Annotated in this window: 46 protein-coding genes (1 of these 46 cut by a window edge); 11 read left to right on the top strand and 35 right to left on the bottom strand. The window is 63.3% G+C overall.

The features are described 5' to 3' along the window. The 9 genes from VF194_RS01470 to flgB form a co-directional block, all read right to left on the bottom strand. Window positions 1-212, bottom strand: partial view of an IS1595 family transposase gene (locus VF194_RS01470; RefSeq protein WP_330887298.1) — the 5' end (the start) only. Its footprint begins 721 nt before the window's first position; only the first 212 of its 933 coding nucleotides appear in the window; it begins with the start codon at window positions 210-212; its stop codon lies off the left edge, out of view. Between the two features lie 379 nt (window positions 213-591). Beyond that, window positions 592-1,668, bottom strand: coding sequence for a recombinase RecA (recA, locus tag VF194_RS01475; protein WP_330887300.1), 1,077 nt, complete (start codon window positions 1,666-1,668; stop codon window positions 592-594). Window positions 1,669-1,983: 315 nt separating this feature from the next. Further along, window positions 1,984-4,296: an ATP-binding protein gene (locus VF194_RS01480; protein WP_330887302.1), complete on the bottom strand. Its 2,313-nt coding sequence runs from the start codon at window positions 4,294-4,296 to the stop codon at window positions 1,984-1,986. Between the two features lie 2 nt (window positions 4,297-4,298). Continuing rightward, window positions 4,299-5,396, bottom strand: coding sequence for a flagellar biosynthesis protein FlhB (gene flhB, locus VF194_RS01485; RefSeq protein WP_330887304.1), 1,098 nt, complete (start codon window positions 5,394-5,396; stop codon window positions 4,299-4,301). A 9-nt stretch (window positions 5,397-5,405) separates the two neighbouring features. Next, the gene (locus VF194_RS01490) at window positions 5,406-6,170 is read right to left on the bottom strand and encodes a flagellar biosynthetic protein FliR (protein ID WP_330887306.1); all 765 of its coding nucleotides are present in this window, start codon (window positions 6,168-6,170) and stop codon (window positions 5,406-5,408) included. 11 nt (window positions 6,171-6,181) lie between these two features. Continuing rightward, window positions 6,182-6,448 (bottom strand): flagellar biosynthesis protein FliQ, encoded by a 267-nt coding sequence (gene fliQ, locus VF194_RS01495; RefSeq protein ID WP_330887308.1) that lies wholly within the window; start codon window positions 6,446-6,448, stop codon window positions 6,182-6,184. An 82-nt stretch (window positions 6,449-6,530) separates the two neighbouring features. After that, on the bottom strand, window positions 6,531-6,830 hold the full coding sequence (fliE, locus tag VF194_RS01500) for a flagellar hook-basal body complex protein FliE (RefSeq protein ID WP_330887310.1): 300 nt from the start codon (window positions 6,828-6,830) through the stop codon (window positions 6,531-6,533). Window positions 6,831-6,847: 17 nt separating this feature from the next. Next, window positions 6,848-7,258: a flagellar basal body rod protein FlgC gene (flgC, locus tag VF194_RS01505; RefSeq protein WP_330887312.1), complete on the bottom strand. Its 411-nt coding sequence runs from the start codon at window positions 7,256-7,258 to the stop codon at window positions 6,848-6,850. A 23-nt stretch (window positions 7,259-7,281) separates the two neighbouring features. Continuing rightward, window positions 7,282-7,704 carry a flagellar basal body rod protein FlgB gene (gene flgB / locus VF194_RS01510; RefSeq protein WP_330887314.1) on the bottom strand — a complete coding sequence of 141 codons (423 nt, stop codon included), beginning with the start codon at window positions 7,702-7,704 and terminating at the stop codon, window positions 7,282-7,284. Window positions 7,705-7,883: 179 nt separating this feature from the next. On the opposite strand from flgB, the gene VF194_RS01515 reads away from it, so the two are divergent. The 3 genes from VF194_RS01515 to fliP all read left to right on the top strand — a co-directional run bounded on the left by VF194_RS01515 (window position 7,884) and on the right by fliP (window position 9,362). Continuing rightward, on the top strand, window positions 7,884-8,165 hold the full coding sequence (locus VF194_RS01515; RefSeq protein ID WP_330887316.1) for an EscU/YscU/HrcU family type III secretion system export apparatus switch protein: 282 nt from the start codon (window positions 7,884-7,886) through the stop codon (window positions 8,163-8,165). Window positions 8,166-8,245: 80 nt separating this feature from the next. Continuing rightward, entirely contained in the window at window positions 8,246-8,590 is a 345-nt protein-coding gene (locus tag VF194_RS01520) for a hypothetical protein (RefSeq protein ID WP_330887318.1), read from the top strand. Then, on the top strand, window positions 8,583-9,362 hold the full coding sequence (gene fliP / locus VF194_RS01525) for a flagellar type III secretion system pore protein FliP (protein ID WP_330887319.1): 780 nt from the start codon (window positions 8,583-8,585) through the stop codon (window positions 9,360-9,362). Before VF194_RS01520 ends, fliP begins: the two co-directional genes overlap by 8 nt. Window positions 9,363-9,374: 12 nt before the next feature. Here fliP and VF194_RS01530 read toward each other — a convergent pair whose 3' ends face one another. From VF194_RS01530 to VF194_RS01560, 7 genes are all read right to left on the bottom strand, one after another. Further along, entirely contained in the window at window positions 9,375-12,599 is a 3,225-nt protein-coding gene (locus tag VF194_RS01530; RefSeq protein ID WP_330887321.1) for a hypothetical protein, read from the bottom strand. 207 nt (window positions 12,600-12,806) lie between these two features. After that, the gene (locus tag VF194_RS01535) at window positions 12,807-13,220 is read right to left on the bottom strand and encodes a response regulator (protein ID WP_330887323.1); all 414 of its coding nucleotides are present in this window, start codon (window positions 13,218-13,220) and stop codon (window positions 12,807-12,809) included. Between the two features lie 4 nt (window positions 13,221-13,224). Continuing rightward, a complete protein-coding gene (locus tag VF194_RS01540; protein WP_330887325.1) occupies window positions 13,225-14,646 on the bottom strand; it encodes a DUF1217 domain-containing protein in 1,422 nt (473 codons plus the stop codon). 140 nt (window positions 14,647-14,786) lie between these two features. Then, on the bottom strand, window positions 14,787-15,734 hold the full coding sequence (locus VF194_RS01545; protein ID WP_330887327.1) for a MotE family protein: 948 nt from the start codon (window positions 15,732-15,734) through the stop codon (window positions 14,787-14,789). Next, a complete protein-coding gene (locus tag VF194_RS01550; RefSeq protein ID WP_330887329.1) occupies window positions 15,731-16,225 on the bottom strand; it encodes a DUF6468 domain-containing protein in 495 nt (164 codons plus the stop codon). The genes VF194_RS01545 and VF194_RS01550 overlap by 4 nt, the downstream gene beginning before the upstream one ends. Next, window positions 16,225-17,262 carry a flagellar motor switch protein FliM gene (gene fliM / locus VF194_RS01555; RefSeq protein ID WP_330887331.1) on the bottom strand — a complete coding sequence of 346 codons (1,038 nt, stop codon included), beginning with the start codon at window positions 17,260-17,262 and terminating at the stop codon, window positions 16,225-16,227. Before fliM ends, VF194_RS01550 begins: the two co-directional genes overlap by 1 nt. Window positions 17,263-17,277: 15 nt before the next feature. Further along, window positions 17,278-17,784: a flagellar basal body-associated FliL family protein gene (locus tag VF194_RS01560; protein WP_330887333.1), complete on the bottom strand. Its 507-nt coding sequence runs from the start codon at window positions 17,782-17,784 to the stop codon at window positions 17,278-17,280. A gap of 233 nt (window positions 17,785-18,017) precedes the next feature. Between VF194_RS01560 and flgF the strand changes: the two genes are divergently transcribed. From flgF to flgH, 4 genes are read left to right on the top strand one after another with little or no spacing between them, the layout of a single operon-like run. Further along, window positions 18,018-18,740, top strand: a complete 723-nt coding sequence (flgF, locus tag VF194_RS01565; RefSeq protein WP_330887335.1) for a flagellar basal-body rod protein FlgF — start codon at window positions 18,018-18,020, stop codon at window positions 18,738-18,740. A 28-nt stretch (window positions 18,741-18,768) separates the two neighbouring features. Then, on the top strand, window positions 18,769-19,554 hold the full coding sequence (gene flgG, locus VF194_RS01570) for a flagellar basal-body rod protein FlgG (protein WP_330887337.1): 786 nt from the start codon (window positions 18,769-18,771) through the stop codon (window positions 19,552-19,554). A gap of 24 nt (window positions 19,555-19,578) precedes the next feature. Further along, on the top strand, window positions 19,579-20,346 hold the full coding sequence (flgA, locus tag VF194_RS01575) for a flagellar basal body P-ring formation chaperone FlgA (protein WP_330887339.1): 768 nt from the start codon (window positions 19,579-19,581) through the stop codon (window positions 20,344-20,346). Window positions 20,347-20,371: 25 nt separating this feature from the next. Continuing rightward, entirely contained in the window at window positions 20,372-21,127 is a 756-nt protein-coding gene (flgH, locus tag VF194_RS01580) for a flagellar basal body L-ring protein FlgH (RefSeq protein WP_330887341.1), read from the top strand. A gap of 158 nt (window positions 21,128-21,285) precedes the next feature. On the opposite strand, the gene dksA is transcribed toward flgH, so the two are convergent. Continuing rightward, window positions 21,286-21,705, bottom strand: coding sequence for an RNA polymerase-binding protein DksA (gene dksA / locus VF194_RS01585; protein WP_330887343.1), 420 nt, complete (start codon window positions 21,703-21,705; stop codon window positions 21,286-21,288). Between the two features lie 145 nt (window positions 21,706-21,850). Then, window positions 21,851-22,279, bottom strand: a complete 429-nt coding sequence (locus VF194_RS01590) for a flagellar assembly protein FliX (RefSeq protein WP_330887345.1) — start codon at window positions 22,277-22,279, stop codon at window positions 21,851-21,853. Between the two features lie 194 nt (window positions 22,280-22,473). On the opposite strand from VF194_RS01590, the gene VF194_RS01595 reads away from it, so the two are divergent. Genes VF194_RS01595 through VF194_RS01605 form a run of 3 tightly spaced genes read left to right on the top strand, consistent with a single transcriptional unit; the run spans window position 22,474 to window position 24,700 of the window. Further along, a complete protein-coding gene (locus tag VF194_RS01595) occupies window positions 22,474-23,808 on the top strand; it encodes a flagellar basal body P-ring protein FlgI (RefSeq protein WP_330887393.1) in 1,335 nt (444 codons plus the stop codon). A 14-nt stretch (window positions 23,809-23,822) separates the two neighbouring features. Then, window positions 23,823-24,158: a rod-binding protein gene (locus tag VF194_RS01600; protein ID WP_330887347.1), complete on the top strand. Its 336-nt coding sequence runs from the start codon at window positions 23,823-23,825 to the stop codon at window positions 24,156-24,158. Next, a complete protein-coding gene (locus VF194_RS01605; RefSeq protein WP_330887349.1) occupies window positions 24,155-24,700 on the top strand; it encodes a hypothetical protein in 546 nt (181 codons plus the stop codon). The genes VF194_RS01600 and VF194_RS01605 overlap by 4 nt, the downstream gene beginning before the upstream one ends. 17 nt (window positions 24,701-24,717) lie before the next feature. Here VF194_RS01605 and VF194_RS01610 read toward each other — a convergent pair whose 3' ends face one another. The 3 genes from VF194_RS01610 to VF194_RS01620 all read right to left on the bottom strand — a co-directional run bounded on the left by VF194_RS01610 (window position 24,718) and on the right by VF194_RS01620 (window position 27,149). Next, entirely contained in the window at window positions 24,718-25,269 is a 552-nt protein-coding gene (locus tag VF194_RS01610; RefSeq protein ID WP_330887351.1) for a PRC-barrel domain-containing protein, read from the bottom strand. A gap of 147 nt (window positions 25,270-25,416) precedes the next feature. After that, complete coding sequence (locus tag VF194_RS01615) at window positions 25,417-26,181, bottom strand: endonuclease/exonuclease/phosphatase family protein (protein WP_330887353.1); 765 nt, start codon at window positions 26,179-26,181, stop codon at window positions 25,417-25,419. Then, entirely contained in the window at window positions 26,178-27,149 is a 972-nt protein-coding gene (locus tag VF194_RS01620; protein WP_330887355.1) for a YbhN family protein, read from the bottom strand. Before VF194_RS01620 ends, VF194_RS01615 begins: the two co-directional genes overlap by 4 nt. Before the next feature lie 101 nt (window positions 27,150-27,250). Here VF194_RS01620 and VF194_RS01625 point away from each other — a divergent pair, with 101 nt between their 5' ends. Then, window positions 27,251-28,699 carry a phospholipase D-like domain-containing protein gene (locus VF194_RS01625; RefSeq protein WP_330887357.1) on the top strand — a complete coding sequence of 483 codons (1,449 nt, stop codon included), beginning with the start codon at window positions 27,251-27,253 and terminating at the stop codon, window positions 28,697-28,699. 21 nt (window positions 28,700-28,720) lie between these two features. On the opposite strand, the gene VF194_RS01630 is transcribed toward VF194_RS01625, so the two are convergent. From VF194_RS01630 to ccoN, 14 genes are all read right to left on the bottom strand, one after another. Next, entirely contained in the window at window positions 28,721-28,939 is a 219-nt protein-coding gene (locus VF194_RS01630) for a hypothetical protein (protein ID WP_330887358.1), read from the bottom strand. Between the two features lie 77 nt (window positions 28,940-29,016). Then, window positions 29,017-29,724: a phosphoribosyltransferase gene (locus tag VF194_RS01635; protein WP_330887360.1), complete on the bottom strand. Its 708-nt coding sequence runs from the start codon at window positions 29,722-29,724 to the stop codon at window positions 29,017-29,019. Window positions 29,725-29,833: 109 nt separating this feature from the next. Beyond that, a complete protein-coding gene (locus tag VF194_RS01640; RefSeq protein WP_330887362.1) occupies window positions 29,834-30,418 on the bottom strand; it encodes an HPF/RaiA family ribosome-associated protein in 585 nt (194 codons plus the stop codon). A gap of 289 nt (window positions 30,419-30,707) precedes the next feature. Beyond that, window positions 30,708-31,037 carry a hypothetical protein gene (locus tag VF194_RS01645; RefSeq protein WP_330887364.1) on the bottom strand — a complete coding sequence of 110 codons (330 nt, stop codon included), beginning with the start codon at window positions 31,035-31,037 and terminating at the stop codon, window positions 30,708-30,710. Between the two features lie 135 nt (window positions 31,038-31,172). Continuing rightward, on the bottom strand, window positions 31,173-33,074 hold the full coding sequence (locus VF194_RS01650; RefSeq protein WP_330887366.1) for a PAS domain S-box protein: 1,902 nt from the start codon (window positions 33,072-33,074) through the stop codon (window positions 31,173-31,175). A gap of 152 nt (window positions 33,075-33,226) precedes the next feature. Continuing rightward, a complete protein-coding gene (locus VF194_RS01655) occupies window positions 33,227-33,415 on the bottom strand; it encodes a hypothetical protein (protein ID WP_330887368.1) in 189 nt (62 codons plus the stop codon). Window position 33,416: 1 nt separating this feature from the next. Next, on the bottom strand, window positions 33,417-33,584 hold the full coding sequence (ccoS, locus tag VF194_RS01660; RefSeq protein ID WP_330887370.1) for a cbb3-type cytochrome oxidase assembly protein CcoS: 168 nt from the start codon (window positions 33,582-33,584) through the stop codon (window positions 33,417-33,419). Next, window positions 33,581-35,926, bottom strand: coding sequence for a heavy metal translocating P-type ATPase (locus tag VF194_RS01665; protein WP_414656064.1), 2,346 nt, complete (start codon window positions 35,924-35,926; stop codon window positions 33,581-33,583). The genes ccoS and VF194_RS01665 overlap by 4 nt, the downstream gene beginning before the upstream one ends. A gap of 83 nt (window positions 35,927-36,009) precedes the next feature. After that, complete coding sequence (locus VF194_RS01670; protein WP_330887374.1) at window positions 36,010-36,507, bottom strand: FixH family protein; 498 nt, start codon at window positions 36,505-36,507, stop codon at window positions 36,010-36,012. Window positions 36,508-36,509: 2 nt separating this feature from the next. After that, complete coding sequence (ccoG, locus tag VF194_RS01675) at window positions 36,510-38,003, bottom strand: cytochrome c oxidase accessory protein CcoG (RefSeq protein WP_330887376.1); 1,494 nt, start codon at window positions 38,001-38,003, stop codon at window positions 36,510-36,512. A gap of 15 nt (window positions 38,004-38,018) precedes the next feature. Beyond that, window positions 38,019-38,882, bottom strand: a complete 864-nt coding sequence (ccoP, locus tag VF194_RS01680; RefSeq protein WP_330887378.1) for a cytochrome-c oxidase, cbb3-type subunit III — start codon at window positions 38,880-38,882, stop codon at window positions 38,019-38,021. A gap of 3 nt (window positions 38,883-38,885) precedes the next feature. Then, window positions 38,886-39,068, bottom strand: a complete 183-nt coding sequence (locus VF194_RS01685) for a cbb3-type cytochrome c oxidase subunit 3 (RefSeq protein WP_330887380.1) — start codon at window positions 39,066-39,068, stop codon at window positions 38,886-38,888. Between the two features lie 10 nt (window positions 39,069-39,078). Further along, window positions 39,079-39,804, bottom strand: coding sequence for a cytochrome-c oxidase, cbb3-type subunit II (gene ccoO / locus VF194_RS01690; RefSeq protein ID WP_330887381.1), 726 nt, complete (start codon window positions 39,802-39,804; stop codon window positions 39,079-39,081). Window positions 39,805-39,815: 11 nt separating this feature from the next. After that, window positions 39,816-41,047, bottom strand: a 1,232-nt coding sequence (ccoN, locus tag VF194_RS01695) for a cytochrome-c oxidase, cbb3-type subunit I (protein ID WP_330887383.1), incomplete at its 5' end; no start/stop codon positions are given.

Below are 41,047 nucleotides of genomic sequence, written 5' to 3' on the forward strand. Positions count from 1 at the left end.
TGGCTGCTTTCCATCACGGTGCCAGTCGTAACCGTGAAGTCCTTCCGGCAAGCCGGATTGCCACAGCGGTAACGCCCCTCCCGCTTGGTGGCATACCGGCGCTCAGTCTCGCCGCAATGACCGCAGACCGGGCCGTTCGGCCAACGGATGCCCTCGACAACCGCCCGGGCGGCGGTTTCGTCGGTAAACATTGGGTCGGTGATCTTGGTCATGGTCGGCTCCTGTTGCCGCCCATACTACCCGGTGGGTTTGTGGTGTCAAGTATATAATTGGGATTTTAGTCAATATATCTTTTTATGTTCCATGGGAGCCCGATGATGTCTCTCCTGCCCCAGGCTCGCGCGCGATGCAGACGCCTCCTCCGTCGCTCCCGCGCAAGCGGGAGCCCAGGGATAAAGGCTCAGGCCGATGGCCCCTGGATGCCCGCATTCGCGGGCATGGCGAAAAAGAGTTCGATCGTTTCTGTTTAGAGCGCCATCGGCATTCTTAATGGCGCCAAAAAAAGACCCCGGCATCGAGTTCCGATGCCGGGGTTCCCATGGAGGAGAGAACTCATAGGCCGCCAGATAGCGGCCAGAGGGGAAAAGGCAATCAGTCGTCCCCCGCCTCGTCTTCGGCGCCCTCGGCGCCGGCATCGATGGCGGCCGCCACGATCCCGGCATTGGCCTTGATCGCGGCTTCGATCTTGTTGGCAACCTCCGGATTTTCCTTCAGAAATTGCTTGGCGGCCTCGCGGCCCTGGCCGATCCGCTGGCTGTCGAAGGAAAACCAGGAGCCGGACTTTTCGACCACATTGGCCTTCACGCCGAGGTCGATCAGTTCGCCGGTCTTGGAGATGCCCTCGCCATACATGATGTCGAAATCGACCACCTTGAAGGGCGGCGCGACCTTGTTCTTGACCACCTTCACCCGGGTCTGGTTGCCGACCACCTCGTCGCGCACCTTGATGGAGCCGACGCGGCGGATATCGAGGCGGACAGAGGCATAGAATTTCAGCGCGTTGCCGCCGGTGGTGGTCTCCGGGTTGCCGAACATCACGCCGATCTTCATGCGGATCTGGTTGATGAAGATCACCATCGTGTTCGACTTGGAGATCGAGGCGGTCAGCTTGCGCAGGGCCTGGCTCATCAGCCTGGCCTGCAGGCCGACATGGGTGTCGCCCATCTCGCCTTCCAATTCCGCCTGCGGCACCAGGGCCGCGACCGAGTCGACGACCAGCACGTCGATCGCGCCCGAACGCACCAGCGTGTCGGCGATCTCCAGCGCCTGCTCGCCGGTATCGGGCTGCGAGATCAGCAATTCCCCGACATTGACGCCCAGCTTGCGGGCGTAGGCCGGATCCAGCGCATGCTCGGCATCGATGAAGGCGCAGGTGCCGCCCTTCTTCTGCGACTCCGCCACCGCATGCAGCGCGATGGTGGTCTTGCCCGAGCTTTCCGGGCCGTAGATCTCGATGATGCGCCCGCGCGGCAGGCCGCCGATGCCGAGCGCGATATCCAGGCCAAGCGAGCCGGTGGAGATCGCCTCGATCTCGACACTCTGGCGCGCGCCAAGCTTCATGACGGAGCCCTTGCCGAAAGTACGCTCGATCTGCGAGAGCGCCGCTTCCAGGGCTTTACTCTTGTCCATGCTGTCCTTTTCCACGACGCGAAGATTGGGGGTCGACATAGCGGCTGCATCCTTTCATGGGGACCGGGGAATTGCAACGATACGCGGTTCTGACCCTATATGTTCGGTTAAAGTTGCCATTGTCCAGCGAAATCGACAAATCCTCGTTTTCGCTGGATATTTTCTGATTGTTCCCTGCATGTACAGCACCTGGACGGAAATGTTCCGCTTTTACGGGCCGGGCTCGCCGCCCTCGAATCCGGACCCAGACCGTACAATTGGAAGTCGATAGGAATGGCCTGAAAAGGGCGATTTTCCCGTTGCGGGAGTAATGCGGGCGGCCGCACGCCCCGCCGGCAGCTCATAACGCGCCCGCTAGGTCCCCATTACGTCCTTCACCTTCCCGGCCAACTGGCTGAGCGAGAAAGGCTTGGGCAGGAAGTTCACATGCGGAGACTTGGCAAGGTTGTTGCGCAGGCTGTCTTCCGCATAGCCCGAGATGAACAGCACCTTGAGCGCGGCGCGCCGCCGGCGCAGCTCCGCCGCCAGACTCGGGCCGTCCAGATTCGGCATCACGACATCGGAGATCAGCAGCTCGACGCGGTCGAGCTGCTCGGCCGGCAGGGCGAGCGCCTGTTCGCCGGACGCCGCCTCGATCACGGTATAGCCTTTGTTGCGCAGGGCGCGCGCCGCGAAGCTGCGCACCGCATCCTCGTCTTCCACCAGCAGCACCAGTCCCTGCCCGGTCAGGTCCTGGCTGACATGGCGCGCATCGTCGCGCGCGGCGGCAAGCTCGGCGGCGCTCGGCCGGTGCCGCGGCAGGAAGATGCGGAAGCAGGCGCCGCTGCCCTCCTCGCTTTCCACCTGAATGAAGCCGCCGGTCTGCTTGATGATGCCGTAGACGGTGGACAGGCCCAGGCCCGTGCCGGCGCCGACCGCCTTGGTGGTGAAGAACGGATCGAAAATCTTGCCGATGTTTTCCGGCGCGATGCCGTGGCCGTTATCGGCCACCTCGATCAGCACGTATTCGCCGGGCGGGATGATTTCGGTGCCGCTCGGCATGGCCGTGTCAGTCTGCCAGTTGCTGGTGCGGATGCGCAGTTCGCCGCCCTCGCTCATCGCGTCGCGCGCATTGACCGCCAGATTGATGATGACCTGCTCGAGCTGGCCCTGGTCGACGCGGACCAGGCCGAGATCGCGGCCATGCGTCATCTTCAATGTGATCGTCTCGCCGATCAGCCGGCCGATCAGGTTGCGCAGGTCGGCCAGCACGTCGGTGACGTCCAGCACCTTGGGCACCAGGGTCTGCTGGCGCGAGAAAGCCAGCAGCTGGCGCACCAGATTGGCGGCGCGGCTGGCATTCTGCTTGATCTGCATGACGTCGGCGAAGGATTGATCGCCCGGCTGATGCCGCTGCAGCAGCAGGTCGCAAAAGCCGATCATCGCCGTGAGCAGGTTGTTGAAGTCGTGCGCTATGCCGCCGGCAAGCTGGCCGACCGCCTGCATCTTCTGGCTTTGATGGAACTGGGTCTGCAGGTTGCGCTGCTCGGTCGTATCGACGAGATAGACCAGTTGCGGCGACTGGCCGTCGTCCCGCTCGGCCGCCGAGGCGGCGAAGACCTCGACGACGCGGTTGCGCGGACCGGCGAGATGGATCTCCAGCGGACGGTCGAAGGTCTTGCCGCGGCGCAGCGCGATGAGATGGCGGGTCAGCGCCAGGGCGTCCTCCTCGCGCACCAGCGCGGCCAGCCGCTCGCCCAGCCAGTCCTCGCGGCCGCAGAGCGCGGCAAAGGCGGCGTTGGCGTCGCGGATCGTGCCGGCGGCGTCCAGCACCAGGATGCCGATCGGCGCCTGATCGAAGAAGCGGCGGAACTCGGCCTCCACCGGCCGCAGGGTGCCGCGCTGGCGCAGTTCGAGGCCGAGATCGTGCACCACGGCGCTGTAGCGCGCCGGCTGACCGTTCGGGGCCGGCACCATGGTCTGGCTGACCCCGACGAGGCGAAAGCCCGCGCCGGCCTCTCCCGCCGCGGATTGCGCCAGGGGCCTGAGCTTGGCCTCGCCGCCTTCCCAGTCCGGCGTCATCGCCTGGCCTTCGCGCGCCTGCGCATGCTGCAGCACGTCGGCCAGCATGACATTCTCGCCGACCAGATCCTCCGGCCGGCGGCCGGTCCAGGCCGCGAAAGTGCGGTTGGCGAACAGGAAGCGGCCATCGGGCGCCACGGAATAGAGGCCGACCGGCGCGTTGTCGATGAAGGCGGCCAATTCGTCGCGCTGCCGCCGCAGATCGTCGACTTCCCTGCCATCGGCCGGCAACGGCAGGACATCCCAGATTGTGCAGCGGCGCCGGGCGGGATGCGTCATGGCCGAAATGCGCAAGGTCAGCGTCTCGCCGCCGGCAGCGACCCGGACATCCTCATGCACGGCGCTCGTTCGAGCGGTGCCTGTACCCGAGGGCAGCATGTCCTGCAGGCGCCGGACGACCTCGGCATCGCCGCCGCCGGCACGGAGCAACTGCTCCAGAGCGGGAATGCCGCTGGCGCCCAGCCGGCCGGCAAGCGCCGCATAGGCGTCATTCGCCGCAACGACGGCGCCGGCCCGCATGACGAGGCGCGGAAACGGGCTCGCCGCCGCCAGCATCCGCTCCGGCCGGATCAGCCATCCGAGACGGTATCCTCCCAGCCGCGCCATGGCTATTCGACCTCGGCCTCGGCCTCGTAACGCGCCTCCAGGCCGTCCTTCAGCCGCATCACATAGGAGATCACGCCGGCGACCGCGCGGTAATGCTCGATCGGAATCGGATCGTCGAGTTCGACCTTGTACAGCGCGCGCGCCAGCGGCGGGTTCTCGACAATCGGCACCTTATGCTCGGCGGCAATCTCGCGGATGCGCCGGGCCAGCAGGTCGGCACCCTTGGCGACCACGGTCGGCGCGCTCATCTTCTCGGCCTCGTATTTCAGCGCGACGGCAAAATGGGTCGGGTTGGTGACGACGACGCTGGCCTCGGGGACGGCGGCCATCATGCGCTTGCGCGAACGCTGCATGCGGATCTGGCGCAGCCGCGCCTTGATCATCGGATCGCCTTCCGTCTCCTTGTGCTCGTCCTTGACCTCCTGTTTGGTCATGCGGAGGTTCTTCATGTAGCTGTAGCGCTGATAGAGATAGTCGGCTACGGCGACGACCATCATGATGCCGATCAGCGCGCCGAGCAGTTTCAGGATCGTACGCAGGATCAACGGGATCATCACGACCAGATCGAGATCGACGAGCGTTTCCAGCGAATCGAGTTCCGGCCAGAGGATCGAGAACAGAACGATGCCGATGACGCTGATCTTGGTGAGGTTCTTGACGAACTCGACCGCGCCCGTCATCGAGAAGATGCGCTTGAAGCCGGCGATCGGCGACAGCTTCGAGATGTCGGGCTTCAGGCGCTCGGCGCTGAAATGTGGCGGGTTCTGCAGCACGTTGCCGGCCAGGCTGAAAACCACGAACAGCCCGATCACCGGCGACAGCACGATGCCGATATTGGCGAACAGGTCCGTCGCCAGTCTGGTGAGGTGAGCGGGATCGATCGGAATCTGCTCCGGCTGCTCGAAGAACACCCGCAGCGAACCGACCACGCCGCGCCCCAGCGAGCCGCCCAGCATCCACGCGGCGATCAGGGCCGCGAGGAACATGAACCAATGACCGATTTCCTGCGAGCGGGCGATATTGCCCTTGTCGCGCGCATCGGCCAGCCGTTTGCCGGAAGGGTCTTCTGTTTTGGATTCCGGATCGGCGTCTTCAGCCATACGCCATCCTCAGCGCGGAGCGAGGAACTGCGACATCTGTTCCTCGAAATGCCTGGTGAACGACAAGCCGATCGCCGTCAGCGACAGGCCGAGCAGGATCAGCGCCAGCGCGATCTGCGGCGCCTGCATGATGAAGAAAATCTGCAGCGTGGGCATCAGGCGGTTGAGCAATCCGAGCGCGACGTTGAAGACGATGCCGTAGACGATGAACGGCGCCGCGAATTTCGCCCCCAGGACGATGCTGCCGCTCACCACATGGGTTGCGACCTGGGCAAAATCGCCGAAGGAAGGCACCTGCGCCGGCGGAAACAGCGTGTAGCTGTCATAGGCCGCCTGCAGCGCCAGAAGATGCAGGTCGGTGACGAAAACCAGCGCGACGCCGAAAAGCACCAGGGCGCTGCTGACGAGCGCGCTTTGCGAGCCCTGGCTGGGATCGAAGAATACGGCCGAGGACAGGCCCGCCTGCATGGCGATCACCGTGCCGGCGATATGCAGGGCCGAGAGGAACAGCCGCGCCATCAGCCCGAGCGCCAGGCCCAAACCGATCTCCGTGACGACCAGAACAGCCAGTTGCAGCGGCTGGGGCGGCAGCGGCGGCAGTTTCGCGCCGAGGATCGGCACGGTCAGTCCGGCGGTCAGCAGCGCGATCGTCAACCGCATGCGGGCGGGAATCGAGTTCTCGCCCACGCCCGGCAGCGACATCATCGCCGCCCCGAGGCGGCAGAAGATCAGTATGAAGGCGTAGACATTCCCGGCGACGATGTCCTGCAGCACCGCCCGCCCCGCTATTGCAGTCCGGCGATGCGCTGGGACAGCTGCTCCATGAAGCTCACCATGGTGGAGATCATGAAGGGCATCGTGATCACCAGCGTGCCGAAGATCGCCAGGATTTTCGGCACGAAGGTCAGGGTCGGCTCCTGCAGCTGGGTCAGCGCCTGAAACAGGGAGATCAGCAGCCCGAGCACCAGGCTGACGATCATCGGCGGCCCTGCGATCTTGAGCAGCACCCAGATGGCATCGCGCATGACGTCTGTGACTTCGACGGCTGTCATCGACTCGTTCTCCGCCGCCGATAATAGCGGTTAATCGCGCCTTGCCCAATCATATGGGCCCGATGAAACGGGCCCGCGCATATTATATGGGCATACGAAGAATTTCCTGGTAGGCCGTGATAACGCGATCCCGCACCGCGACGACCGTATCCAGCGCCATTTCGGCATTGGAAACCGCCGTCACCACGCTGGTGATGTCGGCCTTGCCGGCCACCGCCTTGGCGGACTCGGCTTCCGCCTGGCGCGACGCCTCGACGGTATTCTGCAATGCTTCCTTCAGCAATTCGCCGAAGCCGCCGGCCGGCTTGACCTGTCCGGTGCCTGCCGTGCCGACCGAACCGGCGACGCCCTGCAGCGGATTAGCGATGCGTAGATCGGCCATGTCCTAATCTCCCGCCATCAGTTGCGCAGAAGATCGATGGTGCGATTGATCATCTGCTTTGCCGCGTCGACGACATTCAGATTCGCCTCGTAGCTGCGCTGGGCCTCGCGCATGTCGGCCATCTCGATGACCGGATGCACATTCGGCATCTTCACATAGCCATCGGCATTGGCCGCCGGGTGGCCGGGATCGTATTTCAGTTCGAAATCCGAGCGATCCGTGGTCGGCTTCTGCGCCTCGACCAGCCGGGCGCCGGTGGCGCGATCGAGTTCCGTCTTGAAGCTGACCACCTTGCGCCGATACGGATCGCCGCCGGGCGCCTTCGCCAGCGAGTCGGCATTGGCCAGATTCTCGGAAATCACCTTCAGGCGCTCGCCCTGGGCCCGCATGCCCGAGGCGGAGATTTTCATCGCGTCCTTGAGATCCATCGCCTATTCCTCGCCGCCTGAGCCTAGCCGCCCTGACCGCGGCCGAGCGCCTTGCGCAACATGCCGATCTGCTTGCGGTAGAGGCTGGTCATCAGATTGTGGTCAGCCTGGGTTTCCGCCACGTTCATCATCTGCTGTTCCAGATTGACGCCATTGCCGTCCGGCGCCGTTTCGTAGGTCTTGCTGCGCGTGACCCGCCACTTGCCGCCATCGCCGCTGGAAAAGCCGCCGAGATGACCCGGCTGGGTCACGCGGGCGGTGATCCCGAGTTGCGTTCCGTTCGGCCCTTTGAGGAGGTCGCCGAAGCTGACCTGCTTCAGATCCTTCGGCTTGTAGCCGGGAGTGTCGGCATTGGCGATGTTTTCCGCCAGGACACGTTCACGTTCGCCGAGCCATTCCATGCGCTCGGTGATCGCCTTCAACAGTCCGATACTGTTAAGATCCATGCCCAATACCCCGTCCGTCATTCCACGGGCGTCAAGCCCAAGAGCGGACCGCCAGCCGCCCCTGCGGGCGGCTTCTGCCTGTGGATCGCAGGGTGGTCCCTAGCCGTAAAGATTCGGTTAACCCGGCCGGGTGATAAGATGGTTACCGATATTCCGGAGCCGTCATGGCCGAGTCCCCCATGTCACGAAAGCCCCCGCCCCGCCCTAAGGCCGTGGCATTGCGCTACGATCCCGTCCGCGAAGAGGCACCTCGGGTAGTGGCCAGCGGCCAGGGCTTCATCGCCGACCAGATCGTGCGCATCGCCCTGGATAACGGCATCACGGTGCGACAGGATTCCGACCTGGTGGAAATCCTGTCCAAGCTGGATATCGACTCCCTGATCCCGCTGGAGGCTTTCGCCGCCGTAGCCGAAATCCTCAGCTACATCTACCGCTCCCAGGGCAAGGCGCCGCCGGAATGAGCCCCCGCTATCGACAGATCGTTCCGGCTTGACCCGACTCGGCAGCAACTTCCAAAGTAAACTATAGGCACGGGCTGGGTATGGACACCATTGACTTCACCAAAATAGCGCTGGCCTTCGGCGGCCTGCTCGTTCTGCTCGGCCTGTTCTATTTCGGCATGCGGCTTCTGTCGGGCTCCGGACGGTTTGGCGGCCGCTGGCGTCCCGGCCAGCGCATCGGCGTGATCGAGACCATGCCGGTCGATGGCTCGCGGCGCCTGGTTCTGGTCCGCCGTGACGATACCGAACACCTGCTGCTGCTGGGCAGCGATGGCGACCTTGTGATTGAAACCGGCATTGTCGCGCCGCCACCGCAAGAGCCGGACATGCCCGGCCCCATCACATGGCCCACGCTGCATATGCCGGGACGCAATCGCGATGCGTGACAGGATTTGCCGTTGGCCCCGGCATTGGATCGGCGCGGCATCGGTTGCTGCCGTTGTCCTGCTGATCGCCCTGATCCTGCCGCTGCCCGCCTGGGCCCAGTCGGTCACCATCGATCTGGGCCAGGGCGGCGGCACGCTCACCGGCCGGGTCATCCAGCTCATCGCGCTGACCACCGTCCTCGCGCTGGCGCCGTCCATCCTCATCGTCATCACCAGCTTCGTGCGGATCGTGGTCGTCCTGTCGCTGTTGCGCAGCGCCATGGGCACGCAGACGACACCGCCGAACAGCGTGCTGATCAGCCTGGCGCTGTTTCTCACCTTCTTCATCATGCAGCCGGCCTTCGAGCGGGCCTATAACGAGGGCATTCAGCCGCTGATCAACGAGCAGATCGACGAAGCGACCGCCTTCGATCGCACCATGGCGCCGTTCCACGAATTCATGCGCAGCCAGGTGCGCGAGAAGGACCTTGCGCTGTTCTCCGGGTTCGCCAACCTGCCGCCGCCGGCCCGGCCGGAGGATATTTCGCTGCGCGTGCTGATCCCGGCCTTCATGATCAGCGAACTCAAGCGCGCTTTCGAGATCGGCTTCCTGCTCTTCATCCCCTTTATCGTGGTCGACATGGTCGTCGCCTCGGTGCTGATGTCCATGGGCATGATGATGCTGCCGCCAGTGATCATCTCGCTGCCGTTCAAGCTGATCTTCTTCGTGCTGGTGGACGGCTGGAACCTCGTCTGCGCCGCCCTGGTGCAGAGCTTCCTCGGCGCCCACTGACGCCGAGCGGCGTCAGTTGATCGCGCTCAGGCCGCCCTTGGCGACCCGGTCGCGATAGCGGCTCATGAAGGCTTCGTACTGGCCGATCTGGGCGATGGTGGCGGCCATTTCCCGCGGATCGCCATTGGCGCGGTTGATCGTGCTGGCCACGGCCGTGAAGGCGGCCGCATCGGGCGTGTCGCGGAACTTGGCTTCGTATTTGTGATACAGCTCGTCCAGCGCCGCCGTATCGTTGCTGAGCGAATAGGCGACAGCGAGCTGCAGAGCGAGTTTCCTTTGATCGGCCGAAAGCGGCCCGGCATCGGCGGCGCCATTGCCGAGAATCTGGGTGGCGACGCGGGCAAAGGCCGGCCAGTCCTTGGCGCGCCAGTACAGATCGGCGCGCAGGTTCCTCGCTTCCGTGCCTTCGTCCTGGCCGAGCAGATTCAATGCTTCGGCAAAGCGATCGAGATCGCCCAGGGCCCGGACCTGAAGCAGGCGCCGCTCCTCGGCGACGGCAGGAGAAAGGTTGGCCGCCTGCGTATCCTGCAAGGCCTTGAGCGCGCCATCGGGATTGTGATCCAGCAGATGGACGACCGCCAGCCGGGCGCCGGCCTTGGCGCGGTCTTCGCCGCGCAGGCGGTACTTGATCTGGTGCTCGAGCAGCTCGGCGGCACGGTTGAGCAGATCGACCGAGACGAGACGATCCGCCAGCTTGCCGATGATCTCGTCGCCTTCCGGTCCCGGCGGGGTCAACTCGCGGTAATCGTAGAACAGCGCCAGCGCCGCCAAGGGCGGCAGTGACTGGGCGCCGCCATCGAGAAAGAGTTTGGTGAACTCGTCGCTCATCTGCTTGTTCAGCAGCGGGATATCCGGCGATTTCGGGAAATATTTGACCACCTGACGGAAGGTCGTGATGCCGCTGCGCAAGTCTCCGACCGCGAACTGCAATTCGCCCAGGCGGCGCAGCAGATTGAATTCATAGGGGCCGCCTCGCCAGGCGAAGCGCAGCTTGTCCAGCCGCTCGATCGCCTGTGCCGTATCGATCAGCTTGCGCGACAGCATCAGCTCGGTCTTGGCGAATTCGGCCAAGGCGCGGGCGCGCCGATCGCCGCTGGCCGAGGCGAGGTCGAAATAGCGGATCGCCTCTTCCGGCTTGTTGGTCGCCTCGGCCAGCATGCCGCGCACATAATTGGCCTCGGCCGCCAGTCCGGGCGTGAGGCTGTCGCCCTGCAGCGCCTGCATCTCCGCCGTCGCCGCCGCGACATCGCCGCCAGCGAGCCAGGCGCGCGCCATGGTCAGGCGCAGCGGCGCGCGCAGATCGGCCGGAAACCGCGCGACGGCGGCCCCGGCCAGCGAAAAAGCGCGGCGGGCGGCGGGCCAGTCATAGCGCTCTCCCGCCAGTGCACCGCGATAGGCAAGGACATCCGGGTCGTCGTCGAAGATCTTGGAATCGAGATCGTTCGCCGCGTCGTCGAGCCGGCCAAGCCCCAGATTGGCGATGCCGCGCAGCGCCCGGTACAGCTTGTCGCGCTCAAGATCGGGCTGCTCCGCCCGCGCCCTGGCCAACACGCCCAGGGTTTCCGGTTCCATGTGATGCGCAGCGAAAAATTCCGCCAGCGCAATGCGCGCCGCCTGGCGCTGTCCCGGCGGGGCCACCGCCACGCGATGCAGCAGATTCTCCTTCTGCTCGCGGAAATCCTTGCCCTCGACATTGCGCCATTCGGCGAATCTGAGGATTTCGGTGACGCCGCTGCGCGGATCGGCGCCGCGCGGCGCCGACAGCGACAGGCCGTTCGGCGTGCCGATCTCCACGCCGCGCGGAAAGCGCCGGATGTCGAGATTGTCGGCATGCGGCTCGATGGCGAAACCCTGGAAGCTGGGCAGCACGCTGAGTTCGATGAAATCGCGCTGGCCCGGAACGCCGCCATTCGCGCCGGCATAAGGCAGAACGGTGATCACATCGCCGGTATCGGGGTCCTGCACCTGCACCTGCGGCGACGGATCGTTGGCGGCGAAGAACAGCTTGGCGCCGCCATCGGCATCGAGCTGGCGGCGCACGTCGATCGCCTGACTGTGGCTGACCGGAGCCGGATCGGTACCGGCAGGGGCGCCCTCTTTCGGCACCAGGTCCGATGGGGCGACGGTATTGATGGCAACCTGCCAACCGGCATTGCGGCGGGTGAAATTCGCCGTGGTGCCGCTGGGAACGGCGAGCCGAAGCACCGTCAGACCCGGCATCGGCAACTGCTCCACCCCGTTGATCGCGCCATTCCAGTCGCGTGTGGTGATGGGCCGCAGATCGATGACGGCCGGACGGTCGAAGACGAGCCAGAGATAGCCGTTGCGCTGAAACGCTGCCGCACCAACCGGCCGGGTCCAGGGAAAATGCAGCAGCGGCCCGGTCCGGGTGGAATCGACGCCCGGCACCAGCGGCTCGCCGGCGATCGGCCCGGTCGGCGGCGCAGGCATGAAGGTGCCGAGAGCGGCCGTCTGGACCGGCTCGATGGGCGCAGCGGCCGGCACGCCATTCTGCGGCGCAGCCGCTTTGGCGGATCCGGAGGCCGTCGAGGATGCAGCGGGTGCCGGCTTGGCCTGGTTCTCGGCAGGCTTGGGCGCCGGCGGCGCTTTGGCCGCTTCTTCGGCCTTGGGCGGAGTCTGCGGCTTCGGCTGGGCCGCAGCCTTGTCGTCGGCCTTCGGCCTGGCCTCGGCCATCTTCGGCTCGGCCATCTTCGGCTCGGCCATCTTTGGCCCGGCGGCTGGCTTTGGCTCGGTCGGCTTGGCTTCGGGGCTGTCGGCCTTGGCGGCTTTGGTTTCGCGAGGTTGCGCGACGTCGAGCACGATCTTCGTACCGTCGCGCCAGGATTTGATCGTGGCCTCGTCCGGCATGCCGAACGTTACGATGCTCGCGCCGCCTTCGATGCGCGCCGACAAACCGCTAATGCCGCGCGGCGGAAAATCCGGCAAGCGGCCAAGATCGACCGGCGTGGGGTTGGCGAAACGCACGGTCGCCTTCCCGCCCTCGGCCGAGACGGAAAATTCGACCCGCTCGGGCCAGTCGAATACCAGCCGCGTGAAGGTCGGATGATCGCCGGCGCGCAGGCGTATCGGCGCGGCGGCCGGGCTGGCTGGCGGCGGCTTCGTTACGGCCTGCGCGGGAGCAGCCGTCGGCGCGGGCGGCCGGGCGGGGCTGGCCTTGCCGGCACCCAGCGGCGGCGTATTGATCTGCGGTGTCTGGGCCAGAGTTTGAGCCGGCAAGAACAGCAAACCGCACATTCCCGCCACTGCGATGGCGGGACCGATGCCGCGGCGGCCCGGCTTTTTCGCGGCCGCAGAGAGCGTTGTATGGCTGTCTGTCATACTCCCTGCTACTCGCGTCGAAATCTCACTGCTTGGGCAGATTATAGGGGTATGGCAGCATAGGATGATACGGTTAACGGATTGTTTTACCGACGCAACCGATGCTCAAAACGGCCCCAGCACCGCAGCCAGCCTGCTTTTCAGCAGGGCCGTGTCAAAGGGTTTGGCGATATACCCGTCCACCCCCAGCCGCTTGGCGGCCATGATGTTTTCCGGCCGGGCTTCGGCAGTAACCATGATGAAGGGCACCGTTCTCGTCTCCGGGGCCTGCCGCACGGCGCGCAGGAAAGCCAGGCCGTCCATCGGGGCCATATTCCAGTCCGACAGAATCACACCGTACCGTTTCTGCCCCAGCATGGTCAGAGCGCTGACCGGATCGTCGATGGTATCGATGTCCTGAAAGCCGATCTGGCGCAAACGGGCGGCGATGACCGCCCGCATGGTGCGATGATCATCCACCACGAGAACCGGAAGCGAGAGGATTGCCGCCGAACCGCGTATCGACGCTGCGACCGGCACCGGGTCAGCCGAACAAATTGAGCAGATAGCTCTGCGGACTGCCCGTACCGGCGCTGTCCTTGAAGGTCAGATATCGCAGCACCAGCTTGTCGACTTCGCTCTGGTCGCTCTTCAAAGCGTTGACGTCGACGCGCTTCTCCACGGCCGTGACCTGGCTGGAGACATCCTGGTAAGCGATCTGCTGCGGAATGTTATTGCCGACCAGCACCACCTCGCGCAGGACATTGTCGCCGAGCAGTTGCACCGTCTGATCCACGTCCTTGATGCGGCGCCCGAATTCGATGGCGGCACGCACGCCTGGCGCCTGCTCGTCTAGGTGTTTTTCGTATGCAACCTGCTCATAGCGGGTCGCCACTTCGTCCGCCGCCGATTGCAGCGTCAATTTGAGCACCCCGAAGACGTTCGGGTTGATATCCTCGGCCAGTTTCTTGAACCGCGGATCCTGGAAGCGATTGGCAAGCGAATTCGGGTCGGTGAGATCGCTTTCGAGTATCTTGCGAATCTTGCCCGGATATTGCGCCTCGCTTTCGAGATCGTAGGAGGCGAGCAGGAACTTGAACAATCGGTAATCGCCGAAGAGGTCATCCAGCGATTTTATCTTGGTGATGTTTTCCTTGTAGTAGGCGACATCGGCCTGGATGTCTTTGCGATTGCGGAAAGTTTCAAATTCGGGACCTTCAAATTCGTAGTAGTCCGTCTTCTTGGTCGGAGCCGCTTCTTCGGACAGCAAAGCCTTGCTTTGCGATGAAGTGTAGCTTGCAGCATCCGTAGCAGCCAGATCGGTGCCACTTATCAGCTTCCCGGTGGTGCCATCGACCAGGGCGCTGCCGTTGATATCGACAGCCAGCTTCTTAAGCTTGGCCAATCCGGCGGGCAGAGCCGTCACCACGGTAGCGTCATTGACGATATTGCCGCTGGCATCCCAGCCGACCGTATTGCCGTTGGTGTCGAGCTGCGTACCAGTGGCGCCGAAATTGTATTTCTTCGCCAGCTCACGCTCCTGCAGCGTGCCCTGATTGGCAACCGAATTCGGATCGTTCAGATCGCTGGTCAGAATGTCGCGCAGGCGCTGGCGATCATTGATATAGAGATCGCCAAAACCATTGGCATAGGCCAGAACCTTGAGGAAGCGGTCGTCGTCAATCAACTCCGAGACCGTCGTCGCAGTCGCGGCGCGATTTTTGAAATAGGTGGCGTCGGCTTCCACCTGGGCGTTCTGAACCTTGTATTGGCTGTTGCGCAGCCGGATCGCGGCGTTGTTGAATTCGCGCGTAACTTCCTTGGCCTTCTCCGCAGATTCGTCCGCGGCGTGGGCCTGCTTGTTCTCTTCCGCGAGCTTCTGCAATTTCTTGTACATCGCCAGCGGCGACATGGTCGCCGTGCTGGTCGTCGATGTACCAAGCAATATGCTGAGATCTATCGCCATCCCTGCCCGCCTCCTGCGGCACTGACGGTGACCGATATCCCGGCTTCTCCGGGCTAGATCGGAATCGCCGTCATCCTACCATGCAGGCGCGATGCGGCAATACCGAGTTTTGCTTTTGAGTTCAGCCGATTAACCCTATGTTAACCACCCGGCGTGGCCGGCTTGGCGGGATTTTTGGTGCCAGCTGTGCTCGCTGCGGCGCCGGCCGCGGCAGCCGGCGCCTTGCGCTCCGGCGCGGCCGAGGCTGCCTGCTCCTGAATGCCGGCCCGCAGATTTACCGGGATCAGCTTGCGCGTTGCCAGGCGCACGGTGATGTCCTGCGCCGCCGCCGGATCCATATCGGCAAGGATGGCCGCCAGCTTGGCTTCCTTCATGCGCTCGGCGACGCCGAGCAGGACGTTCGAATCCAGCTTCTCGAAAATCCGCGCCGCATCCTTCGGCTTCATGTTTTCATAGACCTTGACCAAGCCTTGCAGATTCTTCTCTTCCTGCTGGTCATGCTCCTGGACGATCTGCTTGATGCTGCCCTCGAGCTTCTTCAGCGCGGCGATACGCTCGTCGAGGCGTTTTTCCGCTGCCGCCAGCAGGCTCTCGCGCATGTCGAGTTCCCGGCTGCGCTGCTCGAGCTGATCGCGGCGCCGGGCAAGATTGGCCAGCAATTCGATTTCCGAGCGGGTATACGTGGTCGGATCCCGGCTTGCCAGCGACTGGATCGCCGAGGACGCGCCGGCGGCATTGGCAGACGGCGGCTGCTCGGCCGGTGGCTGTTTCGGCGCTTCCGCCTGCGGCGCGGCATTGCCCTGGGCCACCTGCTGCTGCTTCGCCGCTTGCCCTTCGGCGGCAGGCTTCTCAGGCGTCAACTTCGTCGGCTGTCCCTGGCTTGAGCGCGCTTGCGCCGGCGCCGCTTGCTGCGCGCCGGCCGCCGTAACGAAGAGTTCCCCTCGCCCTTCCCACAGCGTGCCGATCTTCAAGCCGAGCAGCAGGGCCAATGCCAGGATGGTCAATGGCAGAATACGGACGCGCCCTGCCAGCCGCCTGCGCGGCCTGGCCTGGACGGCAGCAGATTTATTCGCCGCCGTCTTTTTCATCGCGTCTGTCTCAACGCCATCAGCAATTCACGCTCGGCCTCGGAACGCGGCTCCAGCTTGAAATCCTGAGCGGCGCTTCCCGCCGCGGCCACGGGTTTGCGGAATGGCGTGACCGGCGCCTTCGCCATGTCCGGCTTGCGCTCCGGCACGGCTTGCTGCTGGCGGACTGCCCGCGTATTGGCAGCTTCGCCGGCAAGGCGGTCGGCCAGCCGATCGGCCGTCTCGATCATGAAGCTGAGTTCGTCCCGCAAGGCGCGCGCCTGCTTGAGGTTTTCCTCGTGCGCGGTATCGGCGGCGGCCGAGGCCGCTTTCAACTCGTTCATGCCCTGCCGGGCCTTGATCAACGCCTTGTCGAAATCCGCGATCAGGCGGCGCATCTCGTCCTGGTTCGCGCGCAAATTGCCCAGCCGCCGGTTGAGCACCAAAGATATGGACAGCGTGATCACCAGCAGGACGGCGACGACGATTTCGACAACGAGCGACAGCGTCATCACGCCCCTCCCAGATTCTTGAGGGTGCGCTCGATCTTGACCGCGATGTTGTTGCCCATCCGGCCCATGCGGCCTTCCACCATCGAGACGCCGCCGCAGCGCATCAGCACCACGGAATCCGGCGTCGCGTTGAACATGACGGTCTTGCCGACCTCCAGGTTCATCACCTGACCCAGCGTCATCACCTGCTCGTCGAGCACCGCCTCGATCTCGACATCGGTCGACCACAGTTCGGTGGCGAGGTGGTTCTCCCAGATCGAGTCGCGGCCGAACTTCTCGCCCATGAACATCTGCAGCAGAAGTTCGCGGACGGGCTCCAGCGTCGCGTAGGGCAGCATCAATTCAAGGCGGCCGCCGCGGTCTTCCATATCGACGCGCAGGCGGGCAAGAATTGCCGCGTTCGCCGGGCGGGCGATGGTGGCGAAGCGCGGATTGGTCTCGATGCGGTCGTAGGAGAAATTGACCGGCGCCAGCGGCTCGAAGGCGGCCCGCATGTCATCGAGCACGACATTGACCATGCGCTCGACCAGGTTACGCTCGATCGTGGTATAGGGGCGGCCTTCGATGCGCATCGCGGCGGTGCCGCGCCGGCCGCCCAGCAGCACGTCGACGATCGAATAGATCAGCGAGCTGTCGACCGTAAGCAGGCCGTAATTGTCCCACTCGACGGCGCGGAACACGCTCAGGATCGCCGGCAGCGGGATCGAGTTCAGATAGTCGCCGAAGCGGATCGAGGTGATGTTGTCGAGCGAGACTTCGACGTTGTCGGACGTGAAATTGCGCAGGGAAGTCGTCATCAGGCGCACGAGGCGGTCGAACACCACCTCGAGCATAGGCAGGCGCTCGTAAGAGACGAGCGCGCTGTTGATGATGGCGCGGATGCCGGCTTTGTCGGCATCTTCCTCGACACTTGCATCGAAACCGAGAAGACTGTCGATTTCGTCCTGGTTCAGGATGCGCGTGGAGCCGCCATCGTCAGCGTCGCCGCCTCCGCCGCCGGCCCATTCCGCCTCGCCATCACCAACAGTATCCGCCATGACCGCTACGCTCCACTATTGGATCAGCATTTCCTTGAACAGCACGTCGTTGATCTTGATCGGGGCAACCGCCTGATTGACGCGGATCAGCAACTCTTCCTTCAGCCGGTACATGCCGGCGGAACCGACCAGATCATCGGGGCGCAGTTCGCGGAGATAAATCTGGAAATTGTCGATCACCCTGGGCAGCAGCTCGTTCAGCTTCGGCGTCGCCAACGGATCGTTATGCTCCAATGAAACCTTCAGCTTGAGATAGGAAGCCTGCCGTCCGGGCGAATTCAGATTGACCAGAATGTCCGGCAGATCATAGAAGACCGTGACCTTCGGCTGCTCGGGCTTGACCTCGGCCTCCTCCTCATGCGAGGCGAACAGGAAGAAATAGGCCGCTCCGCCGCCGCCGATCAGTAGCAGCAGAAGCACCCCGGCAACGATAAAGATGATCGCTCGCTTGCCGCGCTTCTTCTTGCCGCCCTGGCCTTCGAGCTCACCGCCCTCGGCCAAGCCTTCCGTTTCATCACTCATCCTGCCGTACCCCGGGGACCTTCAGCCCACTCTAGCAGGGCATTGGTAGCGCCGCACAGTTAACACTTTGTCACTACCCGGCAGTTTTTGCCGACTCTTCCCCGCCGCACAGGGGTCAAGTTCTGCCGGTTGGGCGCGGCGTGGCAAATTCGTCGCGGTTTCCCAGGAATTTTCCAGTTGGCACGCGGCCTGCAACATGGTGGCCGAGCAACGGCTAACCGTGAGTTGGAGCCATGGAGAACGCAACGTATATCGGCCTGTCCCGCCTCTCGACGATGAAACGCGAGATGGACGTGATCGCCAATAACCTCGCGAACATGAACTCGAACGCCTACAAGGGCGAGCGGGTGATGTTCGAGGAGTATCTCAAGGGTCCGAACCGGCGCCAGCAGGACAGCTACGTCAATGATTTCGGCATCCTGCGCGACACCCGCGCCGGCAAGCTGGAATCGACCGGCAATCCGCTCGATCTGGCCATCAACGGCAAAGGTTACCTGACCGTCGATACGCCGCAAGGTCGCCGCTATACCCGGGATGGTCATCTCCGTCTCGACGCCGAGCGCCGGCTGGTCACATCGGGCGGTCATCCCGTGCTGGACGATCGCGGCCGGCCTATCGTATTTCCCGATAACGGCGAGACGCCCTCGGTGTCGGTGGACGGCACCGTCAGCATCGGCGCACAGCAGATCGCCAAGCTTGACCTGGTCACCTTCGACAACGAGCAGGAACTGCGCAAGACCGCGCAGGGCCTTTACGCCACGGCGCAGCAGCCGCAGGCGGCGCCGGTGGCCAGCACCATCGTGCAGGGCATGCTAGAGGCTTCCAACATCGAACCGATCGTCGAAATGACCAATATGATCGAGCTGGTCCGCCAGTACCAGAACACCCAGAACCTGCTGGACAGCGAGAATGAGCGTCAGCGGAACGCCATTCAGCGTCTCGGCCGCACCTCCTAAATATCCGGATTTCACGAGGAGATAAGTCATGCGCACCCTCAGCATCGGCGCTACCGGCATGATGGCCCAGCAGCTCAACGTCGAGGTCATCTCCAACAATATCGCCAACATGAGCACGACGGCGTTCAAGCGCCAGCGCGCCGAGTTTCAGGACTTGCTTTACCAGAATATGCGCCGGCCCGGCACGACCTCGTCGGATGCCAATACGATCGTACCGTCGGGCATTCAGATCGGCGTCGGCGTTCGCGCCGCCGGTGTCTATCGCATCAGCGAGCAGGGCAACCTGACCTCGACCGGCAACAGCTACGATCTTGCCATCAACGGCAAAGGCTATTTCCAGATCACCTTGCCGTCGGGCGAGACGGCCTATACCCGCGCCGGCTCGTTCCAGGTCGACGCGAATGGCCAGATCGTGACCGTCGACGGCTATCAGCTGCAGCCCGGCATCACCATCCCGCAGGGCGCGCTGTCGGTCAGCATCGACGCCACCGGCATCGTCGAGGCGCAGATCGCTGGGCAGACGCAGCCGCAGCAGCTCGGCCAGATCCAGCTTGCGACCTTCGTCAACGAAGCGGGTCTGGATGCGACCGGCGACAATCTCTTCCTCGAGACGCCCGCTTCCGGCCAGCCGACCGTCGGCAACCCGAATGCCGCCGGCTTCGGCACGTTGCGTCAGGGCTATCTGGAGACCTCCAACGTCAATCCGGTGCAGGAGATCACCAACCTGATCTCGGCCCAGCGCGCCTACGAAATGAACTCGAAGGTCATCACCGCAGCCGATGAGATGCTGCAGACTGCAAGCCGTCTGCGGTAACCGTCCGGCTGAAGGGGGCAAGTCATGGCAAAGCTTCACACTCTATTCCTCCTGGGCCTCGCGGCCGCCGCTCTGGCGCCGTCTGTCGCCTATACCGCTCCGGCGGCGGCGCAGACGCAGGTCGCCGCCGTCAGCGGCGGCCAGGTGATCGGCGAACGGGAAATCGCCAAGCGGCTTACCGAACTGGTGGAGCAGCGCAATGGCGGCCAATCGGTGGAGATCAGCTTCCACGGCCTTGGCAACGAGATAGAGGTGCCGCCCGCGACACCGGCCGTCCTGCAGGTCGAAAGCTTCTCCTATGATGCCCGCAGCGGCCGCTTCCTCGCCGCGCTCACCACGCCGGGCCGCACCGAGCCGGTCACGGTCAGCGGCCGTGCCCAGCCTGTCGAATTGATTCCGGTGCTGAAGAACCGCGTCATGCCGGGCGATACGATCAGCCGCAACGACGTCGAGTGGCAGCGCGTTCCCGCGGGCCGTTATGGTGCCGGATATATCGATCAGATCAACGAGCTCATCGGTCAAAGCCCGCGCCGGCCGCTGGCGACCGGCATGCCGATCCGCGCCGCCGATATCGGTCGTCCGGAGGCGGTCGGCAAGAACGTCATCGTCACCATGGTCGCGCAGGGGCCCGGCATAACGATCACCACCACGGGCCGGGCCCTCGAGGCCGGCAGCATCGGCGATGTCATCCCGGTGATGAACCTGCAGAGCCGCAAGACCATCCAAGCCACGATCACTGGCACGAATGAAGTGCAGGTGACACCGGCGCCGCGCGTCATCGCATCGAATTGAACAGAGATTGAAAAGGCACTCAGCCATGACACAGCCGCTTCGCCCTCTCCGTCTGGTCGCCATCGCCGGCCTCGCCGTCTCGCTTGGCGCCTGCGGCAATCTCAGCCGGCTCGCCGATATCGGACAGCCGCCGGAGATGACCAAGATCGACAATCCGACCGAGGAACGCGGCTATCGTCCGGTCAGCCTGCCGATGCCCGCGCCGGAGGTTTCGCCCCGCCATGCAAATTCGCTGTGGCGGCCAGGTGCGCGGCAATTCTTCAAGGATCCGCGCGCAGCACGGGTCGGCGACATCCTGACGGTCAATGTGAACCTGCAGGAAAAAGCGCAGTTGCAGAACAATACCACCACGTCGCGCGACAACAGCGAAACCGCGGGCCTGCCGAATTTCCTCGGTCTGGAAAGCGGCGCCCTCGGCCGCGTACTCGACGGCGTGACCCCATCAACCCTGGTCGACGCCGCCACGGGCTCGCAGGTCCAGGGCAAGGGTCAGATCAACCGCCAGGAGCAGATCACCGTCAGCGTCGCCGCGCTGGTCACGCAGGTTCTGCCGAACGGCAATCTGGTGATCCAGGGCCGTCAGGAGATCAGGGTGAACAACGAGATCCGCGAACTGATCATCCAGGGCATCGTGCGGCCGCAGGACATCACCGCGACGAACACGATCAATCAGACCCAGTTGGCCGAAGCGCGCATTTCCTACGGCGGCCGCGGTCAGTTGACCGACGTACAACAGGCGCGCTGGGGCCAGCAGATCTACGACATCATCTTCCCCTTCTAAGCACCGGGAGTCCCGCCCCGCCCGAAGATCGGGCACGCCAGAAAGTGCGTAAGGACCGTAGGAGACGGACCGCGGCAAAAAGCCAGGGCGACAGCAAAGCAAAAGGCCGGTCAGAAGACCGGCCTTTTCTTGTGCATTCACGAGAAGCTGAAACGATTTCAGAGATCGTCGCGGTGGGTGCGCTCCCGCCGCTCATGCCGTTCCTGCGCCTCGATCGACAATGTGGCGATCGGACGGGCTTCCAGCCGCTTGAGCGAGATCGGCTCGCCGGTCTCTTCGCAGTAGCCGTATGAGCCGTCCTCGATGCGCTTCAGCGCGGCGTCGATTTTCGAGATCAGTTTGCGCTGGCGGTCGCGCGTGCGCAGCTCCAGAGCCCGATCAGTCTCGACCGAAGCCCGATCGGCAATATCCGGCTCCTGACTGGTATCTTCCTGCAGATGCTGCAGGGTTTGATTCGACTCGCGCAGGATATCTTCTTTCCACGCCAGCAGCTTCCGGCGGAAATATTCCTTCATGCGCGGGTTCATGAAGGGTTCGCTTTCGGTCGGCCGATAATTGGCCTTCAATTGAATTCCCATATAGTGAACCTCCAGGGCTCCACGCCGACTCCGGGACCCCGGTCGTGGCGCGCGGAGTATATGAATCAGCCCGCCTCGGGGCAAGGCCGTCGAATTTCACCTAATGTATTGATTTTACTATAGTATTGCGAAATAGCCGGATCGGTCACAGGCCGAGCTTGGCCAGTTCCACCTCGCAGCGCAGCTCGATCTCGGCCAGGATCTCCGCCTGGGCGGGGTCTTCCACCGCGAGCTTTTCCTGCCGCAGCTGCCGCGCCAGCACCTGCAGGCGCTCGGCCGGGATTCGCCCTTCCAGCAGGCCATGCCGGATCTCGTCCAACTGATCCAGGAGGCTGGAGCCGCGCTGAAAGGCACGCTGGCGGTTCTTCCTGTTGCCGCTCCACTCATCGGCGGCCTGTACGGCCAGGACGGTTTCCAAGGCGGTAGCGGGCGCGGCCTGCGTCACCTGGGACGGCGCCTTGTCGGTTTCCTTGAGCAAATTGGCAAAGCTTGGTCCGTCGGCAGCGCCGCTGGACGCGCGCTTCGCAGCGCCGGGCTTAACCCCGCCGGGACCACTGATCTTATTGACGCTCATGAATTTTACGACCTTGTCTACGGCGGGGATCGTGCCCGATATAGTTGCCTAGGTAAAGCGGGCAAATTTTGCCGACAGATACCCGCCAATCCAAAAAATCGCAAGTTTTCCATAGCTTTAAGTCTGGCACGGAACTCGCATTCACCATCCCGAGGCCGCCTGTCCGGCGCCGAAGAGTTGAAGGAATTGCGATGATGCGCTGCTGCACCAAAGCCGTTTTGACCTCCCGCAAACCCATGGCCCGCATCCTGGCCGCCATGGCGATGATCATCGTCGTCGCCCTGTCCGCCACCGCACAAGCCGCCTCCCGCATCAAGGATATCGCGGATTTCGAGGGTATCCGCGACAACCTTCTGGTGGGCTATGGCCTGGTGGTCGGTCTGGACGGCACCGGCGACAGCCTCACCAATTCGCCGTTCACCAAACAGAGCCTGCAGGCCATGCTGGAGCGGTTCGGCGTCAATATCCGCGACGCCGGCACCTTCCGCACCGCCAATCTGGCCGCAGTGATGGTTACCGCCGTGCTGCCCCCCTTCGCCCGCCACGGCAGCCGCATCGACGTCACGGTCTCAACCATGGGCGACGCCAAGAGTCTGCAGGGCGGCACTCTTCTGGTCACGCCTTTGCTCGGCGCCGACGGTGAGGTCTACGCCGTCGGCCAGGGCGCCATCGCCGTCAGCGGCTTCAAGGCCCAGGGCGCTGCCGCCCAAGTCACCCGCGGCGTGCCGACTTCCGGCCGCATCGCCAATGGCGCCATCGTCGAGCGCGAGGTCGGTTTCGAGCTGGCCTCGATGCCGGTTCTGCGCCTGTCGCTGCGCAACCCAGACCTCACCACCGCCCGCCGCATCAGCCAGGCGATCTCCACCCTGGCCGGCGAACCGACCGCACGCGCGCTCGACCCCGGCACCGTGCATATCGACATTCCGGCGCCCTGGCATTCGGACGTCATCGGCTTCATGACGGCGATCGAACAGCTCACCGTCGAGACCGACCAGGTCGCCCGCGTGGTCATCGACGAGCGTTCCGGTACCATCGTGATGGGCCCGAATGTGCGCATCGACACGGTCGCCATCGCGCAGGGTTCGCTCACCGTCCGCATCACCGAGACGCCGCAAGTCTCGCAGCCGCTGCCCTTCTCGCCGGGCGCCACCGCTATTCCGGGCATCGCCGGCACCTCGGCTGCGACCGGAACCGTGCAGGTGCCGCGTATCGGCCCCGACGGCCAGCCGGTGCGGGATGCTTCGGGCAATTTCGTCTTCGACACGATCACCCAGGCTGTGCCCGGCACCGGCACGCCGACCGTCCCCGGCACCGGCGCCGGCGGAGCGCAGACCGTGGTGGTGCCGCGCACCGATATCCAGGTCGACGATCAGGCAAACCGCCGTCTGGGAGTCATGCGCGGCGGCGTGTCGCTGCAGGAACTCGTGGATGGCCTGAATGCCCTGGGCGTCGGCCCCCGCGACATGATCACCATCCTGCAGGCGATCAAGGCCGCCGGTGCGCTGCAGGCCGAAATCGAGGTGATGTAAGGAGGAGTCAGGCCATGAATGACGCAGCCCTCATCGCAGCGCCGGCCATCAATAGCTTCGCCATCGATCAGGCGAAGGCGGCGCGCGCAAAGCTGGATCATGCCGGCAAGAACCAGGCGCAGGCCCGCAAAGCGGCAGAGGATTTCGAAAGTTTCTTCCTGTCGCAGATGTTCGAGCTGATGTCCTCCGGCGTGAAGACGGACGGCCCGTTCGGCGGCGGCCAGGCGGAGGCGACCTGGCGCTCGTTCCTCGACGACCAATATGGCCGTCAGATGGCCAAGCGCGGCGGCATCGGCATTGCCGATATGGTTTACGATCAGATGCTCAAGATTCAGGAGGCGGCATCGTGAAACCGCAGCAGAACACACGTCAGCCGGGGGGCCGGCAGCCCGTGAAGGAGCGCATGCTCTCGCCAGGCCCAAAGGTCACCGACAATTATGGCGCCGGCGCCGTGCCGCCGACGGTCCTCGAGCTTTGCGATCTTGTCAGCCAGTTGCGGGACGTGATGGTGGAAGAGACCGCGGCACTGGAGCGCTTCGACTATGAGAGCCTGCCGCGCATGACCGAACAGAAACGCATCTTCGCCGGCCTGCTGCGCGAAAAGCAGCAAGTGCTGAAGGAGCATCCCGACGCCCTGAAGCAAGCCCCCGAGGCCGAACGGAACCGGCTGGGGGCGCTGCTCGGCGACATGCAGTCGGTCGGCAAACGCAACGAGATTGTCGTGCGCACCGCCCGCGACGCCAACAAGATGCTGCTGGACGCCATCATCCGGGGCGCGACCAAGCAGAGCCAGTTGGGCACCGGCTACGGGCGCTCCGGTGCGATGACGGCGCTGACCACGAATTACGGCGCCCGTCAGCCGGTCTCTCTGTTCAGCAACGAGCGCTGCTGACTTTTGACGTCCGACGGCTATTCGCTCGGGACCGGCCGGATCGGCCGCGACATATCATGCGTGCTGCTCCGGCTCGATCCCATATCCCCGGGCTCCGCAGGCGCATCCGTCCGACTGGGACGATCGTCGTAATCGTGCATCGCCTTCAGCGCATCCTTGCCGGTGGAGGCGATCACGACGAGATCGTTCCCTTCGCTGCTGAAGCGCAGTTTCTCCCACGGCAGGACGACCTTGCGGCCACCCAGGCCTAGAATGTCGCCCACCGCAACAACAATGCCGCTGACACGACCGTCCGTCGTGACGAGGACTTCAGACACATCGCCGATCTTCTCATTGCTTATGTCTTTTACATCCGCCCCGATCAGCCTGTTGCCTTTCACCTCCGCCGTGCCGGTGCCCGGCACCGGCGTCATGGGTCCCGATCCGACCGGCGGCGCTCGGCCGCCCGGTTCTCCCGCGGGGCCGGGACTCCCGGCGGGCTGCTGCTGTGCATACGCCATACCTGCGGCGAACATCGCGGCCGTGAAAGCGGCACCGAGCGCGGGAAAGATACGAGCCAGACGCTGCATGATTTTTCTCCTTCCTGAACAGGCGAAGCCGGTCCCGCTTATATGGGAAGCGGTTCTGTGATCGGCACGGCTCGAGCCGCTTGAAAGCCGAATATCCTGTGACATTTCCGTATTATGGCGCTTTGCTTCCGCCGATAGCGCCGCAAGTCACTCGACGCTCGAGCGCACCGTCATTGTCTCGAGTTCCGCGTCTTTATCGGCCGCCCGCGCCTCGGTCTGAGGCACGGGAATGGCCATCTCGCCGACCAACGGCAGATGGTCGGAAGCGATGGCCGATAACGGGGTTCGATGCAGATGCAGTGCGCTCAGATTCTCGTTCGGGAGGGTCCAGAGCCGATCCAGCGACATAAGCGGGCGCCGCGCCGGAAAGCTGCGCAGTTTGGGTAGCGGCCGCGGCGCGCCGATCTGATGCAGCACGGCACGTTCAGGACCAAAGACGTTGAAATCTCCCATCAGGAGTGTCAGCGGCGCCATCCCGCGATCCAGCAAAGTCGAGATGATGGCGATCTGGCGGCGACGGTCCCGCGGCAACAGCCCCAAATGCGTGGCGATTACGCGCAAGCTGCCCAGACGCGTTTCGACCGTGGCGTCGATCGCGCTGCGCGGCTCGAGGCGGCTGACCGTCAGATTGACCTGCTCGGCAATCTCGACCTGCCCACGCACCAGCAAGGCATTACCGAACTGCACCCGGCGCCGGCGAAGATTGAGGCCCGGAATCAGGGTCATGCCGAGATGCCGCTCGAAGTAATGAACCTGCTCCTGCCCGTCGACGGGATATCCGCCGACCTCCTGCAGCGCAAGGATGTCGGCATCGATCTCCCGAAGAACCTTGAGGATACGCGGCGGATCGTAACTGCGGTCGCCGCCGATGCAGGAATGGATATTGTATGTCGCAACCCGCAGCAGGTTCACGGCCGCCCTCCACCGGGATGATCCGCGGCGGGAATATGGCGTCCCCGCGAAGGCGTTTGCGCGATGCGGCGATGGCGCCACTCGTCGGCAAGAAATATCAGCAAGCCGGCGCCGAGCGGGATCAGATAATATGTCGCGCGGAACACTATGACGCCGGACAATACCTGGCCGCCAGCCAGCACGCTTGTGACGATGTATTCGAGAACACCCCACCCGCCCGGAACATGGCCGATGACGGCCGCCAGATCGGAGCCGAAATACAGCATGGCGGCCAGCGGATACCCGACATCCGTGAAACTGCGCAGTGCGATGTAAAGCACCCCGCCGATGCAGGTCAGGTTGAGACTGCTCAGGATCACCTGGCCCACCGCCAGGCGAAGCCGGGGTATGCGCAAGCAGTTCCGCCTCAGCCGCACCGGCTTGCGCCGCAGGGCGCACAGCAGGATGTATGCTGTCGCGGCGATCAACAATCCGATCGCCAGATTTCGTATTCCCGCAGGCGAGAGGCCGAGAAACGGAGCAAGAAGATCGCCGCGCCACAACAACAGCCCGCCGCCCACCACGGCGAAGCCCAGAGCGACACTGACCCCGGAAAAGACCACGATAGCGCCGACGGAAAATAAATGCAGGCCGGCACGTCCGTACATCCGATAACGGACGGCCCCACTGCTGAGCGCAGCGAAGCCGATGCTGCGGCCGATACTGACGGCGGCGATGCCGGTCGACACGATCCGCGGCAGCGGCACCGCCTGGCCGGTATAGGTCACAGCCAGCACCTCCAGCGCGGCGACGCAGGTATAGCTGCACATGGCGAGCGACAGCGCCAAGCCAATGCTGCCGCCATCAGCAGTCCCCAAGATCGATATGATTTCCCTGAAGTCATATCTTTTGAACACCCGGTAAAGCAGAAACACACCGAAAGCGAAAGCTGCAATGCCGAGTGCCGCAAAAAGCCGCTGCCGGTTCATGCGAACCAAACGCCGACACTTTTGCTTTGGTTCCCCGTGGAACTCCGCGTGTCTCACCGGGTTTTTCGTTCATCCCAGCGAAAACCATGACCAGGTTGGGAATGGATCACCGCCAAACGAAGTCTGTCCCCCTGTTCTCGGCGGGGTGGAATTGTTGGGCCGTTCCGTCATGCGGCAGGCTCGCCTTCCTGATAGACGGAAAACCTTACTTCGAAGCCTTGGCCGACGCGTTGCTCAGGGCAGAACGGCGAATCACCATTCTGGGCTGGGACTTCGACAGCCGGATCGCGCTCGATCCGGAATGCAAGGGTGCGGCCGGTCAGCCGGTCGGCCTCTTTTTGAGAAACCTGGTGGAGGAACGTCCTGGACTGGAGCTTCGGCTGCTGATCTGGCGCAACGCCCTGTTCTACGGGCGCAATGACGAAGCCATCCTGCCCGTTGGGGAAGTCTGGTGGCGGCATCCGCGCATAGATCTACGCTGGGACAGCTATCATCCCTTCGGCGCCTGCCATCATCAAAAGATCGTCCTGATCGATGACAAGATCGCATTTCTAGGAGGCATGGACATCACCCAGAGACGCTGGGACGATTCCGACCATCTTCCCCGCAATCCCCTGAGGCGAACCGTCTCCGATGCCATATATCCGCCATCGCACGACATCCAGGTGGTCATCGACGGCCCGGCGGCCGAGGCCATTGCCAGGATTGCCGCCGCCCGCTGGGAATACATGACAGGCGCACAGCTAGCCTCCATTGAACCGGCCGGCGATCCATGGCCTGCACAGGTCTCTCCCGAGCTTGTCGATCATCCGGTCGCGATCGCCCGCACCCAGCCGAAATATCGCCGGCAGCCGGCCATCCACGAAATCGCCGCCCTGAATACCGATATTCTGGCGGCGGCGCGGCAGTCGATCTATCTCGAGATGCAATATTTCGCCCTGCCGGAGGTGACGGATTTTCTCGCCGACAGCCTGACGGAACCTGAAGGGCCTGAAATCGTCATCGTCGCCAATGGCGGCCCGCAGGGGATTTTGGAACGCTATATCATGGCGGAGAACAGAGACCGCATGTTCGCGAAGCTGCGCAAGGCGGACCGGTTCGGCCGGCTGCGGCGCTTCTATCCGATATGGCGGGGCAAGCCGGACTGCCGCATCAAGATCCACAGCAAACTGATCGTGATTGACGATCATCTCCTGCGCATCGGCTCGTCCAACTTCAATTCACGATCGCTCGGCTTGGATACCGAATGCGACATCGCCCTGCAGGCAAAAGATACGAGGGCGCGGACAGTGATCGGCGGATTGCGGAACCGATTGCTGGCCGAGCATCTTGGAACCACGCCCGAATTGTTCGGCGAACGTCTGCGCAGCGGCGGATCGTTGATCGCCGCAATAGAGTGGTTCAATGGAAAATCCCGGCGCATGCTGGCGGCAGCGCCGAGCTCTTCGACAACGGAAACATCGCCAATGCCAGGCAGCGCGCTGCTCGATCCGCCGCGGCCGCTGAGCTGGAGATACATTTGGAACTGGCTGGCTGCCCAGTTCCAGTGACGGCCTCGTCGCGAGCCGTATTCAGCCGCCGCCGATGCCTTCGATGATCTTGCCGCTGCCGCCGCAATCGGGACATGGCCGCCCCTCCTCAAGACGGCCGCGGCCTTGGCATTGCGGACAGATGTTTTCTCCGGTTCCTGGCGTTCCCGGGCCGGCCTGATCGCCGGGATTCAATTGAGCGCCTTCCTGCCTCTTGGCGTTGGGCTTGATCTGCACCCGGCTTGCATTGCGCTCGACCATCACGACCTCCACGCATCGCTCGTGGTCCGCAGGCAACCTTCAAGCGGCGCGTTCGTTCCTGGCAAAATGCGGGCAGGTCAACTTTCCCGCTCAGGTTGGGCTTCCAGTGCGCCCGGCGCGGTAAGAGCGTTCTGCCGCGTGTGAGCCAGGAGATCGATCACCTCTTCGTCCGTCGTTTGGGCGAAATCGACGTAGTAGGCACCCACGGCATTAAAACCATCCGGCGCCAGCAGACAGTGAACCTCATCCGCCAGCGGCGCCAATTCCTCCAGGCTCTCGGGTGACGCGACCGGAACCGCAAGAACGATCCTGGCAGGCTTGCTGCGCGCCAGCCCAAGAAGGGCGGCCTTGACGGTCGCACCCGTCGCAATGCCATCGTCGACAACGATTGCGATTTGGCCATCGACATCCAGAACCACTCTGTCGCCGCGATAGAGCTGCCGTCGGCGCTCGATCTCCGTCAGTTGCCGCTCCTGCTCGGAGCGGATGTATTCTGGCCGGACACCGAGGCGCTGGACCAGATCGTCGTTCAATACCAGTTGAGGATTCTTGCCGTCCACCACGGCACCGATGCCAAGCTCTGGCTGCTGGGGCGCACCGATTTTCCGGACCATGAGCAGATCCAGCGGCGCTTCCAGCGCCTTGGCAATTTCGTAGGCGACCGGAATGCCGCCTCGCGGCAAGGCAAGCACAATGACTTGCTGCCCCCGGTATTGCACCAGCCGGGCGGCAAGTTCCCGCCCGGCTTCACGTCGGTTGGCGAAATGACGAAACGGCCCGTCCATTGCCTGTCACCTCATTGCAGATGATCCAGAAGCCAGCTCCCTTATCTACCAACCCCCATGTCCATATGACGAATGCCGGCGATCCCTCATCTCCTGCCGGATGCCGAGGCTATGTCGGACTGCGGCGTGCGTTCAGCAGCCGCACCGAACTTGCCTGGGGGCCCATCGGACCTTCCGCCGTGGCACGCGTCACCTGCACGATCGTACCCACCTGGACGTCGTCGAAATCGCCGTTCGCCATGGCGTTGCGGGTGAAATAGAGATCCGGCGAATCCTTGACCTCGATGAAACCATAGTTCTGTTCGGGGAACAGGCGCACCACGACACCGGTTTCCAACGCGCCGTCATGCTGCTTCACGTCGCCACGGACGATGTCGGTCATGTCCTCAAGCTGACGCTGCACGGCATCGAATACGCGATTGATCACCGCGGTCTGATTGTTGTTCTTCATGTCATGGCGGTCTTCGATATCCTTGGCCACGATCTTGTTGCGTCCAGGAACCTCGATTTCAACGGTAATTCCCATCGGCAGCTTGGCGCTGCTCGGGCTGCGATGCGGTATCTCGACAACCACTCGGCATCCGATAATGCGGCGATGGAAGCGTTCCAAGCGCTCAACGCGCTGACGGATCAGATTTTCGATGAATTCAGAGCTTTCAGTATCCTTGAAGGCGATCTGAAGTGGCTTTTCCATCCCGACCTCCGCTCATATTTGCCGATGCTGGCTATTTTATGCCTTTGGTACTGAAGTGTTGTTGATCTGCGTCATCTTCAAGGGCCGAAGCGCAGCACCAGAAGCAAAATGACAAACCCGGCGAGTCCGAGGATGAATACCAGCCGCTGTCCACGGGTGCGCAGAACAACTCTGCCCTGCCGCGCCTTCTCCTCTGGATAACCTTTTCTCATATCGATCCGGCTTTTCGGACGAACCACGCAGATTAACGGTATTTTCGGGATATTGGTTCCAGCCGGAACGCATCGGTTCAGGATGCCGATGCCCTTACGCCCAGATCATCGGCCAACCGCATGAAGTCGCCCTCCAGATCGTTCACTGTCGGCAGATTGAGCCGCCTCAGTTCGCGATGAATCTTCTCGGCGGCACCCGACGAAAGGTCGCGCTTGAAGTTGATGACGACATCCTCCGCCGAGCGATAATCGCGAAAGCGGTCGATCTCGGCCCGGGTCGCCCGCTGCACATCCTCCAGCATCCGCTGCTGAGATGCCGCATATTGGTGGGGCTTGGCCCGCAATACCGGGCTGAAGGCGTGGTCTTCCAGGAAATCCACCAGTTTCTGCTTGGCGTGATCGGCCATTGCTTTGCTCCGTCAATTCAATCCTGCGCGCTGATGCTCGGTTCGAGCGTCAACCTCGGGGGAAGCAAAACTGTTCCTCTCAGCGGGGCATTCGATTCAAGGGGGATATTCGATGTCGCCTTGACTGCACCCGAGCTACAGCAGAGCCTGCATCGCCCGGGCCAAATCGGACAGTTGATAGGGTTTTCGCAGCAGCGGAAATTCCAGTCCCGCCGCGGCATTGTCGCTATAGCCCGTCGTCAGCAGGATCGGCAGTTCCGGGAAGCGGTTTCGGATGCGGCGCGCCAGCTCGACGCCATTCATGCCGCCAGGAATGATGATGTCGGAAAACACCGCATCGACGGCTTCCCCTCGCGTCAAAATGGCCAGCGCATCGAGTGCGTTGCCCGCCGTCAAGGTTTCGTATTTCAGCTCGGCCAGCAAGTCCGCGGCCAGCTCGGTGACAATCGGATCATCCTCGACGATCAGGACCCGGCCGCGCCCCGCATTCCTCTTCTCCTCCGCCGAAGATTGGTTCCGCAGCTCCGCCGCGCTGACGGGAAGGAAGAGCGTAAACGTCGTGCCGCTGCCAACGACCGATTCCAGGGTTATGGTTCCCCGCGACTGCTTGGCGAAACCGTAGACCTGGCTCAACCCCAAGCCGGTCCCCTGCCCGAATTGCTTGGTCGTAAAGAACGGCTCGAAGATGCGATCCTGAATTTCGAGCGGAATTCCGGAACCGGTATCGCAGATGCTGAGCGCGACGAACTCGCCATGCAGGCCATCCGGCTTGCCCGCCAGCGTGACGTTCTTCCCGGCGATCCGCAAAGTGCCGCCATCTGGCATCGCGTCGCGCGCATTGAATGCCAGATTCAACAGTGCCAGTTCCAATTGCGTGGAATCGATCTCTACAGTCCGCAGATCGTCGGGCAGGTCGAGTATGATTTCGATGCTGCTGCGAATAGAGGGCCGCAACAACTGGACAATCGATGACAGCTCCTTGCTGAGCGAAAGGGGTTTTGGCTCAAGCGATTGCCGCCGGGCGAAAGCCAGCAATTTCCTGGTCAGGGAGGCGCCGCGCTCGGCAGCGTCGCGGATGTTGCCAAGAATACGGCTGATCCGCGGCTCCTCGATCTTGCTATTGAGCGCAAGCGAGGCGCCACCAAGGATCGCCGTCAGGAGATTATTGAAATCATGCGCCAATCCGCCGGTCAGGCGTCCGAGCGCCTCCATCTTCTGCGCCTGGAAAAGCTGCTCACGGGTTTCCTGCAGGCGCTTTTCCGATTCATAGCGCTCGGTGATGTCCTTGGTGATCTTGGCAAAGCCGATCAACCTGCCATCCGCACTCCGGATCGGATCGATGACGACACTGGCCCGAAACGGGCTGCCGTCCTTGCGCACCCGCCATCCCTCGGCGTCGTAGCGACCTTCGGCCAAGGCACGCTGCAAGGCCTGCTCGGGAACGCCCAGATCGCGTTCTTCCGGCGTATAGAATGTGGAGAAATGCTTTCCAATGACCTCGTTGGCGGTATAGCCCTTGATCCGCTGCGCGCCGTTGTTCCATCTCGTGATGATGCCATTGGAATCGAGCATGTAGATGGCATAATCGGTGACGCTCTCGATGAGCAGGCGAAGATCTCGCTCGCTTTCCTCGATCGCCTGCAGTGCCGCGCGGCGCTCCGTCAGATCGTGGGTGATCTTGGCGAATCCGATCAGGTCTCCAGCTTCATTGCGGATGGCGTCGATGACGGTGGAGGCCCAGAACCGGGAACCATCCTTGCGCACCCGCCAGCCCTCCTCGGAATAGCGCCCGGCGGTGCGCGCCGCGTGCAATGCCGCTTCCGGCCTGCCGGCTGCGCGATCCTCCGGCGCATAGAAGCAGGAAAAACTCTTGCCGATGATTTCCTGCTCGGAATAACCCTTGATATTGGCGGCACCGGCGTTCCAGCTCACCACGTTGCCGTCCAGATCCAGCATATAGATGGCGTAGTCGCCGACAGCTTGTATCAGAAGCTCGTAACTTCGCTGACGGGCCTGGTTCGTTGCGTCGGTGTCCATTCCAGCTCGGCTGCCGATCGTTCCAAGGGGGCCCCTCCGAAGGCCAGGAACGAGGCTACCAACTGAAACGGCACATTGAAATCATTTCCTGCCCCGCCGCTCTTGAGCTCATCCTGCGATTGATTGTCGCCAGGGGGAGGACCACCGTGATTTCAAGGCTGTTTATGCGTCACATGAATGGCGAAAAAGTCGTAGATGACCGCAAAAACGGCCAATGCCAGACCGAACCACAGCATACCGCCATCCCGCGCGTCAGCCGCCAGTACAAGGCCAAGCAGCCCAAGAATGGTCACAATCGCGCCCATCACCCAGAAGCTGAGCACCTGCCCAAGATTGTTCATCTCATCTCCTCCTTCCACGTAAATCAGCATCCGCATCGTCGAACATTATCCGCTGGGCCGCGCCGTCCAGATCGTCGAACTGGCCGGATTTCAAAGCCCAGAGGAATGCCGCCATCCCGAGCAGGCCAAGCCCCAGGGCGGCGGGGATCAGGTAAAGGAGAATCGTCATGCCGGCCTCCTGTTTAAGGCCGCACTGCCCCGGATCACATGCGGCCTCCGAATCGCATGCAGCCGCAGCGCATTGAGCACGACAAGGATCGACGAGCTGGACATCGCAATGGCGGCCAGCAGCGGCGTGACCAGGCCGGCAATCGCCAGCGGTACGGCGAGGGCGTTGTAGATCAGCGCCAGCAACAGATTCTGCCTGGCCAGAATCTGGCTTCGCCCCGCCACGCGCAGGAAGTCCTCCACCGCGGATAATTGCCCGTTCTGGAATACCGCATCGGCCGCGTTCTGCGCGATGTCGAGCCCGGAAGATGGCGACAGCGAAGCATCGGCGGCCGCAAGCGCCACGGCATCGTTCAGGCCGTCCCCCAGCATCAGGACCCGACGGCCTTCCTGCCTGAGTTGCGCTATCGCCTCGGCCTTGCAACGCGGATCCGCTTCGGCAGTCCATTCGGCAATATCGAGCGCATCGGCAACTTTGCGCACTGCGGCCGCCCGGTCGCCGGAGAGAATCAGCAGCCGGTAACCCGCATTCCGCAACTGCCCGATAGCCGAAACTGCGCCGCTACGCAGTGCATCGGAGAAGCGGAAGCGGTATGGCGGCAAACCGGGCCGGCTCAGCCAGAGTTCCGAAAACCCGTCCACCGCGGCGGCCTCGACGCCCACGAAACGGGCATGTCCCAGCCGGATTTCGTTTTCGCCCTGGCGCAGAAGCAACCCCTGTCCGGCATGCTCTTCCACCCCGGCAAAAGGCACCGCATCCGGGCAAGCCGCCAGCAATGCCTTGCAGAGCGGATGACGGCTCCGCGCGGCCAAGCGCGCGGCTGTTTGCAGGGCATCGCCGTCGGCCGCATCCTCGGGCAGAAGAACCGGGCGGCCCATGGTCAGCGTGCCGGTCTTGTCGAAGACGATCGTATCGATCGCGGCGGCACGCTCCAGCGCCGTCGGGGATTTCAGCAGGATGCCGCGCCGCATCAGGCGGCTGCTGGCGATCACCTGCACGATCGGGACGGCGAGCGCCAGCGCGCAGGGGCAGGTGATGATCAGCACCGAGGCTGCGATCAGCAAGGCATCGGGCCAGATGATATGGCCGATGAAATACCAGCCCAGGAAGCTGATCAGAGCGGTCAGATGCACGACCGGCGCATACCAGCGCGCCACACGCTCGGCCCGCAGCATGTACCGCCCCCGCCCCTGCTCGGCCGCCTCCATCAAACGGGCAATTTCGCCCAGCAGGGTGGCGTCCCCGACAGCAATGGCGCGCAGGGTCAGCGGCGCATCGAGGTTAACGGTGCCGGCAAAGACCTCCGCCCCTGGCACGACCGGTTGCGGCACGACCTCGCCATTGATCAGGCTGCGATCGACCGCTGATATCCCTTCGAGCACGACGCCGTCCACCGGAATGCGCTCGCCGGTCGCAACCAGTATCCGGTCCCCGATGGCGACACGATGCGCCGGGCGCTGCACCGCGCCGGCTTCGGTCAGCACCGTGGCCGGACGTGCCGTCCAGGCCACCAGTTGCTGCGCCGTACGACGCGCAAAGCCGCGCGCACGCATATCCAGGTAGCGGCCGACCAGAAGAAAAAACAACAGCATCACGGCCGCATCGAAATAGGCATGCTGGCCGGAGCGCGTAAGTTCGAACAGACTGACCAGCAGGGCCAGCACGACTCCGATGGAGACCGGCACATCCATGTTGGTGCGGCCCTGGCGCAGCGCCGTCCATGCGGAATGAAAGAACGGCCTGCCGGCATAGGCGATCGCCGGAATCGCGATGAGCGCCGAGATGACATGGAACAGATCGCGGGTCCCAGCACCCATCGAGCCGGCAGCGCCGGACCAGACGGAAACGGATAGCAGCATGATATTGGCGGCGGCGAAGCCGGCGACGCCCATGGCCCGCAGCAGACTGCGTTCTTCGGACGAGCCAACCTTCTCGGCGGCATCGGCCGTGACCGGCAGACATCGATAGCCGAGGCGCGCTATCGTATCGGCCAGCGCGTTGATGCGCGCGGCATCGCCCGTCCAGGCCAGCGACAGGCGGCGGGTCGTCGCGGAAAGCCGAGCCCGGGTCACGCCCGCCTGCGCGCGCAATGCGCGCTCGATCAGCCACAGGCAGGCCGCGCAATGCAGCCCTTCGATCAACAATTCCGCATGGCGTGTGCCGTCAGGGTCGGAACGGACGAACTCAACCCAATCTGCCGCTTCGGCGGCGAACGGCTGCGAAACAGCCGCCATGTCCCGCATGGCGTAATAGCGCTCCAGGCCCAGGCCTTTGATCAGGGCATGTGCGCCGGCGCAGCCGCTGCAGCAAAACGCCGGGCCGTTGCCGGACGTGTCACTCACCGGCGCTCCGCAATGAGCGCAAGCGAGCGCATGCCGCTCGGCGGCGGAGCCCGTGACAGCGGGCAATATGCCGGCGGCGGCGCTCACGGCAGGACCAGACGCTCCGCCGCTGCATAAGCGATATTGCGGCGGGCCGCGGAGATATGCAGATCCCAGACGCCCCCCTTGGGCAGGGCGATATCGGCAACATAGCTGCCAGAACCAGATGAGCGAAAGGCGACGGGAACGGCAGCCATGTTCTCGACCGGGCGCTGCATTTGCCCGGCGATCGCCAAACCATCGATCGGCAGGCCGGATTTGTCCCGCCAGGTTACGGTCAGATGCACATTCCCGTCACGGCCGGGTTCTGTCCGCAGCGTGTAGCGCCAGCCCAATTTCTCCTGAGCCTCGATCTGCGCTCGGATCTGATTGTATTCGTTGCCCTCCTGATAAGGATGGGCAACGACCAACCCGCTGAAGGTCTGCGCGGCAGCTACGATCAGTGTCGCGTTGACGCCGATGACGACCAGGAATCCCATGACAAAAAGCCAGGGAATCCAGCGCTCCCGGCGTGACTCGCCGTCAACAGATAGTGTTTTCATTATTAGTGCCCTCCATTCGGGCCGTTGAACTGCGCCCGATACCGCGCCACTTCCCGTCCATTCGGATCGAGCAGCCGCATATCGAACGGCATGGACGCGGACGTCACGCTGGCCCGGGGCACGCGCAGAAAGACACGGAACTCGCCGACGGCATCTGCTTCGAGAGGCAGGACGATGCTTTCCGTCGCCTCGTCTGTAGTACCGGCGAGGAACATCTGCGCATGCGACAGGCCGGACGTAACCAGCTTCAGATCGATCGCTTCTTGGGTCTTGTTGATCACCTTCAGCGTATAGCCATTGCGCAGACTGCCATCGGATAGGGTGACAAATAGCGGGCTGCGATCGTGCAGTGCATTCAGTTCAAAAGAGTGCCGCATCGTCAGCGCCGCCGCCATGACCAGGGCGACCAGAACAAGCAAGGTGCTGTAGATCACCGTGCGGGAACGGACCAGCCTGCGCACCTCCGGCAATCCCTTGGAACGCCGGCCCAGGTTGGCCAACGATACAAAGTCGATCAGGCGCTGCGGCCTTCCGACCTTGGCCATGATGTCGTCGCAGGCATCGATGCACAGGCCACAGCCGATGCATTCGAGCTGTTGGCCGTCGCGAATGTCGATGCCGGTCGGGCAGACATTGACGCAGGCCCGGCAATCGACGCAATCACCCCGCCCTTCCCAGGTCTCGCCCGCCTTATGCTTGCCGCGGGCTTCGCCGCGCCATGCCTGATAGGTCACCGCCAGGCTGTGCTCGTCCAGCATGGCGGCCTGGAACCGCGGCCAGGGGCACATATAGGTGCAGACCTGCTCGCGGGCCCAGCCGGCCAGGACATAAGTCGTCGTCGTGAACAGGCCGAAGAAGAAATAGGTGCCGCCCGACGCCGCGCCGGTCAGCATTTCCATGGTCACGGTCGGTGCGTCCTGGAAGTACATGATCCAGGCGCCGCCCGTGGCGGCGGCGATCAGAAGCCAGGCGGCATGTTTCGCCGTCTTGCGCCAGGCCTTGTCGAAGGACATCGGGCGCTGATCGAGACGCATGCGGGCGTTGCGATCGCCCTCGATCCAACGCTCGACCAGCATGAACAGGTCGGTCCACACCGTCTGCGGGCAGGTATAGCCGCACCAGACGCGACCGAACAGCGCCGTCGCCAGAAACAGCGTGACGGCACCCAGGATGAGCAGGCCGGTGATGTAGTAGATTTCCTGCGGCCAGATCTCGATCCAGAAAAAATAGCCGCGCCGGCCGACCATATCGAGCAAAAGCGCCTGGTCCGGCGCGTTCGGGCCGCGATCCCAGCGGATCCACGGGCCGATATAATACAGCGCCAGGCACAGGATCAGAACCGTCCATTTGACGGTCCTGAACCGCCCGGACACGGCACGTGGATAGACCTTCACGCGATCGGCATAAAGCGAGGGCGAGAAAACGCCAAACATCGCCTCGGGTTCTTCCGAGGCGATGCTGGCTTCCGCTCTGCGTTCGGTAGCGATGTGATTCATATCAGCCATCGCGCGTCATTCGCCGCCACCCAGAGCGTGAACATAGATTGCAAGCATCTTCACGGTGGCATCGTCCAGACGCGCACTCCAGGCGGGCATCACACCGTTGCGGCTGTAGGATATCGTCTGCACTATGGTGGCCTTGTCGCTGCCATAGAGCCAGATCTTGTCGGTCAGGTTCGGCGCGCCCAATTCGCGATTGCCCTTGCCGTCCTCGCCGTGGCAGGCGACGCATTGCTCGGCAAATATCTGCGCGCCTTCGGCGTTGTCCTTGCCGAGGCCGGATAGCGACCGCACATGATCGGCCACGGCATCGATCTGAGCCGAGGTCAGTATGCCGTCGGCCAGAAAGCGCGGCATCTGCGACTGCCGGGTCTCGTCGTCGCCTACTGCACGGACACCGTGCCTGATCGTCTGTTCGATCTCCGGCAGAGAGCCGCCCCATAGCCAATCGTCATCGGCAAGGTTCGGGTATCCCTTGGCGCCGGTGCCGCCAGACTGATGGCAGGCCGCGCAATTCTCGGCAAACAGCACGCGTCCGCCGGCGAGCGCGAAACGGTCGAGCTCCGGATCGGCCTTCACCTCGGTCACGCTCATGGCGCGGATCATGTCGCGATAGACGGCCTGTGCCGCAGCAGCCTTTTCCAGTTTCTCGGCTACGGCGTCGCGCTGCGTGTAGCCGAGGACGCCCTTGAAGTAAGTGTGCAAGCCAGGAACAGAGGGGTACAGAATACTCCAGACGATGGCGAAGACGACCGTCGCATAGAAAACATACAGCCACCATTTCGGGAGCGGCGTATTCAGCTCCTTGATCCCATCCCACTCATGGCCAGTGGTATGCTGACCGCTGACCATATCCTTTTCGATTTTGCTCGGCATCGCTCAATTCCTCTTCGAGCGCAGGCGGTTGGTGCCGCCGTCATGCAAGGGAATATTCCCCAGTTTGCGCCATTGCTGGCGGCGGCTCGGCCACATCACCCAGGTGATGACGCCGACGAACAGCAGGAAGAACCAAACCGTCCACAGCGATCGCAGCCACGGATAATGCTGAATAAGCTGCTCCATCCTCGCCTCCCTACTGCCGCAAGCTGCCGGGCTGGGTCTTGTCGAACTCGACCAGGCGGCCCAGCATCTGCAGGTAGGCAACCAGCGCGTCCAGCTCTGTCAGCCTCTCCGGATTGCCGTCGAAATCGCCCGTCGCGGCCTTGGGATAGCGCTGCAGCAGCGCTTCGATATCGGCATCCGGCGTTGCCTGCGCCTCCAGATCGGCCCGCGCATCCGCGATCATTTCATCGCTGTAAGGCACGCCGACGAGGCGAAGCGTCTTCAGGTGATCGGCAATATCGCCGTAATCGAGCGACTTCTCCGCCAGAAAGGCGTAGGGCGGCATGATCGACTCCGGCACGACGGCGCGCGGATCCTTCAGGTGAGCGACCTGCCATTCATTCGAATACTTGCCGCCGACACGGGCGAGGTCCGGGCCGGTACGCTTGGAGCCCCACTGGAAGGGATGGTCGTACATGCTCTCGGCGGCCAGGCTGTAATGGCCGTAGCGCTCGACCTCGTCGCGCAGCGGACGGATCTGCTGGCTGTGGCAGAGATAGCAGCCCTCGCGTATGTAGATGTTGCGGCCGGCCAGTTCGAGCGGCGAATACGGCCGCACGCCCTCGACGCGCTCGATGGTGGTTTCGATCGTAAACAGCGGGACGATCTCGACCAGACCGCCGATGGCGACGGTGATCAGCGCAAGCGCGGTCAACAGGATCGTGTTGCGCTCAATGGTGGAGTGCTTGATGAACATGGCGGCCTCTCTTATTCGGCCGCGGCGGCGATCACGCCGACGCGAGCGGCAGGCGCCTCATCGCGGAGATCGCCGCGAGCGGTACGCCACAGGTTGTATGCCATCAACAAGGCGCCCGTGAGGAACAGGATGCCGCCCGTTGCGCGGATCAGATAGAAGGGATGCATCGCCTGCACGGTTTCCACGAAGGAATATTGCAGGAAGCCCTGGCTGTCGTAGGCGCGCCACATCAGGCCCTGCATGATGCCAGACACCCACATCGCGGTGATGTAGAGCAGGATGCCGATCGTCGCGATCCAGTAATGATACGAGACCAGCTTGACCGAATAGAGCCGCGAGCGGTTCCACAGGACCGGCACGATGTAATACAGCATGCCGAAGGTGATGAAGGCGTTCCAGCCCAGCGCGCCGGAATGCACATGGCCGATGGTCCAGTCGGTATAGTGGCTCAGCGCGTTCACCTGGCGGATCGACATCACCGGACCTTCGAAGGTCGACATGCCATAGAAGGCGACCGCCGTGACCGAGAAGCGCAGCGCCGGATCGGTGCGCAGCTTGTCCCAGGCGCCCGAGAGCGTCATCAGGCCGTTGATCATGCCGCCCCAGGACGGCATCCACAGCATGACGGAGAAGACCATGCCCAGCGTCGAGGTCCAGTCGGGCAGCGCCGTGTAATGCAGATGGTGCGGTCCGGCCCAGATATAGAGGAAGATCAGCGACCAGAAGTGAACGATGGAGAGGCGGTAGGAGTAGATCGGACGCTCGGCGCGCTTCGGCACGAAATAATACATCATGCCGAGGAAGCCTGCGGTAAGGAAGAAGCCCACCGCGTTATGGCCGTACCACCATTGCGTCATGGCGTCCTGGACGCCCGAATAGATGATGTAGCTCTTCGAGCCGACGAGCGACACCGGGATCGCCAGGTTGTTGACGATGTGCAACATGGCGATGGTGACGATGAAGGCGAGATAGAACCAGTTCGCCACGTAGATATGCGGCTCGCGGCGCTTGGCGAGCGTGCCGACAAAGACGAGGAAATAGACCACCCAGACGGCGGTGAGCCAGAGGTCCACGTACCATTCGGGCTCGGCATATTCCTTCGACTGGGTGACGCCGAGCACGTAGCCGCTCGCCGCGAGCACGATGAAAAGCTGATACCCCCAGAACACGAACCACGGAGACCAGCGTCCGGCGAGCCGCGCACGGCTCGTGCGTTGCACGACATAAAAGGAGGTGGCGATCA

Origin of the sequence: Ferrovibrio sp. (assembly GCF_036381655.1) — a bacterium.
In the GTDB taxonomy this organism is placed as follows: Bacteria; Pseudomonadota; Alphaproteobacteria; order Ferrovibrionales; family Ferrovibrionaceae; genus Ferrovibrio.

What these genes read in the sequence shown, in the direction of transcription:
- ccoG (WP_330887376.1), bottom strand. Translation starts at nt 38,003, where the DNA reads ATGAATCACATCGCTACCGAACGCAGAGCGGAAGCCAGCATCGCCTCG.
- VF194_RS01550 (WP_330887329.1), bottom strand. Translation starts at nt 16,225, where the DNA reads ATGACGCTGTCGCTCGTTGTCGAAATCGTCGTCGCCGTCCTGCTGGTG.
- VF194_RS01630 (WP_330887358.1), bottom strand. Translation starts at nt 28,939, where the DNA reads ATGGTCGAGCGCAATGCAAGCCGGGTGCAGATCAAGCCCAACGCCAAG.
- flhB (WP_330887304.1), bottom strand. Translation starts at nt 5,396, where the DNA reads ATGGCTGAAGACGCCGATCCGGAATCCAAAACAGAAGACCCTTCCGGC.
- flgH (WP_330887341.1), top strand. Translation starts at nt 20,372, where the DNA reads ATGACACAGCCGCTTCGCCCTCTCCGTCTGGTCGCCATCGCCGGCCTC.
- VF194_RS01600 (WP_330887347.1), top strand. Translation starts at nt 23,823, where the DNA reads ATGAATGACGCAGCCCTCATCGCAGCGCCGGCCATCAATAGCTTCGCC.
- flgG (WP_330887337.1), top strand. Translation starts at nt 18,769, where the DNA reads ATGCGCACCCTCAGCATCGGCGCTACCGGCATGATGGCCCAGCAGCTC.
- VF194_RS01590 (WP_330887345.1), bottom strand. Translation starts at nt 22,279, where the DNA reads ATGAGCGTCAATAAGATCAGTGGTCCCGGCGGGGTTAAGCCCGGCGCT.
- fliM (WP_330887331.1), bottom strand. Translation starts at nt 17,262, where the DNA reads ATGGCGGATACTGTTGGTGATGGCGAGGCGGAATGGGCCGGCGGCGGA.
- recA (WP_330887300.1), bottom strand. Translation starts at nt 1,668, where the DNA reads ATGTCGACCCCCAATCTTCGCGTCGTGGAAAAGGACAGCATGGACAAG.
- flgA (WP_330887339.1), top strand. Translation starts at nt 19,579, where the DNA reads ATGGCAAAGCTTCACACTCTATTCCTCCTGGGCCTCGCGGCCGCCGCT.
- VF194_RS01635 (WP_330887360.1), bottom strand. Translation starts at nt 29,724, where the DNA reads ATGGACGGGCCGTTTCGTCATTTCGCCAACCGACGTGAAGCCGGGCGG.
- VF194_RS01655 (WP_330887368.1), bottom strand. Translation starts at nt 33,415, where the DNA reads ATGAACAATCTTGGGCAGGTGCTCAGCTTCTGGGTGATGGGCGCGATT.
- VF194_RS01685 (WP_330887380.1), bottom strand. Translation starts at nt 39,068, where the DNA reads ATGGAGCAGCTTATTCAGCATTATCCGTGGCTGCGATCGCTGTGGACG.
- VF194_RS01650 (WP_330887366.1), bottom strand. Translation starts at nt 33,074, where the DNA reads ATGGACACCGACGCAACGAACCAGGCCCGTCAGCGAAGTTACGAGCTT.
- VF194_RS01645 (WP_330887364.1), bottom strand. Translation starts at nt 31,037, where the DNA reads ATGGCCGATCACGCCAAGCAGAAACTGGTGGATTTCCTGGAAGACCAC.
- flgB (WP_330887314.1), bottom strand. Translation starts at nt 7,704, where the DNA reads ATGGATCTTAACAGTATCGGACTGTTGAAGGCGATCACCGAGCGCATG.
- VF194_RS01545 (WP_330887327.1), bottom strand. Translation starts at nt 15,734, where the DNA reads ATGAAAAAGACGGCGGCGAATAAATCTGCTGCCGTCCAGGCCAGGCCG.
- VF194_RS01515 (WP_330887316.1), top strand. Translation starts at nt 7,884, where the DNA reads ATGTCACGAAAGCCCCCGCCCCGCCCTAAGGCCGTGGCATTGCGCTAC.
- VF194_RS01620 (WP_330887355.1), bottom strand. Translation starts at nt 27,149, where the DNA reads ATGAACCGGCAGCGGCTTTTTGCGGCACTCGGCATTGCAGCTTTCGCT.
- fliQ (WP_330887308.1), bottom strand. Translation starts at nt 6,448, where the DNA reads ATGACAGCCGTCGAAGTCACAGACGTCATGCGCGATGCCATCTGGGTG.
- fliP (WP_330887319.1), top strand. Translation starts at nt 8,583, where the DNA reads ATGCGTGACAGGATTTGCCGTTGGCCCCGGCATTGGATCGGCGCGGCA.
- dksA (WP_330887343.1), bottom strand. Translation starts at nt 21,705, where the DNA reads ATGGGAATTCAATTGAAGGCCAATTATCGGCCGACCGAAAGCGAACCC.
- VF194_RS01595 (WP_330887393.1), top strand. Translation starts at nt 22,474, where the DNA reads ATGCGCTGCTGCACCAAAGCCGTTTTGACCTCCCGCAAACCCATGGCC.
- VF194_RS01480 (WP_330887302.1), bottom strand. Translation starts at nt 4,296, where the DNA reads ATGGCGCGGCTGGGAGGATACCGTCTCGGATGGCTGATCCGGCCGGAG.
- VF194_RS01560 (WP_330887333.1), bottom strand. Translation starts at nt 17,784, where the DNA reads ATGAGTGATGAAACGGAAGGCTTGGCCGAGGGCGGTGAGCTCGAAGGC.
- flgC (WP_330887312.1), bottom strand. Translation starts at nt 7,258, where the DNA reads ATGGATCTCAAGGACGCGATGAAAATCTCCGCCTCGGGCATGCGGGCC.
- VF194_RS01625 (WP_330887357.1), top strand. Translation starts at nt 27,251, where the DNA reads ATGGATCACCGCCAAACGAAGTCTGTCCCCCTGTTCTCGGCGGGGTGG.
- flgF (WP_330887335.1), top strand. Translation starts at nt 18,018, where the DNA reads ATGGAGAACGCAACGTATATCGGCCTGTCCCGCCTCTCGACGATGAAA.
- ccoS (WP_330887370.1), bottom strand. Translation starts at nt 33,584, where the DNA reads ATGACGATTCTCCTTTACCTGATCCCCGCCGCCCTGGGGCTTGGCCTG.
- VF194_RS01610 (WP_330887351.1), bottom strand. Translation starts at nt 25,269, where the DNA reads ATGCAGCGTCTGGCTCGTATCTTTCCCGCGCTCGGTGCCGCTTTCACG.
- VF194_RS01540 (WP_330887325.1), bottom strand. Translation starts at nt 14,646, where the DNA reads ATGGCGATAGATCTCAGCATATTGCTTGGTACATCGACGACCAGCACG.
- ccoO (WP_330887381.1), bottom strand. Translation starts at nt 39,804, where the DNA reads ATGTTCATCAAGCACTCCACCATTGAGCGCAACACGATCCTGTTGACC.
- VF194_RS01640 (WP_330887362.1), bottom strand. Translation starts at nt 30,418, where the DNA reads ATGGAAAAGCCACTTCAGATCGCCTTCAAGGATACTGAAAGCTCTGAA.
- ccoP (WP_330887378.1), bottom strand. Translation starts at nt 38,882, where the DNA reads ATGCCGAGCAAAATCGAAAAGGATATGGTCAGCGGTCAGCATACCACT.
- fliE (WP_330887310.1), bottom strand. Translation starts at nt 6,830, where the DNA reads ATGGCCGATCTACGCATCGCTAATCCGCTGCAGGGCGTCGCCGGTTCG.
- VF194_RS01670 (WP_330887374.1), bottom strand. Translation starts at nt 36,507, where the DNA reads ATGAAAACACTATCTGTTGACGGCGAGTCACGCCGGGAGCGCTGGATT.
- VF194_RS01520 (WP_330887318.1), top strand. Translation starts at nt 8,246, where the DNA reads ATGGACACCATTGACTTCACCAAAATAGCGCTGGCCTTCGGCGGCCTG.